The 57671-nt window shown below is 50.3% G+C and carries 56 protein-coding genes, 2 tRNA genes and 1 riboswitch (1 of these 59 running past the window's edge); of the genes, 28 read left to right on the forward strand and 30 right to left on the reverse strand.

The annotated features are described in order from the left end of the window. Positions 1 to 282 precede the first annotated feature (282 nt). Positions 283 to 909, forward strand: coding sequence for a phosphoribosyltransferase family protein (locus IT527_RS07005; RefSeq protein ID WP_292967818.1), 627 nt, complete (start codon positions 283 to 285; stop codon positions 907 to 909). Between the two features lie 53 nt (positions 910 to 962). On the opposite strand, the gene IT527_RS07010 is transcribed toward IT527_RS07005, so the two are convergent. From IT527_RS07010 to apaG, 3 genes are read right to left on the reverse strand one after another with little or no spacing between them, the layout of a single operon-like run. Beyond that, positions 963 to 1115 carry a hypothetical protein gene (locus IT527_RS07010; RefSeq protein ID WP_292967819.1) on the reverse strand — a complete coding sequence of 51 codons (153 nt, stop codon included), beginning with the start codon at positions 1113 to 1115 and terminating at the stop codon, positions 963 to 965. Positions 1116 to 1135: 20 nt separating this feature from the next. After that, on the reverse strand, positions 1136 to 1858 hold the full coding sequence (locus tag IT527_RS07015; protein ID WP_292967820.1) for an SAM-dependent methyltransferase: 723 nt from the start codon (positions 1856 to 1858) through the stop codon (positions 1136 to 1138). 22 nt (positions 1859 to 1880) lie between these two features. After that, entirely contained in the window at positions 1881 to 2264 is a 384-nt protein-coding gene (apaG, locus tag IT527_RS07020; RefSeq protein WP_292967821.1) for a Co2+/Mg2+ efflux protein ApaG, read from the reverse strand. 113 nt (positions 2265 to 2377) lie between these two features. Beyond that, positions 2378 to 2460: riboswitch (cyclic di-GMP riboswitch) on the forward strand. A gap of 80 nt (positions 2461 to 2540) precedes the next feature. On the opposite strand from apaG, the gene IT527_RS07025 reads away from it, so the two are divergent. Then, positions 2541 to 4679 carry a S8 family serine peptidase gene (locus tag IT527_RS07025; RefSeq protein ID WP_292967822.1) on the forward strand — a complete coding sequence of 713 codons (2139 nt, stop codon included), beginning with the start codon at positions 2541 to 2543 and terminating at the stop codon, positions 4677 to 4679. 169 nt (positions 4680 to 4848) lie between these two features. Here the strand turns inward: IT527_RS07025 and IT527_RS07030 are convergent, their stop codons facing one another. From IT527_RS07030 to yjgA, 3 genes are all read right to left on the reverse strand, one after another. Next, a complete protein-coding gene (locus IT527_RS07030) occupies positions 4849 to 5619 on the reverse strand; it encodes an exodeoxyribonuclease III (RefSeq protein ID WP_292967823.1) in 771 nt (256 codons plus the stop codon). Between the two features lie 13 nt (positions 5620 to 5632). Then, a complete protein-coding gene (locus IT527_RS07035) occupies positions 5633 to 5989 on the reverse strand; it encodes a hypothetical protein (RefSeq protein ID WP_292967824.1) in 357 nt (118 codons plus the stop codon). 75 nt (positions 5990 to 6064) lie between these two features. Beyond that, positions 6065 to 6604: a ribosome biogenesis factor YjgA gene (gene yjgA, locus IT527_RS07040; protein ID WP_292967825.1), complete on the reverse strand. Its 540-nt coding sequence runs from the start codon at positions 6602 to 6604 to the stop codon at positions 6065 to 6067. A 156-nt stretch (positions 6605 to 6760) separates the two neighbouring features. On the opposite strand from yjgA, the gene pmbA reads away from it, so the two are divergent. Both pmbA and IT527_RS07050 read left to right on the forward strand, forming a co-directional pair. Next, positions 6761 to 8128 (forward strand): metalloprotease PmbA, encoded by a 1368-nt coding sequence (gene pmbA / locus IT527_RS07045; protein WP_292967826.1) that lies wholly within the window; start codon positions 6761 to 6763, stop codon positions 8126 to 8128. 8 nt (positions 8129 to 8136) lie between these two features. Further along, positions 8137 to 9045, forward strand: a complete 909-nt coding sequence (locus IT527_RS07050; protein WP_292967827.1) for a DMT family transporter — start codon at positions 8137 to 8139, stop codon at positions 9043 to 9045. 12 nt (positions 9046 to 9057) lie between these two features. On the opposite strand, the gene IT527_RS07055 is transcribed toward IT527_RS07050, so the two are convergent. After that, positions 9058 to 11463, reverse strand: a complete 2406-nt coding sequence (locus IT527_RS07055; RefSeq protein WP_292967828.1) for a Tex family protein — start codon at positions 11461 to 11463, stop codon at positions 9058 to 9060. A gap of 391 nt (positions 11464 to 11854) precedes the next feature. Between IT527_RS07055 and IT527_RS07060 the strand changes: the two genes are divergently transcribed. Next, positions 11855 to 12649 (forward strand): SDR family oxidoreductase, encoded by a 795-nt coding sequence (locus IT527_RS07060; RefSeq protein ID WP_292967829.1) that lies wholly within the window; start codon positions 11855 to 11857, stop codon positions 12647 to 12649. A gap of 76 nt (positions 12650 to 12725) precedes the next feature. Here IT527_RS07060 and IT527_RS07065 read toward each other — a convergent pair whose 3' ends face one another. The 9 genes from IT527_RS07065 to IT527_RS07105 form a co-directional block, all read right to left on the reverse strand. Then, positions 12726 to 14618: a SurA N-terminal domain-containing protein gene (locus tag IT527_RS07065; protein ID WP_292967830.1), complete on the reverse strand. Its 1893-nt coding sequence runs from the start codon at positions 14616 to 14618 to the stop codon at positions 12726 to 12728. 89 nt (positions 14619 to 14707) lie between these two features. Then, positions 14708 to 14784: transfer RNA gene (locus IT527_RS07070), tRNA-Asp, on the reverse strand. Positions 14785 to 14819: 35 nt separating this feature from the next. Next, positions 14820 to 14895 (reverse strand) — tRNA-Val (locus IT527_RS07075). Between the two features lie 26 nt (positions 14896 to 14921). Next, complete coding sequence (locus IT527_RS07080) at positions 14922 to 15194, reverse strand: HU family DNA-binding protein (protein WP_292967831.1); 273 nt, start codon at positions 15192 to 15194, stop codon at positions 14922 to 14924. 189 nt (positions 15195 to 15383) lie between these two features. Beyond that, positions 15384 to 16373 carry an NAD(P)H-dependent glycerol-3-phosphate dehydrogenase gene (locus tag IT527_RS07085; RefSeq protein WP_292967832.1) on the reverse strand — a complete coding sequence of 330 codons (990 nt, stop codon included), beginning with the start codon at positions 16371 to 16373 and terminating at the stop codon, positions 15384 to 15386. After that, positions 16370 to 16867, reverse strand: coding sequence for an SH3 domain-containing protein (locus IT527_RS07090; RefSeq protein WP_292967833.1), 498 nt, complete (start codon positions 16865 to 16867; stop codon positions 16370 to 16372). Before IT527_RS07090 ends, IT527_RS07085 begins: the two co-directional genes overlap by 4 nt. Before the next feature lie 3 nt (positions 16868 to 16870). Continuing rightward, on the reverse strand, positions 16871 to 17356 hold the full coding sequence (secB, locus tag IT527_RS07095; RefSeq protein ID WP_292967834.1) for a protein-export chaperone SecB: 486 nt from the start codon (positions 17354 to 17356) through the stop codon (positions 16871 to 16873). Positions 17357 to 17429: 73 nt separating this feature from the next. Then, positions 17430 to 17687, reverse strand: a complete 258-nt coding sequence (gene grxC, locus IT527_RS07100) for a glutaredoxin 3 (RefSeq protein WP_292967835.1) — start codon at positions 17685 to 17687, stop codon at positions 17430 to 17432. Between the two features lie 40 nt (positions 17688 to 17727). After that, positions 17728 to 18141, reverse strand: coding sequence for a rhodanese-like domain-containing protein (locus IT527_RS07105; protein WP_292967836.1), 414 nt, complete (start codon positions 18139 to 18141; stop codon positions 17728 to 17730). Between the two features lie 157 nt (positions 18142 to 18298). On the opposite strand from IT527_RS07105, the gene argJ reads away from it, so the two are divergent. The 3 genes from argJ to IT527_RS07120 are packed head-to-tail and all read left to right on the forward strand — an operon-like array spanning position 18299 to position 21394. Continuing rightward, entirely contained in the window at positions 18299 to 19528 is a 1230-nt protein-coding gene (gene argJ / locus IT527_RS07110) for a bifunctional glutamate N-acetyltransferase/amino-acid acetyltransferase ArgJ (RefSeq protein WP_292967895.1), read from the forward strand. 7 nt (positions 19529 to 19535) lie between these two features. Beyond that, positions 19536 to 20429 carry an ATP-binding protein gene (locus IT527_RS07115; protein ID WP_292967837.1) on the forward strand — a complete coding sequence of 298 codons (894 nt, stop codon included), beginning with the start codon at positions 19536 to 19538 and terminating at the stop codon, positions 20427 to 20429. Further along, complete coding sequence (locus IT527_RS07120; RefSeq protein WP_292967838.1) at positions 20426 to 21394, forward strand: Nudix family hydrolase; 969 nt, start codon at positions 20426 to 20428, stop codon at positions 21392 to 21394. Before IT527_RS07115 ends, IT527_RS07120 begins: the two co-directional genes overlap by 4 nt. Before the next feature lie 58 nt (positions 21395 to 21452). Here the strand turns inward: IT527_RS07120 and IT527_RS07125 are convergent, their stop codons facing one another. Further along, positions 21453 to 22664, reverse strand: a complete 1212-nt coding sequence (locus IT527_RS07125; RefSeq protein WP_292967839.1) for an FAD-dependent oxidoreductase — start codon at positions 22662 to 22664, stop codon at positions 21453 to 21455. A 174-nt stretch (positions 22665 to 22838) separates the two neighbouring features. Here IT527_RS07125 and mpl point away from each other — a divergent pair, with 174 nt between their 5' ends. After that, positions 22839 to 24218 carry a UDP-N-acetylmuramate:L-alanyl-gamma-D-glutamyl-meso-diaminopimelate ligase gene (mpl, locus tag IT527_RS07130; RefSeq protein ID WP_292967840.1) on the forward strand — a complete coding sequence of 460 codons (1380 nt, stop codon included), beginning with the start codon at positions 22839 to 22841 and terminating at the stop codon, positions 24216 to 24218. A 319-nt stretch (positions 24219 to 24537) separates the two neighbouring features. Here the strand turns inward: mpl and IT527_RS07135 are convergent, their stop codons facing one another. Beyond that, a complete protein-coding gene (locus IT527_RS07135; RefSeq protein ID WP_292967841.1) occupies positions 24538 to 25404 on the reverse strand; it encodes a porin family protein in 867 nt (288 codons plus the stop codon). A gap of 361 nt (positions 25405 to 25765) precedes the next feature. Between IT527_RS07135 and aat the strand changes: the two genes are divergently transcribed. From aat to nth, 5 genes are read left to right on the forward strand one after another with little or no spacing between them, the layout of a single operon-like run. Beyond that, positions 25766 to 26464 carry a leucyl/phenylalanyl-tRNA--protein transferase gene (gene aat / locus IT527_RS07140; RefSeq protein ID WP_292967842.1) on the forward strand — a complete coding sequence of 233 codons (699 nt, stop codon included), beginning with the start codon at positions 25766 to 25768 and terminating at the stop codon, positions 26462 to 26464. Between the two features lie 12 nt (positions 26465 to 26476). Then, the gene (locus IT527_RS07145; RefSeq protein WP_292967896.1) at positions 26477 to 27214 is read left to right on the forward strand and encodes an arginyltransferase; all 738 of its coding nucleotides are present in this window, start codon (positions 26477 to 26479) and stop codon (positions 27212 to 27214) included. Next, a complete protein-coding gene (locus tag IT527_RS07150; RefSeq protein ID WP_292967843.1) occupies positions 27211 to 28221 on the forward strand; it encodes a quinone-dependent dihydroorotate dehydrogenase in 1011 nt (336 codons plus the stop codon). Before IT527_RS07145 ends, IT527_RS07150 begins: the two co-directional genes overlap by 4 nt. A gap of 7 nt (positions 28222 to 28228) precedes the next feature. Then, entirely contained in the window at positions 28229 to 28885 is a 657-nt protein-coding gene (locus tag IT527_RS07155) for an RnfABCDGE type electron transport complex subunit B (RefSeq protein ID WP_292967844.1), read from the forward strand. Continuing rightward, positions 28886 to 29557: an endonuclease III gene (nth, locus tag IT527_RS07160; protein WP_292967845.1), complete on the forward strand. Its 672-nt coding sequence runs from the start codon at positions 28886 to 28888 to the stop codon at positions 29555 to 29557. A 94-nt stretch (positions 29558 to 29651) separates the two neighbouring features. Here the strand turns inward: nth and IT527_RS07165 are convergent, their stop codons facing one another. From IT527_RS07165 to IT527_RS07175, 3 genes are all read right to left on the reverse strand, one after another. Then, positions 29652 to 30545, reverse strand: coding sequence for a transglycosylase SLT domain-containing protein (locus tag IT527_RS07165; RefSeq protein WP_292967846.1), 894 nt, complete (start codon positions 30543 to 30545; stop codon positions 29652 to 29654). Between the two features lie 208 nt (positions 30546 to 30753). Further along, the gene (locus tag IT527_RS07170) at positions 30754 to 32319 is read right to left on the reverse strand and encodes a TerC family protein (protein ID WP_292967847.1); all 1566 of its coding nucleotides are present in this window, start codon (positions 32317 to 32319) and stop codon (positions 30754 to 30756) included. Positions 32320 to 32561: 242 nt separating this feature from the next. After that, positions 32562 to 33629 (reverse strand): Rpn family recombination-promoting nuclease/putative transposase, encoded by a 1068-nt coding sequence (locus IT527_RS07175; RefSeq protein WP_292967848.1) that lies wholly within the window; start codon positions 33627 to 33629, stop codon positions 32562 to 32564. A gap of 551 nt (positions 33630 to 34180) precedes the next feature. Between IT527_RS07175 and IT527_RS07180 the strand changes: the two genes are divergently transcribed. From IT527_RS07180 to IT527_RS07195, 4 genes are all read left to right on the forward strand, one after another. Next, complete coding sequence (locus tag IT527_RS07180) at positions 34181 to 35089, forward strand: long-chain N-acyl amino acid synthase (RefSeq protein ID WP_292967849.1); 909 nt, start codon at positions 34181 to 34183, stop codon at positions 35087 to 35089. 408 nt (positions 35090 to 35497) lie between these two features. Beyond that, positions 35498 to 35638, forward strand: coding sequence for a hypothetical protein (locus tag IT527_RS07185; RefSeq protein ID WP_292967850.1), 141 nt, complete (start codon positions 35498 to 35500; stop codon positions 35636 to 35638). 2 nt (positions 35639 to 35640) lie between these two features. Next, positions 35641 to 35943: a hypothetical protein gene (locus tag IT527_RS07190; protein WP_292967851.1), complete on the forward strand. Its 303-nt coding sequence runs from the start codon at positions 35641 to 35643 to the stop codon at positions 35941 to 35943. 222 nt (positions 35944 to 36165) lie between these two features. Further along, a complete protein-coding gene (locus tag IT527_RS07195) occupies positions 36166 to 37155 on the forward strand; it encodes a fatty acid desaturase (RefSeq protein WP_292967852.1) in 990 nt (329 codons plus the stop codon). Between the two features lie 40 nt (positions 37156 to 37195). Here IT527_RS07195 and IT527_RS07200 read toward each other — a convergent pair whose 3' ends face one another. From IT527_RS07200 to IT527_RS07210, 3 genes are all read right to left on the reverse strand, one after another. After that, on the reverse strand, positions 37196 to 38311 hold the full coding sequence (locus tag IT527_RS07200; RefSeq protein WP_292967853.1) for an SDR family oxidoreductase: 1116 nt from the start codon (positions 38309 to 38311) through the stop codon (positions 37196 to 37198). Continuing rightward, positions 38308 to 40290 carry an AMP-binding protein gene (locus tag IT527_RS07205; RefSeq protein ID WP_292967854.1) on the reverse strand — a complete coding sequence of 661 codons (1983 nt, stop codon included), beginning with the start codon at positions 40288 to 40290 and terminating at the stop codon, positions 38308 to 38310. Before IT527_RS07205 ends, IT527_RS07200 begins: the two co-directional genes overlap by 4 nt. Before the next feature lie 313 nt (positions 40291 to 40603). Next, positions 40604 to 41674 carry a hypothetical protein gene (locus tag IT527_RS07210; RefSeq protein WP_292967855.1) on the reverse strand — a complete coding sequence of 357 codons (1071 nt, stop codon included), beginning with the start codon at positions 41672 to 41674 and terminating at the stop codon, positions 40604 to 40606. A gap of 261 nt (positions 41675 to 41935) precedes the next feature. On the opposite strand from IT527_RS07210, the gene IT527_RS07215 reads away from it, so the two are divergent. Next, positions 41936 to 42811 (forward strand): class I SAM-dependent methyltransferase, encoded by an 876-nt coding sequence (locus IT527_RS07215; RefSeq protein WP_292967856.1) that lies wholly within the window; start codon positions 41936 to 41938, stop codon positions 42809 to 42811. 44 nt (positions 42812 to 42855) lie between these two features. Further along, positions 42856 to 44082 (forward strand): nucleotide disphospho-sugar-binding domain-containing protein, encoded by a 1227-nt coding sequence (locus tag IT527_RS07220; RefSeq protein WP_292967857.1) that lies wholly within the window; start codon positions 42856 to 42858, stop codon positions 44080 to 44082. Between the two features lie 88 nt (positions 44083 to 44170). Here the strand turns inward: IT527_RS07220 and pepA are convergent, their stop codons facing one another. Then, entirely contained in the window at positions 44171 to 45031 is an 861-nt protein-coding gene (pepA, locus tag IT527_RS07225; protein ID WP_292967858.1) for a flocculation-associated PEP-CTERM protein PepA, read from the reverse strand. Positions 45032 to 45258: 227 nt separating this feature from the next. Between pepA and IT527_RS07230 the strand changes: the two genes are divergently transcribed. After that, positions 45259 to 46518: an FtsX-like permease family protein gene (locus tag IT527_RS07230; protein ID WP_363278109.1), complete on the forward strand. Its 1260-nt coding sequence runs from the start codon at positions 45259 to 45261 to the stop codon at positions 46516 to 46518. A 48-nt stretch (positions 46519 to 46566) separates the two neighbouring features. Then, positions 46567 to 47778, forward strand: coding sequence for an ABC transporter permease (locus IT527_RS07235; protein WP_292967859.1), 1212 nt, complete (start codon positions 46567 to 46569; stop codon positions 47776 to 47778). Positions 47779 to 47921: 143 nt separating this feature from the next. On the opposite strand, the gene IT527_RS07240 is transcribed toward IT527_RS07235, so the two are convergent. Next, positions 47922 to 49376 carry a DUF1302 family protein gene (locus tag IT527_RS07240; RefSeq protein WP_292967860.1) on the reverse strand — a complete coding sequence of 485 codons (1455 nt, stop codon included), beginning with the start codon at positions 49374 to 49376 and terminating at the stop codon, positions 47922 to 47924. Continuing rightward, positions 49339 to 50031 carry an ABC transporter ATP-binding protein gene (locus tag IT527_RS07245; RefSeq protein WP_292967861.1) on the reverse strand — a complete coding sequence of 231 codons (693 nt, stop codon included), beginning with the start codon at positions 50029 to 50031 and terminating at the stop codon, positions 49339 to 49341. The genes IT527_RS07240 and IT527_RS07245 overlap by 38 nt, the downstream gene beginning before the upstream one ends. Positions 50032 to 50099: 68 nt before the next feature. Between IT527_RS07245 and IT527_RS07250 the strand changes: the two genes are divergently transcribed. From IT527_RS07250 to IT527_RS07260, 3 genes are all read left to right on the forward strand, one after another. Further along, positions 50100 to 50873, forward strand: coding sequence for an outer membrane lipoprotein-sorting protein (locus IT527_RS07250; protein WP_292967862.1), 774 nt, complete (start codon positions 50100 to 50102; stop codon positions 50871 to 50873). Positions 50874 to 50972: 99 nt separating this feature from the next. After that, positions 50973 to 51749 (forward strand): PEP-CTERM/exosortase system-associated acyltransferase, encoded by a 777-nt coding sequence (locus IT527_RS07255; protein WP_292967863.1) that lies wholly within the window; start codon positions 50973 to 50975, stop codon positions 51747 to 51749. A 212-nt stretch (positions 51750 to 51961) separates the two neighbouring features. Further along, on the forward strand, positions 51962 to 53422 hold the full coding sequence (locus IT527_RS07260; RefSeq protein ID WP_292967864.1) for a porin: 1461 nt from the start codon (positions 51962 to 51964) through the stop codon (positions 53420 to 53422). Positions 53423 to 53488: 66 nt separating this feature from the next. On the opposite strand, the gene IT527_RS07265 is transcribed toward IT527_RS07260, so the two are convergent. From IT527_RS07265 to IT527_RS07275, 3 genes are all read right to left on the reverse strand, one after another. After that, positions 53489 to 53788, reverse strand: a complete 300-nt coding sequence (locus IT527_RS07265) for an addiction module antidote protein (RefSeq protein WP_292967865.1) — start codon at positions 53786 to 53788, stop codon at positions 53489 to 53491. Then, positions 53785 to 54036, reverse strand: a complete 252-nt coding sequence (locus IT527_RS07270; RefSeq protein WP_363278117.1) for a type II toxin-antitoxin system RelE/ParE family toxin — start codon at positions 54034 to 54036, stop codon at positions 53785 to 53787. Before IT527_RS07270 ends, IT527_RS07265 begins: the two co-directional genes overlap by 4 nt. A 212-nt stretch (positions 54037 to 54248) precedes the next feature. Beyond that, on the reverse strand, positions 54249 to 54734 hold the full coding sequence (locus IT527_RS07275; RefSeq protein ID WP_292967866.1) for a YajQ family cyclic di-GMP-binding protein: 486 nt from the start codon (positions 54732 to 54734) through the stop codon (positions 54249 to 54251). 151 nt (positions 54735 to 54885) lie between these two features. Between IT527_RS07275 and wecB the strand changes: the two genes are divergently transcribed. The 3 genes from wecB to IT527_RS07290 all read left to right on the forward strand — a co-directional run. Next, entirely contained in the window at positions 54886 to 55995 is a 1110-nt protein-coding gene (gene wecB, locus IT527_RS07280; RefSeq protein ID WP_292967867.1) for a UDP-N-acetylglucosamine 2-epimerase (non-hydrolyzing), read from the forward strand. A gap of 2 nt (positions 55996 to 55997) precedes the next feature. Continuing rightward, the gene (locus IT527_RS07285; RefSeq protein WP_292967868.1) at positions 55998 to 57449 is read left to right on the forward strand and encodes a mannose-1-phosphate guanylyltransferase/mannose-6-phosphate isomerase; all 1452 of its coding nucleotides are present in this window, start codon (positions 55998 to 56000) and stop codon (positions 57447 to 57449) included. Between the two features lie 163 nt (positions 57450 to 57612). After that, positions 57613 to 57671: the start of a zinc ribbon domain-containing protein gene (locus IT527_RS07290; RefSeq protein ID WP_292967899.1), read on the forward strand. The gene runs 268 nt beyond the window's last position; 59 of the gene's 327 nt are visible here — the first part of the coding sequence; its start codon is at positions 57613 to 57615; the stop codon falls past the right edge of the window.

Here is a 57671-nt window from a genome sequence, read left to right on the forward strand (position 1 = left end):
CCGCAACTGCTGCCGTCAGGGTACTGGAAGATTTAGGCATCGTGACGGAGATGACCGGGCAGAAAAAGAACCGCAGCTACAGCTACCAGGCATACGTTGAACTGCTCTCCCGATGACAAACACCCGCTCCTCATCTTCCTCACTGAGTTTCTCCGTCCAGCTTCTGTTTTTTTATCTTTCCTGAACACTTCCCCACACGTTACCGGTGTAAAAAAGCAGCTATCGCTCACCGGCATCTGCCGGTGTAGGATATGGTCATCCATTGCTGCGAAGGAGGGAAAAATGTTCGAAGATCGTACCGCAGCCGCCATCCGGCTGGCAGAACAGCTCAAAATCTACCGGGGACAGAACCCGCTGGTACTGGCAATTCCACGCGGTGCGGTGCCCATGTCCCGCATCATCGCAGATAAATTGGGGGGTGAACTGGATGTCGTGCTGGTACGCAAGCTGCGCGCCCCTGGCAATCCGGAATTTGCGATTGGTGCCATCGATGAGAACGGGCAGGTTTATCTGGCCGGCCATGCTGCACAAAGCGGTGCCACTCCCGCATACATTGAAACCGAGAAAGCGGCCCAGCTCGAAGTATTACGTGAACGGCGCCTGCGCTATACGCCCATTCGCCCGCCTGCTGATCCGCATGACCGGATCGTGATTGTGGTGGACGATGGCCTGGCAACCGGTGCCACCATGATCGCGGCACTGCATGCCGTACGCAGCCGGCAGCCGCGCAAACTGATATGTGCTGTGCCTGTTGCACCTGCCGGGACACTGGCTGACATCACGCCGCTTGTGGATGAGACCATCTGCCTGGAAACACCGGCAGTATTTTATTCAGTGGGCCAGTTTTATCATTCGTTTCCACAGATCGATGACGATCAGGTCATCGCGGCGCTGGGAGCTGCTCCGTAAAAATACATCAATAAATTGACTGCCCGGATACCCCTGATCAGGCGGGGAAATGATCAGCCGGTGCTGACCGGGCGGGTTAATCTGGCACGTGGCAAATGGAAAAATTCAGCCTGGATAGGCTCATTACCCCGGTGATGCATGCTGGTAAACAAATCGAAACTGCCATCGTATAGCGCCAGATAATGGATAAAGTAAAACTGCGGCACCGGGTATGAAGTAAATTCACTCAGTGTTTTGAAGCATGCAGCAGAAATACTGTCGGTTTTTTCTGCAAATCCGGCCAGTTATTACTTCCCCGCCATTCACCAACCGATTGTGTCAGCACCAGTTCATCTGCCTGGGTAAGGCTGCTGGCAACGCATATATCGGTTTTTTCGCCACATTGCTGTATCAGTGCTTCCAGTAACTTCCGGTTACGATAGGGTGTTTCGATAAAAATCTGCGTTTCGCCTGCGACGATGGAGGCTTTTTCCAGCTGGATGATCTTTTTGTTTCGCTGATCCGGGGCAACCGGCAGATAACCATGAAAGTGGAAATGCTGGCCGTTTAACCCGGAAGCCATCAATGCCAGCAGGATTGAAGAAGGCCCCACCAGCGGCACAACCCGAATCCGTTTGCGATGTGCCAGCCGGACAAGCGCGCCACCAGGATCGGCTATTGCCGGACAACCTGCCTCAGATAACAGGCCAGTATCTTCACCCGCCAGTAATGGTGCCAGCAGTGCTTCCACTCCACCGGCCGGGGTATGTTCATCCAGCACTTCCAGCTGGAGTGTCTGCACGGCCCGATGCGGATTTACCTGCTTGAGAAAATGGCGAGCTGTTTTAGGATGTTCGACGATGAAGCGCTCCAGCAATCCGATTTGCTGCAGGACTTCAACCGGCAGTATTCGGGCGAGGTTGCTCTCACCCAGCGGAGCCGGAATCAGATAGAGCGTGCCGTAAGACATAACGAGGCGGATCGGTACAGCACTAATGCAGCACGCGCGGTACGCTCAGAATAAATTCAGGAATTTCTGCCGAGAAATGAAACCCGTCTTCAGCCACCATCTGATAGGAGCCTTTCATTAAGCCGGCATGTGCGGAAATGACCGTTCCGCTGGTGTATTCATACGTTCCGCCGGGTTTAAGCAAGGGTTGTTCACCGACCACACCCAGCCCGCGTACTTCGCGTATATCACCATCTCCATCCGTAATAATCCAGTGACGGCTTACCAGTTGTGCGGCAACACTGCCGGTATTGCTGACGGTAATCGTATAGGCAAATACATGCCGTTCCGCCTCGGAATCAGACTGATCCGGCAAATAGGTGGTATGCACTTCGACTTTTATGCTGTATTTTTGCTCGTTTTCCATAGGCCGTATTCCACACTATTTCCCGGAGGACAGCAAGCAACCGATCACCAGAAGTACTCCCATCATAAAGGTTCCGCACTATTCTGCCGTATTCATTCCAGCATTAATGCTGTAACCGATAAAGGCTAACCTGTCCGTAAGGCAGGGGCGCAAAGCTTCCGATCCTGGTTTGTACCGGGAAAGCGGGGTTGCCGAAGTTCACATCCGATTTTTTCTATTCGGACGTGCGTACTGATGAATCGGCTTTGTTTAATCAATTCTTTCAAGGAGCCGCGCATGTCAAATGCAAAATCCGTCTATTATTCACCTGCTCACTGTACTGCCAGGAGACGTACGGCTGAAGTTTTCCACCGTTTCTTCAGTTTCCTGATTTTTACCGTTCTGCTGATCATGTTTTCCGGCGGCAGCCACGCCAGCCCGGAAAAAGGGGTACAGACAGCCGTTAAACCGGAATCTGCCAATAAAGCTGATGCTTCCCGATCCCGCTGGGCGAAAGGCCGTCTACTGGTAATTCCGCGCGCCGGGTTGTCTGAAGCGGAATTTACCAAAGCTTTCAAACCACATGGTGTGAAATCAAGGCGCAAACTCAAAGAACTGAATGCCCATATTTACGAGCTGCCCGATGGGGTGGATGAAGTGAAAGTAATGAATCAGCTCAAAAAAGACCGGCGCTTCAAGGCGGTTGAGCTCGACAGAGTGGTTGAACCTGAGCAGATTGTAACGGATCCCGATATTAACAACAGTTGGGCGCTGCCAAAAATCCAGGCACCTGCTGCCTGGGATATTGCCACCGGAGATGGTGTCACTATTGCTATTCTTGATACCGGGGTGGATGGCAATCATCCGGATCTGGCCGCCAATATGCTTCCCGGCTGGAATGCGTATGACAACAACACCGATACCAGTGACGTTTACGGTCATGGCACCAAGGTAGCCGGCACGGCTGCCGCCGCTGCCAATAACGGGAATGGCAGCTCCGGTGTTGCCTGGAATGCACGCATCCTGCCGGTACGCATTTCCATGCCGAACGGTTCAGCCTACCTGAGTACGATGGCGCAGGGTATCCGCTGGGCGGCAGATAACGGCGCAAAAGTAGCCAATATCAGCTACGGCGGGGCAGAAAGTCTGACTGTTCAGTCCGCTGCCAGCTATATGCGCAGCAAGGGAGGAGTCGTCGTTATGTCCGCGGGCAACAATGGCGGATTGAATAACTTTCCACCCAGCGATACCATTATTGTTACTTCTGCGACTGACAGCAATGATGCACTGGCCAGCTGGTCCAGCTACGGGCCGCATGTGGATGTATCCGCACCTGGTGTCAGTATCTACACCACAATAAGAGGAGGGGGTTACGGCTATGTCTCCGGTACTTCCTTTTCCAGCCCGATCGTAGCAGCAACCGCTGCTTTGTTGTTTTCAGTCAACCCAAACCTGGCACCGGCGGATATCGACCAGTTGCTGACAGGCACTTCACAGGATCTCGGCAGTACCGGTTATGACCAGTATTTCGGCCACGGCCGCATCAATGCCGCCAGTGCGGTCAGTACAGCCTACGCACGTATCAGTACAGACAGAACGCCACCGGTGATTGGCATCACTTCTCCCACAGGAGGAACGGTATCCGGCAGCGTGCCGGTGGATGTCAATTATTCCGACAACAAGGGGGTGGTGCGCGTGGAGCTGTATGTCAATGGCCGCAAGATTATTGAAGATGCCCAGCCGCCTTTTGCCTTCGCCTGGGATACCACCACGCTGGCTGACGGCAGCTATACGCTGGTAGCGTATGCGTTTGATGCCGCCGGGAATCAGGGGACATCATCCCCGGTTAAGGTTACGGTGAAGAATGTTGCCGCCGATACCACGCCCCCTGCCATCAGCATTACCTCCCCTGCCGGTGGAACCGTGTCCGGCAGCATAACAGTGGGTGTGAATTACTCCGACAACGTTGGTGTGGTGCGCACGGAGCTGTACGTTAACGGCAGCAAGGTGATGGAAGATACCCGGCCGGGCACCGGATTCACCTGGGATACCAGATTGCTGGCCGATGGCAGCTATACACTGGTGGTGTATGCATTTGATGCTGCCGGGAATCGGGGCGCTTCTTCTGCTGTCGGTGTGACTGTGAAAAATACGGTCGTAAAACCCGAGCCTTTACCGCAAATTACCCGGTTCAGCCTCAAGGATGGTCAAAAAGTCGGGGGCACTGTCATTACCACGGTAGCTGCAGACAAGAACACAAAGAAAATCAACCTGAAGGCCAATGGCAGCATCATCGCCACCGTCAACAGCAACCTGCTGGTCTATGCCTGGAATACCTGGAGCACCATACCGCGTGGCAGCACTATCACAGTCACTGCAGAAGCATTCAATACCAGAGGGGATGTTACAAGCAGGACAGTTACCATAAAGAACTGATAGAACCGATCGCTTTTTTTGCGAAGGTTACCGGCTCTAAAAAAGCCCTGTCCTGTTTTTCCGGGCAGGGCTTTTTGTTACCCGCCCTGTAAACCTTTTGCTGCTCTGCTGACTAACCCGTTAAAACAACCAGTAACCAGGGCAGCCGCAACTGGTAAATAAGAGGCCTTTATTTCCAGTCGTAGTCAATCGTTAATGGTGCGTGATCTGAAAAACGCTCTGCCTTGAAAATCGAAGTACCGGTTGCCGTGTCTGCCAGTCCCGGTGTGGCAATCTGGTAATCAATCCGCCAGCCAACATTCTTTGCCCATGCCTGGCCGCGATTGGACCACCAGGTATACTGATCCGGTTCCGGATTGATCTTGCGGAACACGTCCACCAGTTTCAGTTCATCAAACACGGAAGATAGCCAGGCACGCTCTTCTGGCAGGAATCCCGAATTTTTCTGGTTGGAACGCCAGTTTTTAAGGTCGATTTCCCGATGCGCGATATTCCAGTCACCGCACAGCAACACGTCCCGGCCACTTTCCGCCAGTGAGCGCAGCTGTGGAAAAAATTGCTCCATGAAGAAAAATTTTGCTGCCTGGCGATGCGCCCCACTGGATCCGGAAGGAAGATAAATGGAAATAATGGTCAGATTGCCAAAATCCATCCGCAAGAAACGCCCTTCCACGTCAATTTCCGGAATACCCGTCCCTTCCACAACGTGATCGGGGATGCGGCGGGTATAGATTCCCACTCCGCTATACCCTTTTTTCTCGGCACAGTGGAAATAACCGGTGTAGCCGTCCGGTGCACGCATGATGCCGTTAATATCACCCTGTTGCGCCTTCAGTTCCTGAACACAGATGACATCCGCCCCCTGCCGGGGCAGCCAGTCAAAAAGCCCCTTGCTGGCTGCTGAACGCAAGCCGTTCAGGTTTAATGTGATGATTCTCATCGGTTACGGATACTCAGTGGCGGGACAGGTCAGGTTTACAGTAAACCCGTGCCGGATACCCCTCTGCACGGCGGGTATTGCGGATGACATCCCCGCCACTTCGGACACACACCAGAGTTGATTTATCCAGATTGGTAAAATACTGGTTATCTCCCGGCAGAGAAGGATCTGGCGGAACAGCTTCGCGGATGGCGCGGCAGGTTGCCGGCTCATTTTCAGGTACAGGGTCATCGGTATGTGGCGGCAGCGGGCAAAGCCGGCAGGGATTGCCCGGGCACAAACAACCTTTGCATTTTGCACTGACGCTGTTACCGGCACTGGCTGACTGGGCATTTGATACCGCCGGCAAAGCTATCAGCACAGAAAACATAGAACAAATCATCCATCTCAGCCACATTGATTACTTTCCTCCTGATAACAATAACAAATTAAGGATTCTTAACATCTACCCGGCCACCTCCGGAATAATCTGCCGCAGCAGCTGGAACAGCATACGAAAGCTTTTGGGCGGCTTACCTGCCAGCTTTTCTTTTTCGATATTGCGCAGCAGGGTGCGTAACTGATGAACATCCGTGTCCGGATAAGCCTGGATAAATTCAGTCACCATTTTTTCATCACTGACAAGGCGATCACGCCACCGCTCCAGCTGATGCAGCCAGGCAGTATGGCGCAGACCGGTATGCTGCCAGGCATCCAGCTTTTCCTGGATTGGCAGGGGATCAACCATGCGCATTAACTTACCGATAAATTGCAGTTGCCGCCGGCGTGCACCATGACCGGTCATTTTGCGGGCTTCCAGCAAGGCATCTGCAAGCCTTTCCGGCAGATCCAGCTCAGCTATACGGGATGGATCCAGTTCCACCAGCCGCTCGCCCAACGCCTGCAAGGCGTGCATTTCCTGCTTGACACGGGTTTTACTGGGTTGGGATTCAAGCTCGGAATCAGGCGGAAAATTGTTCTGCTGGCGATGGTCAGACACAGTCACTCATATCGGGTAGGGTCAAGAAGCTGTTATCATAACCTGCTTTGAATAGCGTACGGGGATCGGATCCGATCCCCGGCGTTTTTTCTGCAGGAAATCACCACCTCGTTTAATACCGCGCCTTTTAACAAAGGATCAGCCGCCTAACACTCAATTTTCATGGATAACTCAAGTCATCACCCGGAACAACAGCAGCCCTTTTCCTGTACACAGGAAACCTTGCAACAGATAGCAGAAGATGTGCTCGCCCTCGCCCGCAAAGGAGGAGCCGATGCTTGCGAGATGAATGTTTCAGAAGGCTCCGGCCAGAACGTTACCGTGCGCCGGGGAGAAGTCGAAACCATCGAGTACACTCGCGATAAAGGGATATCTGTTACGGTCCACATCGGCCATAAACGCGGCAATGCCAGCAGCTCGGATTTTTCTCCGCAAGCAATGCGCGAAACTGTCTCTGCTGCACTGTCAATTGCCCGGTACACGGCAGATGACAGCTATGCCGGCCTGGCTGATCAGGATTTACTGGCAACCTCTTTTCCGGACCTTGATCTTTACCATCCGTGGACACTGCCGGTTGAAGAAGCAATTGAACTGGCACGCCAGTGCGAAGCTGCAGCACTGGCAACCGACAAACGTATCACCAATTCGGAAGGTGCCAGTGTATCGGTTGGTACATCACAATTTGTGTATGCCAACACGCTTGGATTTTGTGCGGGGTATCCCCTGTCACGCCACAGTATCAGTTGCGCTGTCATTGCCGGAGAACAGGACAACATGCAGCGGGATTACTGGTACAGCGTTGCACGTGCAGCGGGTGACCTTGAAACTGTTGAAGCCATTGGCAGAAAAGCGGGTATGCGCAGTCTGGCACGTCTTGGTGCCAGAAAAATTGCCACCTGTGAAGTACCGGTACTGTTCGACGCCACTGTTGCCCCCGGCCTGATCGGCTATTTCGTTCGCGCAATCAGTGGTGGCAGCCTGTACCGGCAGTCTTCCTTCCTGCTGGACAGCATCGGTAAACAGGTATTTCCTGCAACAATCCAGATCAGTGAATTGCCGCATCTGCCAAAAGGCATGGCAAGCTGTGCATTTGACGACGAAGGCGTAGCAACCCATGCACGCAAGGTGGTGGAAAACGGCATTGTGCAGGGCTACTTTCTTGGCAGTTATACCGCACGCAAGCTCGGTATGCGTTCCACCGGCAATGCGGGCGGCAACCATAACCTGATCGTGGAAAACGATGCCGCCCTGCCTTTCGATACCTTACTGAAAAAAATGGGCAAAGGCCTGCTGGTCACCGAACTGCTCGGTCATGGCGTCAATCCCGTTACTGGAGATTATTCTCAGGGGGCGGCCGGGTTCTGGGTGGAAAACGGTGAAATCAGCCATCCTGTGGAGGAAATCACTATCGCCGGCAATCTGAAGGAAATGCTTGCCGGCATCATCGCTGTCGGCAATGACGTTATCGTGCGTGGTTCACGTCAGTGCGGCTCGTTACTGATTGAGCGCATGACTGTTGCCGGGCATTAAAATCAGCGATGACGAATACACACAATGAAAATCTTGGCTATGTGTACGGGCTGATTGCGGTTACCGCGTTTGCCCTTACACTTCCAGCCATGCGTGTGGCGCTTACTGTGCTGGATCCGGTATTTGTCGCGCTGGGACGCGGAGTGGGGGCAGCTGTGCTGGCAACCATTTTTTTAGGATTCACCCGGCAGCATTTGCCTGCCCGCAAAGAAGTCAAAGGATTGCTGATCGTCTCAGCGGGCGCCGTAATTGGTTTTCCATTACTGGCTGCCTGGGCAATGCTGTATGTCGATGCCTCACACGGCGGTGTCGTGCTTGGTATTCTTCCACTGGCAACGGCAGTGGCAGCCGCTCTGCTTTACCATGAACGGCCATCTGTCCGGTTCTGGTTATTTGCACTGATTGGTGCGATGCTGGTGGTGGGATATTCACTCAGTCAGGCTGGCGGAACCCTCACCATGGCAGACCTTGCCCTGTTCGGTTCTATTATCTGTGCCGCCGCCAGTTATGCGGAAGGGGCGCGGCTGACCCGATCATTAGGGGGGCCTCAGGTGATCTCATGGGCACTGGTGTTTTCCCTGCCTGTTCTGATCGTCCCAACCCTTTATTACGCCCCGGCATCACTGGATTTACCGCTCGATGTATGGTTAAGCTTTCTTTACCTTACCGCTGTCAGCCAGTTCCTTGGCTTTTTCCCCTGGTACCACGGACTTGCGCTTGGCGGCACTGCAAAGGTCAGTCAGACCCAGCTGCTGCAGCCTTTTCTGACCATTATTGCATCTGTGTTACTGCTGGGAGAGCATGCAGATTTAATGACCTGGCTGGTTGCCGTTCTCGTAGCTGCAGTCGTTGCAGTTGGTAAGCGCGCCCGGGTGCAACACTACGAACCCGGATCAGCAACCATTGCAGACACCTGAAAACTGCCGGATTTATTTTTTCTCTCGCGCACGCGCCAGTGCAAGAGCAAGCGCACTGGCAGGCCCGGATTTACCGGTTCCGGCTATCGTTCGTGACTGATGATTGCCACGCCGGGATGTGCTGTCAGCCTGCCTGGCCTTCTGTGTGACCGGCCGGCTGTTCGCCTCGGGAATGTCGTCGATTCGCATGGTCAGGCTGATGCGCTGGCGTGCCGTATCGACTTCCAGCACTTTAACTTTGACAATCTGCCCAGGTTTGACAACCTGATGAGGATCTTTGATGAATCTGCCTGCCAGCGCAGAAACATGTACCAGACCATCCTGATGTACGCCAATATCAACAAATGCTCCAAAAGCGGCCACATTTGTCACGACACCTTCCAGAATCATGCCGGGATACAAGTCAGCCAGTGATTCGATCCCTTCCTGAAAGGCAGCAGTCCTGAATTCCGGACGCGGATCGCGGCCGGGTTTTTCCAGCTCGGCCAGGATATCGCGCACAGTTGGCAGACCAAAGGTTGCATCCGTAAATTCTTCTGCAGAAAGTCCTTTGAATGTTTCCGGCCGCCCCATGACCTCCCCGATTCCTTTTTTCAGCCGCATCAGGATGCGCTCCACCACCGGATAGGCTTCCGGATGAACGGTAGAGCGATCCAGCGGATTATCGCCATCATTGATGCGCAGGAAACCTGCTGCCTGCTCGAAGGTTTTTTCTCCCAGGCGCGGCACCTTGAGTATTGCCTGCCGGTTCGGGAATGGTCCATTCGTATCACGATAATCAACAATATTCCGGGCAAGTACACGATTAAGGCCGGAAATTTGTGCCAGTAAGGGGACAGACGCCGTATTGATATCCACACCAACCGCGTTAACACAATCTTCAACCGTGGCATCGAGCGATCGCGCCAGCGTGCGCTGGTTTACGTCATGCTGATACTGGCCGACACCGATTGATTTGGGCTCGATTTTGACCAGTTCTGCCAGGGGATCCTGTAAACGTCTGGCAATGGAAACGGCACCACGCAGGCTGACATCCAGATCGGGAAATTCTGCTGCCGCCAGTGCCGATGCTGAATACACCGAAGCACCCGCTTCACTTACAACAATTTTGGCCAGTTTCAAATCAGGACGCTGCTCTGCCGCCAGACGAACCGCCTCAGCGGCCAGTTTGTCAGTCTCCCGGCTTGCAGTTCCGTTACCAGTCGCAATCAGCTCAACACCATGCCGGAGTACCAGCTGCATGATCACTGCCAGCGAACCTGACCAGTTATTCTGTGGCTGATGCGGGTAAATTGTCGTAGTCTCCAGCAATTTGCCAGTAGCATCGACTGCAGCCACCTTGCAACCGGTCCGATAACCGGGATCCAGCCCGAGTACGACTTTGGGCCCTGCCGGAGCGGCCAGCAGCAATTCTCGCAGATTGCGGCTGAAAATCCTGATTGCCTCAGTTTCCGCTGCCTCGCGTACCTGCAACAACAGTTCAGTAGTGAGGTGCGGGTGTATTTTGACACGCCATGCCCACTGACAGACATCAGCCAGCCATTTGTCCGCTTTCCGCCCACGGTTTTCAATACCGGAATGGGCTGCAATCATGACAACACACGGGTGAGGCAATTTCTCACGGGAAATCTCATCCAGATCCAGATCAACTCTGAGGATACCCAGCGCCCGGCCGCGAAATATGGCCAGTGCACGGTGGGAGGGAATCAGGCGCACAGGTTCAGTATAGGCGTAATAATCACGGAATTTTTCTTCTTCTGCCTTTTCCTGACCGGCAACAACAGTTGAAGTCACCATGCCTTCCTGCCAGAGCCTGTTACGCAGTATGGCCAGCAGATTTGCCGTCTCCGCAAAGCGCTCGGCCAGAATATCGCGAGCGCCTTCAAGTGCTGTTTTTGTATCAGGAACATTGATCGCTTCCACTCCTTCGGCCGCTGGTACCACCCTGATATAGCCTGCAGCTTCCTGTTCCGGATCCAGTATGGGATTGGCTAAAAGTGCATCTGCCAGCGGCTCCAGCCCGGCTTCACGTGCAATTTGTGCCCGAGTGCGCCGCTTGGGCTTGTACGGCAGATAAATATCTTCCAGCAGTTGCTTGGTAGTGGCCTGCTCAATAGCGTGACGCAGTTCACCGGTGAGCTTTCCCTGTTCTTCAACTGAAGTCAGAATCACCTGCCGCCGTTCTTCCAGTTCGCGCAGATAAGTCAATCGCTCTTCCAGCAGGCGCAGTTGTGTATCGTCCAGATTGCCGGTAACTTCCTTGCGATAGCGCGCGATGAAAGGCACAGTTGCGCCGTCATCCAGCAGCGCCACTGCCGCACCGACCTGTTGCGGTGCAACCCCCAGTTCTGCGGCGATGGTACCGGTAATTTTGTTTCTGGCTATTTCTGGAACAGCAGCAATTGTTGTGGTAATCATGGAATCCGGGAGAGCAATTTATTGGATACAGATGGAAGAAAAACCCTAATCACCCTGTTTATACACCCCTAATGATCAGGCGGGCACATCATACCAGACCTGCACACCGGATTGCGGCGCTGCTGCGGCAGCTTTAAGCGCAGGCTGCCTTGTCCGCTATCCATCGTTCATCACCATCTCAGGAAGATCAGAAAAACCGGCAGTGATACAATGCACACCCATGCAGCTGGACTGCTAATTCATGGCAGGCGGGAACAGTGTTCTCGGCCTGACAGATATAAAATCTTCTTTTCGTATGGTTTCGTATGGATTTGTCAGCCAATCGCGCTAAAAATCACACCCGGGCTATCACGGCATGTTTAAGACAAACAAATAACTGGAGTACTTAACTATGGGGTTTCTTGCTGACCGGCAAATTCTGATTACGGGTCTGCTGAGTAATCGATCTATCGCTTACGGTATTGCTAAAGCGATGCAGCGCGAGGGCGCCAGGCTGGCGTTCACGTACCAGTCAGAAGACTTGCGTGACCGGGTTGGTAAACTGGCTGCAGAATTCAACAGCGATCTGCTGTTTTGCTGTGACGTCAGCCAGGATACGGAAATTAACCGCTGTTTCAGCGAGCTGGCAGATCGCTGGGGCTGGCTGGACGGGATTGTACACTCGATTGCCTTTGCTCCGCGCACGGCTCTGACGGGTGATTATCTGGAGAGTGTGGATCGGGAAGCCTTCCGTATTGCGCATGATGTCAGCTCCTACAGTTTTGCCGCCCTGGCAAAGGCCGGATTACCATTGATGCAGGGCAGACCTGCCGCCCTGCTGACGCTCAGCTACCTTGGCGCAGTACGGGTTATGCCTAACTATAATGTGATGGGGCTGGCCAAGGCGAGCCTGGAGGCCAATGTCCGCTTTTTGGCATCCAGCCTTGGAAAACAGGGAATCCGGGTAAATGCAATTTCAGCCGGTCCGATTAAAACACTTGCTGCAGCAGGTATCGGTAATTTCAGCAAACTGCTGGGCTATTCGGAGAAAGTTGCACCACTGAAACGGAACGTCACTGTTGAGGAGGTGGGGAATGTGGCTGCGTTCCTTTGTAGCGACCTTGCCAGCGGCATTACCGGTGAAATTACTTATGTGGATGCCGGATTCAACACTGTCGCATTTAATCTGGAGACAGAAGGACAGTAACGTACGGGAAAAGCAGTAACCCTGAGCAGTAACTCTTCAGTAACTTTTGCAGAGGGACGGGTTACTGCCGCATCAATCAGTCGCTTTCTTCGACTGGCCTGACTTTTACTTCGGCTCGCTGCCTGAGCCCGGCAATATAGGCACTCATCTCTTCCTGCCCGTGTACCTGCTGTAGCTGGCCAAGAATCAGGTTGTACTGGGAAGATTCATTTCCTTTATCCGCTTCTTTTACCTGATTGATCCGGATCAGGTCGTAGCCATTTTTATTACTGGCAACACCGACATATGCAGGTAATTTCTCCACATTCGCCTGAAAAAGTGCATGCAGAACTTCTTCATCCCTCCCGTTTTTCTGGGAAAATGAGACTTCTGCAGGCGTTCCCCATTCCAGAGATACATCAGTTTCTCCCGCCTGCAGTTCGGCAAGCTTCTGCTTACCCTCTTTCTCTGCTGTTTCTGAAGCCAGCTGTTTTTTCAAAATCTCAACAATCCTGTCTTTCACTAATCCGATGGATTGCGCACTGGCCGTCTGGTGTTCAACCACTCTCGCAGCGACGAAGGTATCAGGCGAGATCTCGATAGATTCAGTATTAAAATGGTCGCGAATGGCACTTTCAGAGAATATCGCCTGAAGCACACGTTCATTGGCAAGAACAGACGGCTCCTTTGAATTGCGATCGATCCAGCCGCTCTGCTGGACAGATAAATTAAACATCTGTGCTACAGGCTGCAATGAGTCATTTTGTTCATAAACAATATTACTGAAATCTTCTGATATTTCACCAAACCGATCCGCTACTTTCTGATGCTGTAAAATCTGCCTGATTTTTTCCCTGACATCATCCAGGCTCGCGACATCAGCACCTTTCACCTCAGTCAGTCTGATAATATGAAAACCAAATGGTGTTTCCACCGGGCCGCGCACTTCACCCGGCTGCATCTGGAATACCTCATCCTCAAAAGGTTTGACCATCAAACCGCGTGCAAAAAAACCAAGGTCACCACCTGCCTTGGCTGAGCCTGGATCTTCAGATAATTCAGCAGCCAGTTCCGGTAACTTCTCCGGATCCTGTTTGATTTGCTCCAGAACCTCTTCTGCCCGGGCTCTGACAGATGCTTTCTGTTCTTCAGTAGCGCCGGCAGGAACACTCAACAGTATATGGCTGGCTCTTCGTTCTTCTGCCTGACCAAATTCATCCTGATGCGCTTCGTAATATTTTCTGATTTCCTCGTCAGAAATCTGCTCCTGCTTTGTCAGCTCATCCAGCGACAGCACCACATAATCAACCTTTACTCTTTCCGGCAGCGTGAAATCCCGGGAATGGCTATCATAATAGGACTGAATTGCAGCTTCATCCGGTTCAGCCTGATTCATATACTGATCCGGATTAATCGTTACCTGGTTGATTGTATAGGTTGTTGCGCTCAGGGATGCCACCTCCCCGGCAACTGATTTGGGTATGATCACACTCCCGGCTATCCCTTCCAGCAATTGCTGGCGCATGAGCTCGCCTGCCACTTTTGCTTCAAACATGGCGGGAGACATGCCCTGACGCTGAAGCAAATCACGATACCGCTGGTAGGAAAACTTTCCATCTTCCTGAAAAAACGAGATATTCTGAATTTCGGCAGTCAGGCGGGAATCCAGCACCGTCAGCCCGATCTGCCCGGCTTCACGGCGCAACAGTTTTTCCTGAATCAGATTCTCCAGAACAGCCTGCCGCATTTGCGGGGTATCCAGCAAACCGGCATCAAACTTCTCTCCTAACATGTTGCGCAGATTTTCCTGCTGAGTCCGTATCGCCTGCTCATATTCCTGCCGGCTGATTTTTTCACCATCAACAGTCGCGACATCACTCGCACTATCCATACTCTGATACGACTCCAGCCCCCAGAACATGAAAGGCAGCACAGCAATCAGAAGCACGACCTGAACAATCGTCTTTTTTTGGTTTACAAAATCAAACACAATAAACTACCCGGAAAAAAGAAAAAAACGAAAAGCAGGGGAAGAAAAAAGCACCATGTCGTCATGGCTGGATCCCTGAAGGAAGAGATTGGCGGAGTGGACGGGACTCGAACCCGCGACCCCCGGCGTGACAGGCCGGTATTCTAACCAACTGAACTACCACTCCTAGTACTGCACTCTCAAACTGGGGATCAAGTTTACTGGTGGGTGCTGAGGGGATCGAACCCCCGACATTCGCCTTGTAAGGGCGACGCTCTACCAGCTGAGCTAAGCACCCATTTGATCCCTGTCATCGAAGGAGCGCTAGTTTACAGCATCTTTCAGCGCTTTACCAGCAGTGAATTTAGGTACTTTCGCTGCCTTGATTTTTATTTCTGCACCTGTACGGGGATTACGGCCTGTACGCGCCGCTCGTTTTCCAACCTTGAAAGTCCCAAAACCTACCAGGGTAACACTGTCATTCTTGCCAAGCGCATCTTTGATGGCAGATAGTGCACCATCGAGCGCACTGCCCGCCTGGGCTTTAGTAAGATTGGCAGACTGGGCAATCGCATCAATGAGATCGGATTTATTCATAAAACTCCCCTTTGTTTTGCTTTGTTAGGTTGCAGAAAAACTCCACCCTTTGTACAGACAAATTCTGTAGAAAACCTTATATCAAGCCGTTTTCCGATGGTCAAGCATTTAAATGGAAATTAACCCGATTTTTGATAGATTCCCTCCCAAAACCCGGTCAGACAAGCAAAACATCACCGCAGGAATCCATCAAACCAGCTCTGATCCCGGTTCACGATCCAGCATATCCCGGATTGCCTGCCTCACCGGAATCTGCTCATACAAAATACTGTAGATCGCCTGGGTGACAGGCATATCAATTTGCAGCTGCTGTCCCAGTTTATAGGCTTCCTGAACCGTATAAACACCCTCGGTAACATGCCCGATTTCCAGCAGAATCTCTGCCAGTTGCCGGCCAGCAGCAAGCATCATCCCGACCTGGCGGTTTCTTGACAGATTCCCGGTACAAGTCAGAATCAGATCGCCGACACCGGTCAATCCGGTAAAGGTTTCTCTGCATCCGCCCAGCGCCATACCCAGCCGGGTGATTTCCGCCAATCCCCGGGTAATCAGGGCGGCTCTTGCATTGTTACCAAAAGCAACCCCGTCAGAAATCCCGGCTGCTATCGCAATCACATTCTTGAGTGCTCCGCCAATCTCCACTCCAACTACATCTCGGCCGGAATAGACACGCAGGTTGGGGTTGCGAATCTCACCAGCAGTATCTCTGGCAAAGATCTCATCATGTGACGCCAATGTCAGAGCAGTCGGAAGACCCACAGCCACTTCCCGGGCAAAACTTGGGCCGGACAGCACGCCGCAAGCAACTCCTGCCGGATACACCTCTTCAACCACCTGGCAAGGCAGTTTTGCCGAGCCTGCTTCAAACCCCTTACAGGCCAAAACAAGGGGCAGGGATTGTTTTAGCACGGCCACTTGCTCCAGGGTGGCACGCAATCCGGAAACCGGCACCACCACAAGAACCAGCCCGGCTGCCTCCAGAGCTTCGCCCAGCACAGATGTCAGATAAATGGAATCCGGAAGGGGCTGCTCAGGCAGGTAGCGCTGATTGACGCGTAATTCCGTCAGTTCTGCCAGATGATCTGTATTACGGGTCCATAGCGTTACACGATGGTATGCGGACAGACTGATTGCCAGTGCCGTTCCCCAGGCTCCCGCACCAAGTACTGTAATATTCATGCGCCCCAGATCTGATCGATTCTGATATATCCCGTCTGACCATCCTGATGTTTCACCTTTACCCAACCGCCTGCAACGACACCCAGCAACTCCAGTATCACATCCTGCCGGGCCTGATAAATTAATGGCGAGGCTGAATCAGGCGATTGATAAACACTGCCCACCGGGATTTTGATGATGACAAAACGCCTCTGGCTCAGATTTTTGTCTTCCACCCAGGCGAGATACCCATGATAATCACGCACCTTCACCCACCCCACGACCTTCACCACCACTTCCAGGGGAAGATTTACGCTCGCCACATATAATTTCCCGGCATTCAGAGAAGGGGCATCGTACAAAACAGCAGCAGGAATTGCGATCGACAGAAATTCATTCCGGGAATTTTCCTGTGCAACTGCCTGACAGGAAAAGGACAGCAACACGAACAGGATGGGAACGATAGACAGAGGGAACAACAGCATATTCCCCCTTTGAGATACCTGAAACTTCATGAATCAGTGCCTGGTTACCGTATTTTCGGGTTGAGCAGGCTGTGATCCTGCTGCTTCCTGCTGTTTTTTCTGGTGATAAATCGCCTCAAAATTGACCGGATTAAGAATCACGGGCGGGAATCCGGCACGTGTTACCGTATCAGAGACAGTTTCACGCAAATAGGGAAACAAAATGTTCGGACACAACACACCCAGTACAGGATCAACCTCCTCTCCCGGAATGTTGCTGATGCGGAAAATACCGGCCTGATGCGCTTCCACCAGAAACATGATTTTATCCTGTTCTTTTAGCCGGGCTGTAACAGTGGCAGTCACTATCACCTCGTAAATTTCCCCATCAATAACACTATGACTGTCTGCCAGCTGAAGATTGATTTCGGGCGCCTCCCGTTCCAGAAAAATACGGGGGGCGTGCGGAATTTCCAGTGACAAATCCCTGACATATATCTTTTCAATTACAAAAACAGGTTGTTGCTGTGGTTCAGTCATTGTTGTTCCCAGTTAAATACACCTATCAAAATTTACCGGCCGCCAATCTATCCGACTGGCTGACAGTTCACGTTCAGTCTGTCAGCAGCCTGCTCAATTCACCCTGACGATCCAGCATGGCGAGATCGTCATATCCGCCAACATGCACCTGGCCAACGTAAATTTGCGGAACAGTTCGGCGTCCGGTACGCTGCATCATCTCGGCCCGCAGTCCCGGTTGCAGATCAACCCTGATCTTTTCAATATCCTCCACCCCTCTTGCACGTAACAGCTTTTCCGCCATGGTGCAATAAGGACAGAACCCGGATACATACATTACAATCTTGGGCATACTGGTTTTTCCCGCATCGTTTGTCAGATCAGCCTCTACTTCATTTTTTCACCAGTGGCAGATTTTCCCGTTGCCAGCTTTCAATACCACCATTCAGGTTAAACACCTTTTTAAAACCATTTTTGCGTAAAACAGCGCCAGCCTTCCCAACACGAAGCCCGGGTGTAAAAATGATAACGATAGGCCTGTCCCTGAACTTATCCAGCTCCTGCCAGCGCTCCTCCATTCGTTCCACTGGAATATGTTTGGCGTTGGGTGGATGGCCGGCAGCGTAATCACTATCATCCCGGACATCCAACACCAGCGCGTCCTCATAATTTATCAACCGGATAGCCTGTTTTGTCTCGATATCGCGTACTGAATTACGTGCAATAAAAGGCCACAGCAGCATACCGCCACTCAACATGGCCGCTACCATAAAAAAGATATTATCTATCAGAAAAGTTGATTCCATATGATGACACCCAGACCCGGCAAAAACCGTTATTTTAACAAAGTACTCATGAAACACCATTCCATTGTTGAGCGCCCCCTCCGGCAGAGTGGCAATTTCTTCCGGGACAGGTTCCGATGTTACGATAACGGTTTTTTATTACCCCACTATTCCGTTTATGCCAGTCAATATTCCACCTTTACTGCCCGAACAGCTGCTGCCCATTCCCGGCATATCACTGGGGACTGCAGAAGCCGGTATCAAGCGCCCCGGTCGCAAAGATATTCTCCTCATCAGGCTGGCTGAGAATACACAGGTTGCCGGCGTCTTCACCAAAAACCGATTCTGTGCCGCTCCCGTCACGGTGGCTAAAGCGCATCTTGCCGGGTCACAGCCGATCCGTGCACTCATAATCAATACCGGCAATGCCAATGCCGGCACCGGTCAGTCCGGTATTGATCACGCCTATGCCACCTGTACTTCTCTGGCCGGGCTCATTGGTTGTCAGCCCCGGCAGATTCTGCCATTTTCCACGGGCGTCATCATGGAGCCGCTACCGGTGGATAAAATCATGACCCATCTGCCGCAGGCGCTGGCCAATCTGGCAGCAGACAACTGGTTTGCCGCTGCACAAGCGATCATGACAACTGATGTCGTACCCAAGGGTGTTTCACGTCAACTCCGGATAAATGGCACAACCGTCACCATCACCGGTATTGCCAAGGGTTCAGGAATGATTCACCCGAACATGGCCACCATGCTTGGCTATATCGCTACCGATGCCGCTATCGCACAACCATTACTCGATGAGCTGGTACATTACGCAACTGACCGGTCATTCAACCGCATCACCGTGGATGGCGACACTTCCACCAACGATGCCCTGATTCTGATGGCTACCGGACAGGCGGGCCACAGCCCGATCACAACAGCGACAGATCCAGGCTATATCGCACTGCAAACTGCTGTCACTGAAGTCGCCACGCTGCTGGCACAAATGATCGTGCGTGATGGTGAAGGGGCTACCAAATTCATCACCGTGCAGGTGGATGGCGGCAAAACCGGGGAAGAATGCAACAAGGTTGCCTATGCCATTGCTCATTCCCCGCTGATCAAAACCGCCTGTTTTGCCTCTGACCCCAATCTGGGGCGAATTCTGGCAGCCATCGGCTACGCCGGCGTTGATGACCTGGATGTCAACCGCATCCAGCTCTACCTCGGCGATGTTCTGGTTGCCGAACACGGCGGCCGTGCCGCAAGCTATCGTGAAGAAGACGGCCAGCGCATCATGCAGGCGCCGGAAATTACCATACAGGTCAAACTCAATCGTGGAAACACAGCCACCACAGTCTGGACCTGCGATCTCTCCTACGATTACGTCAAAATCAACGCCGATTACCGCAGCTAAATTCACTATGAACGATTTCGAACCGATTTTTCAACGACTCGACCAGTTACTGACCCGCGTTGAGACCAGGTTTCCCATCCGGCCACAGCACGCTGATCCCACTGAGCATATCGCCCTGCGCTGGCGCAAATATGGCGACACCGGCTATCTGCAGGCGGTCAATCATCCGCACACAATCACACTGAATGAATTACTGAATATTGATGAGCAGAAACAGACACTCGATCGCAACACCCGGCAATTTGTCTCAGGACTCCCGGCCAATAACGTATTGCTGACCGGCGCACGCGGCACCGGCAAATCCTCGCTGATCAAAGCGCTGCTGAACCGCTATGCCAGTCAGGGATTGCGCATGATCGAAGTGGATAAACTGGGGCTTGCTGATCTGCCCGATATTGTCGAATTCATCGGCCGGCGCCCGGAACGCTTCATTCTGTATTGTGATGACCTGTCGTTTGAGGCAGATGAACCCGGTTACAAGGCACTGAAAGTTGCCCTTGACGGTTCCATCTCCACCGCATCCGACAATGTACTGATCTACGCCACATCCAACCGCCGCCACCTGATACCGGAATTCATGCATGAAAATCTGGCGACCCGGCACATGGAAGGTGAAATTCATCCCGGCGAAGCCACCGAAGAAAAAATTTCCCTGTCAGAGCGTTTTGGTCTGTGGCTGTCTTTTTACCCGTTCGATCAGGAGCAATATCTGGAAATTGTTCAGCACTGGCTCACGCAGCACGGTATCAGCAGGCTATCCGGCCCGGCGCGGCAGGAAGCATTACGCTGGGCACTGACACGCGGCTCACGCAACGGACGGGTTGCCCGTCAGTTTGCACGAGACTGGGCAGGCCAGCAGAAACTGGCCAAAACAGAACCGGTCAGATCAGGCAGAGAATGACGATGACCGAAGCCGGAGTTAGGATTGAGCCCGCGACTGAGGTTAAAGTTGAAGTTGCCGCCGCTATCCTCACCCGGCCGGATGGCAGCTTTCTGCTCGCCTCCCGGCCAACAGGCAAACCTTACGCAGGATACTGGGAATTTCCCGGGGGAAAGATCGAAGCAGATGAATCCCCATTGCAGGCACTGACACGCGAGTTAAACGAAGAACTTGGTATTACCATTCACCAGGCCACACCCTGGCTGACACGCACATTCAGTTATCCGCATGCTGCAGTACGACTTCACTTCTACCGCGTAACTGACTGGCTGGGCGAACTCATCCCCCGCGAACAGCAGCAATTTTCCTGGCAAGCTGCCGGGAACATCACCGTTACCCCGTTACTGCCCGCCAATACGCCTATCCTGCGCTACCTGGCATTACCGCCAATCTACGCCATCACCCGGGCAGCCGAAACAAACACCGAAGCATCATTATCTGCTATCAGACAAACGCTCGACAACGGGGTGAAGTTGCTGCAAATCCGCCAGAAAACCATGTCACACGACCAGCTGCAGCAATACAGCGCCGCCGCAGTACAACTGGCCAAACGTTATCAGGCCACCGTACTTGTCAATGAAAACATAATGTTTGCGCAACTATTGGGAGCGGATGGCGTTCACCTGACGGCCACCCAGCTGCTGTCCCTGGACACGCGTCCGGCCGTTAACTGGTGTGGTGCTTCCTGTCACAACCAACAGGAACTTCAGCGCGCGGAACAACTGGGCGTTGATTTTGTCACCCTCAGCCCTGTATACCCCACACTTAGCCACCCTGATACCCCTTCTCTGGGATGGGAGAAATTTGCTGCATTGATCCGGAATTATCCGCTGCCGGTTTATGCACTGGGCGGGCTGCTGCCGGCTGATCTGAAAACTGCCCGGGAACATGGCGCACATGGTATCGCCATGATGCGCGGCATCTGATTCACCAGAGATCATAATGTTAAGGCAACAAACAGGCGGTCAACCGGGGTTTTCAGGTTTAAACCAGATAGGTATCCACTCCGCTCAGCAGCAGATCATACCGGGCTTCAATAATTTCCCTGATGACCAGTGCCGGCACACCTGTTACCACGTTGTTTTCAATCGCCAGCCAGCCGACTGCATCTTCCGGCCCGAGATTAACCACATAGCCCAGATCATGATGCAGATAAGGCTCCAGCACCTTAAGCACGCCGGAATGACGCAGTATGTTACGGGCAGCCAGTTTTCCCTTGCGCACTGCCGACTGAGCCGTCATCGTGTTGGATCCCGGTGCTGAGTAAATCGAACCATCCCCGGCGGCAAACACATTTTCCAGCAGTTTGCCTTCTGCCACCACCTGGCCGAATGAGTTGGTTTTGATCAGATTAGCCTGCCTGTTACCGGTAAATAACAGTGAAAGTATGGAAGGCAGCACAAACTGCCGACCGCTGGTTTTATCCTCCAGCAGAAGCGTGTCAGTACGCTGCTCCAGAAAATGCACACCCGGATAAAACTCGATATCCAGTTCCAGCATACGCATTTCAACGTAGCGTGAAAATCCTTTTGGAAACTGCTGCAGTACCCGTTCCCTGTCATCTATCAACCGCAAACCATGATTAATCCGGCGGCGACGCAAATAACCGGCCAGCTCAAACAAAAACTGGATACCGGTTGCCCCGCCCCCCACAACAGAAATACAGGATGGCGCAGCATTTCGTGCTGCCAGAAATTGATCCAGCAGATCCGCCCCGGAAATCGTAAAAAAATCTTCCAGATGAAAGGTATTCTTCGTACCCCTGGTATCCCCCGCAGCCACAACAGCATCTTTATCCGTACCATGCGGGACAAATGATCTCGCTCCTGATGCCACCAGCAGATAATCGAACGGGACTTGCTGGTCTCCCGCCTGCAGACAGCGGTCATGCTGCCACCGGCGCAATGTCGCCTCATCAGTGGCCAGCGTACTGCAGATATGGTGACAACTGAAACGTTGTTCCAGCACCGTATACGGAATCAGAAAATCAGATAACGGGTAGCGGAAGGTTTCATGCAAATGGGTAACCTTGAGATGGCTGGCATTCGGATCAATCAGCGTAATCTCCGCATCCGGATTATGCCGGCGCAACGTCGTCAAAGCAGCCATACCTGCATACCCCCCCCCGGCGATCACGATTCTCAGCCGATCATTTTTTGGCAGTATTTTCGGTACATACAATGGCAGAAAAGCCATTTACCCTCCCCCCTTTTCCATACTTGGTATAACAGAAACTAGCGTAGCACGGATGCGGCCTCATGATCATATATCTGTACCCTGCGCCAGATCACCGCTCAGATTGTCCAACAGCCCGCTGACGTATAATCAGCCGCTATCCTATTTATCATTTCAGTCATCCACGGGGCATTTATGCATATCCATATTCTCGGCATTTGCGGCACTTTCATGGGCGGTCTGGCCGTACTGGCACGTGCTGCCGGTCATACCGTTACTGGCTGCGATATCAATGTTTATCCACCGATGAGTACACAGCTTCGTGATCAGCAAATCGGACTGATCGAAGGCTATGATGCTGATCAGATCAAACTGAAACCAGACCTGTTTGTGGCGGGCAATGTCATTACACGCGGCAATCCGCTGATGGAAGCCATTCTCGATGCTCACCTGCCCTATCAGTCCGGTCCGCAATGGCTGGCACAGCACCTGTTGCATGATCGATGGGTACTTGCAGTGGCCGGCACGCACGGTAAAACCACTACCAGTTCAATGCTGGCGTGGATTCTGGAATATGCCGGACTTTCCCCCGGATTCCTGATTGGCGGCGTTCCTGAAAATTTCGGCTTATCCGCCCGCCTGGGAATCATCGAAAACGGACAGACACCCTCCCCTTTTTTTGTTATCGAAGCGGACGAATACGACACCGCTTTTTTCGATAAACGTTCCAAATTCGTGCATTACCAGCCCAAGACCGTCATACTCAATAATCTTGAATACGATCATGCTGATATTTTTCCGGATCTGGCTGCGATCGAACGCCAGTTCCACCACCTTGTCCGCATCATCCCCCGCAATGGCTTAATTGTCACCAACGGACAGGATAGTGCATTGCAACGTGTCCTAAAACAGGGTTGCTGGACACCGGTAGAACAATTTGGCACAGCAGAAAGCTGGCAAATGACAGTTCAGGATCAAAGCCTGTCAGTCAGCTTTCAGGGGAAATTACAAGGCGTACTGCACTGGGATTTACTGGGAGAGCATAACCGTATGAATGCCCTGGCTGCGCTGGCTGCCGCCCGGCATGCCGGTGTACCGGCACAGCTCGGCATTGAAGCCCTGTCGTATTTCAAGAATGTAAAGCGTCGCATGGAATTGCGTGGTGTTATCAACCATATTCACGTTTATGATGATTTTGCTCACCACCCGACTGCTATTCGTACAACCCTGGCCGGGTTGCGTGACAAGATCGGTTCCGCTCGCATCATTGCTGTGCTGGAGCCCCGTTCCAACACCATGAAGCTCGGTGTCTGGCAGGACAACCTTGCTACCAGCCTGGACCAGGCTGATCGGGTGTTCTGTTATGCCCACCAGATGGGCTGGGATGTCAGCTCAGCCCTCGCCCTGCTGGGAAATAAAGCTGAGATCCATCTGGATTTGCCTGCCATGATCAGCACCATTGCAGCCGCAGCGCAGCCTGGCGATCATATCCTGATCATGAGCAACGGCAGCTTTGGCGGGCTGCATGACACACTGCTCGATACGCTGCGATCATGTTCCGGTATATCTTCCTGAAGTATTCTTTAATACTCTTTAAAACGCCTTTTCAGAGTTATGCAGATCCGTACTCACCAAAAAAAGCACCCCACCAGGAATCCTGATGGGGTGTAAAGGCTTCGTCACAAAATCTATACTGCTACAACAAGGGCTTTGACCTTGCCCGAAGCGAGAAGAGAGAAATACTTGTACCACTAAGAGAATAAACTACGATTGCAACAACTTTAACCTGTTTCCACCCCTGTTAGCCCGGCCCCTGAGTGCACTTTTCAAGCCGGGTTAACAGAGCACAGCCAACTCCTGTCAGGAACCCTTAACCGGGAACCCATGATACCTGCTAGAAGCCAATTCCGAGATAACCGCCAACGGTAAACCCGTTGACATTAACTCCATCAATTTTACCGCCTGCAAGCTGATATCTGGCATCGGCTCCAACATAAATTGCTTTCCAGATGTTGTAATCAGCACCCACCCCGAACATGACACCCGGCTGCAGCACCGTAATGGATTCAGATGGCGGGCTGATGACATGCAAGGCCAGCCCGGCCGGGATGATCCATGGTCTGAACCGGCTTCCTTCCAGAAACTTGATTTTCGGTGCTGCGGTGAGCGTAAACTGGCTGACTGTCACTTTACGCGGATTAAGCGCTCCATTTGCCAGCTGAGTTGGATTATTAGCCAGTGCATTCCCCAAAACACCATTGCTGAACTGTTTGTATTCAAACATCAACTCAGCAAACACACTGGTCCCCGGCAGAAAACCCCAGACATCATTGGTCAGATTGAAATCAAAACCAGCCCCGATATACCAGGCATCCTTTCCGGCCTGATCCTGCGCTCCGACAGGAGCAACATTACTCTGGATGGAAACACCGTTACGCAGATTATTGCTATGAGCAAAACCACCCCGAAAAAACACCATATGCTTATCTTTCTCTTCAGCATTGCTTTGTGCCCGCACAGAAGCAACCGACTGCTCGTTTTGCTGAATTTTCTGCTCATTTCTAACGGTATCCGACTTAACTCTGTCCAGTTCACCACGAATGGACTGGAGCTGTTCTTCCAGTAACTTGATCTGCGCTTCCAGTGCCTGTGTTGAAGTGCCGGCAGCAAGTACCGAAGGCGCGCTCATCAGAACCGAAATACTGAACATACCTGCTACTGCACTCAAAATTGCGCGTTTTGCGACGATACAGCGAACCATCTTTATCTCCCTTTTGTTTTATGAAACCGGATATGTTGTAAAACAAATACTAAATAATTACCAGGGTGGTTATCTTGATCTAAATCAAGATAAGGTGGTTTTTTTGCCAGTTTTCCCCGATAAATACTGGCTTCGGTTATTTTTCAAGTGCATGACATATGATTATCAGCACCCTCTGCCAGATCTGTCCAAACCTGCAAACCTGTTTTAGCGGCTGTTCGCCCCGATACGCTTCCCAGCTGGCCGCTCCCAGAGCACTGGTACATTTGACGATGGATGTTAGATAATTACGGATATAACCGGCTTGATCTGTATCAATCTATACGCGCCCTGCTCCTGTTTTTCGGAAATATATTCATCCATGATCCCCATACTCGGCTCCAGCACCCCTTTCCCGCCACTGAAGCAGGCATTGAAAGAACCCAACGGATTACTGGCTGCAGGTGGAGATTTATCACCGGAACGCCTGATCTCCGCTTACCGCCAGGGAATTTTTCCCTGGTTCAATTCGGATGAACTCATCCTGTGGTGGAGCCCAGACCCAAGGATGGTACTGTTTCCGCAGGAATTGAAAATTTCACGCTCACTACATAAAACACTGAAGAAACATCATTACCAGATCCGTGCGGACAGCAGCTTCACCGGGGTCATGCAGGCCTGTGCGGCGCCACGTGAACACCAGGGAGGCACATGGATACATGCAGAAGTGATCGCAGCCTACACCGTGTTACACCAAATGGGAATAGCCCATTCAGTGGAAACATGGATAGATGGCGAACTGGCGGGGGGACTGTATGGCGTGGCAATAGGCAAGACTTTTTTTGGAGAATCGATGTTTTCCCGTGTAACCGATGCCTCCAAAATTGCACTGGTTTATCTGGCGAAACAGCTGGAAAACTGGGGGTATGGTCTGATTGACTGCCAGATGAAAACCGCTCATCTGATGTCGATGGGTGCACGGGAGATTCCGAGGCCACAGTTTGCTGAACAGCTGAATGAGCTGACCCGCCTGCCTGGCCAGAATAAAAAATGGCTTTTTGATTTTACCTACCCGGGGTGATTGAGGTTGTCCATCAATTTTCAGATTACCCGACGCTATCCCTGCAGTTATCTGCCGGGGCAGCTTGCCCGTTCCCGTGTCGTTATCACCGACAACGATACCCCGGACAGTGATATCTACGCCCGGCTGATCCGGCAGGGATATCGCCGCAGCGGCGGCCTGATCTACCGCCCGGACTGTGATTTTTGCCAGGCCTGCATCCCGGTACGTATCCCGGTAGAACAATTCTCCCCCAACCGCACTCAGCGCAGAATATGGAAACGACACCAGCATCTGCAAACTGCCCGGCACATGCTCCATTTTGATCCCGCACACTTTGCCCTTTATCAGCGTTACCAGAAATCCCGCCATACCCATGGCAGCATGGATCAGGATGATGAAAACGGACGGGAGCAATACCGCAACTTTCTGCTGAAAAGTACAGTGGATTCCTTTCTGGTAACATTTCACGAAGATGATCAACTGCGCATGGTCAGTATCATTGACCAGCTGCCGGACGGGCTCTCATCGGTTTACACCTTTTTTGAACCTGAAGTTGCCGGATCAAGCTACGGTACCTTTAACATCTTGTGGCAGACAAACCAGTGCCGGGCTGGCCGGCTGCCTTATCTCTATCTTGGTTACTGGATCGAAAACAGTCAGAAAATGCACTACAAAGCCAACTTCCAACCTCTGCAGTTACGAATAAACAACCAGTGGCAATACAAGGAACCCTGCGTAAAAACCATCCGACATGATGACCCGATATGATGTACAGCCTGCTGCGCCCGCTACTGTTTCTGCTTGATCCCGAAACCGCTCACACGCTGACGCTGGACACGCTCAACCTGCTGAAAAAAGCCGGATTGTTACCCGATCGCGTTATCCGCTGCCAACCCGTTCGTGTCATGGGGCTGGATTTTCCCAATCCGGTCGGACTGGCAGCCGGACTCGATAAAAATGGTGCCTGCATCCGCGCACTGGCTGCGCTGGGATTCGGCTTTATTGAAGTGGGAACCGTCACCCCGCGCCCGCAAGCCGGTAATCCCCGGCCACGGCTGTTCCGCCTTCCGCAAGCAGGAGCAATCATCAACCGGATGGGGTTCAATAACGCCGGTGTAGATCAGTTAATTAAAAATGTCCGGCAATCAGATTACCGGGGCATACTGGGAATCAACATTGGCAAGAATGCGGATACACCGCTGCAGAATGCTGTTGACGACTACCTGATCTGCTTGCGCAAGGTATACCCATACGCGAGCTATATCACGGTCAATATTTCCTCACCCAATACCCAACAGCTCCGGCAACTGCAGAATGAGACCGAGCTGGCACATTTACTGAGTATGCTGAAAACAGAACAAACCCGGCTGAGTGAGCAGCATGGCCGCTACATTCCTCTGGCCGTCAAGCTTGCCCCTGATCTGGAATCCGGACAAATTGCCGTAATTGCATCGTTGCTGCTGAAGCATCACATGGATGCAGTCATTGCAACCAACACCACAACTGCGCGCGCGGGTGTTGAGCATCTGCCACACGGCAACGAAAAAGGCGGATTAAGTGGTGCACCGTTAACAGAGCGCAGTACCGCCGTCATCCACCAGCTTGCCAGTCATCTCCAGCGTGCCATTCCCATTATTGGCGCCGGTGGCATTATGACAGCCTCAGATGCACAGTCCAAAATCGGAGCTGGCGCCAGTCTGGTACAGCTCTATTCCGGACTGATTTATCGCGGCCCGGATCTCGTTACAGAAACCGCGACATTACTTTGTTCCTGATCTGCTCATGCCGGATAACAATTTACTGATTGAGAAAATCGACGCTGTTCTGCCGCAAACCCAGTGCAGCCAGTGCGGATTTGATGGATGCAAACCCTATGCCGAAGCGATCGTCAAAGGTCATGCAGATATCAACCAGTGCCCGCCGGGAGGAGATGCCACTGCGGCCAGGATTGCTGCAATCCTGAATATTGCCTCCAAGCCACTGAACACTGCATACGGCTACCCTAAACCACCTGCTGTTGCTGTTATTGATGAAGATTGGTGTATTGGCTGCACCTTCTGCCTGCGTGCCTGTCCGGTAGATGCCATTATTGGCGCAGCCAAATATATGCATACTGTTCTGACTGAACTGTGCACCGGTTGCGAGCGCTGTATTGCTCCCTGCCCGATGGACTGCATCAGTATGGTCCCCGTGCCGGAACCGGCCACACCCGAAATCCGGCAGCAAAAAGCAGATGATGCGCGAGAGCGGTATCACCTGAGAAAGCTCAGGCTGGCACGCAACCAGCGGCGTATAAAGAAACCGGATCAGAATCCGTCGGAAAAAAGTACGGCTGCCGCCACACTGCAGGCAATCAATGCGAAACAGGCGGCCATTCAGGCTGCAATGGAAAAAGCACGTACAGCGCTGGCCCGCTCCAATATCCCAACCAGGGAATAAATGAATACAGTCAAACGCCAGGAAATATTCTCCCGCCTGCGGGCAGCCAATCCTCATCCAACAACTGAACTGGAATACAACACCCCTTTTCAGTTACTGGTGGCTGTCATTCTGTCGGCACAAGCCACCGATAAAAGTGTCAATCTGGCAACACGCAAACTATTCCCGGTGGCAGATACTCCTGAAAAAATCCTGCAGCTCGGTGAAACCGGTCTCAGCTCGTTTATTCAGCGCATTGGCCTGTTCCGCACCAAAACCAGAAATATCCTGACCACCTGCCAACAGCTGATCGAGCAACATAACGGTGAAGTGCCACGCACCCGTACGGAACTGGAAAAACTGCCAGGTGTTGGCCGCAAAACCGCCAGTGTGATTCTGAATACCGCTTTTGGCGAACCTGCTATTGCGGTGGATACCCATATCTTCCGCGTAGCCAATCGCACGGGTATCGCGCCAGGTAAAAATGTACTGGAAGTGGAGCATAAACTGCTCAAAACGGTACCCAAAGAATTTCGTCACGATGCCCACCACTGGCTGATCCTCCACGGGCGCTACATCTGTAAAGCCCGCAAACCGCTATGCCGGCAATGCCTGATTGTGGATTTATGCGAATTCAAAGGGAAAAATTGGGGAGAACCCCAGGTACCACTCAGTCAGCAATCTGATCAGTAACCTGCCACACTGAAGAAAAAACCCTGCATCACTTCATGGTTACAAAAAACAAAATAACCAGGCTGGACATACAGCCACGGAATACCGATCTGAATTATTGAGCCGCGACTGCGGAAGCGAAGATGAAAGAAGTCCTGTTGACCACACCAGGCTGATAGGGATGAGAGGTTTTGTTGTAGCGTGATAAAACTTTGTCGACATACTTTACAGTTTCAGGATACGGCGGGATGCCACGGTATTTCTCCACTGCACCCTCACCTGAATTGTATGCTGCAGCCACCAGCGCCACATCCCCTTTGAAGAAGGCGAGCAGCCATCTCAGATACGCCATACCCCCCCTGATATTCTCTTCCGGATCAAAAACATTTCTGACCTGAAACCTTTCGGCAGTTGCCGGAATGAGCTGCATCAGTCCCTGGGCATTTTTGGAAGAAACAGCCTGTGTATTAAAGCCGGATTCAACTGAAATCACGGCAAGCACAAGGCCGGGATCAATCTCATATTGTGGCGCCAGCTTTTCCACAATCGCCAGGATAGTCTGGTCAACATGAAACCTGGCCGGTACGATATTGGGTGTATAAGTTTTTTTAGTCAGACAACCTGGCAGCTGTATTTTCTGATTCACTGGAGATGGCATGAATTGCAGCATTTTTTGCGCATAAACATGCTTCTGTGCTGCCGCCATTTTAAACAATCTGGCAGCAATACCATCATTACGTTCAACGCCACGCCCGTTGGCATATATCCACCCTAACGCATATTGCCCTTCGGCTGAACCCCGCCTGGCAGCCTGGCAATACAATTCCACCGCTTTTTTCCTGTTCTGCGACACACCTTCGCCATGCTCGTACTGTCGGGCCTGCACTACCAGCATTTCAGTATTATTTGAGATACCGGCAGGCTGTGCAATCCGATCTCCTGCACCATGAACCGCAGCAACATATGACGTCAGAAGACTCAGTACAGCCAATTTGAGATGGATACGCATGTTTTATTGTGCTCGAACAGTTAAATCATTGCCTTATTGAGAACTAATGGAGCAACAATCATGCCAGAAAATAAAAACATACCGACCCGACACTAACTGCTTGCTTACAGATAAAAATTTTTGAGGAGCTCCACGACACGATTACGATCAAAAATTAGCATTATTGAAAGTGTAAAAAAATCCGACAAACCGGTATTCAGCGCCAGCCTCACGACTCATCCTCAAGCGGCACCCGATATACGCGCACCTTGCCGATATTTTGTTTGTTGACTGAAACAACCTCGAAAATCAGGTCATCAACCGTGATTTTTCCTCCCGCAGCAGGAATATCACCAAATTGCCAAAGTAAATACCCCCCCAATGTGGAGTAACGTTCCGCTTCATCCACCAGATCATGCTCCAGCAAAGTCGATGCCTTGCGGATACTGATCCATCCGTCCATCAGCCATGATCCGTCAGCCTGCTGCTCGGCCACCAGTTTTTCTTCACCCGCATCCAGAAACTCACCCGCAATCGCCTCCAGAATATCTGCCGGGGTGACGATACCTTCGACTGATCCATACTCGTCCACAATCACCGCCATCTGTAACGGCTGATTTCGGAGTTGCTCCATCAGTTTAATCACTGGAACCCGCTCAAGCACCACAATGGGGTGACGCAACGATTTTTCCGGGTTAATCTTCCCTTCTTCCAGCATGTCGCGCAGCAGATCTTTGGCAAAAGCAGCGCCTACAAATTCATCGACATTCCCGTGCGACAGCAGAAAACGTGAATGGCCACTTTCAATTATTTTTGCCCGGATCTCCTCGCTGGAAGATTCCAGATCCAGCCAGTCAATATCAGTACGCGGTGTCATGATTGATATGGCCGGGCGTTCTGCCAGTGTCAGCACCCCTTCAATCATTTCCTTTTCCTCCTGGGCAAACAAATCATTTTCAGCAACCTGCTGCGCGATCACTTCGGATGTTTCACCCAGGCCGACCTCACCATGCCGCCCCCCAAGCAACCTTAATACAGCCTCTGCTGTGCGATCCCGCAAATCCCCGGTGGTAATCAGCTTTTCCTTGTTGTGCCTGGCAATCTGATTGAATGCCTCAATCAGAATTGAAAAGCTGATCGCAGCATAGAGATAGCCTTTCGGAACGCTGTAATTAAATCCTTCGATCACGAGCGAGAATCCGATCATCATCAGGAAACCCAGACAAAGAATAATTACAGTGGGATGTTTGGAAATAAAGGTCATCAGCGGAGCAGAAGAAATCATCATGATCACGACAGCAATAACAACAGCAATCATCATCACGGCAAGATGATCCACCATACCCACAGCAGTAATCATGCTGTCCAGCGAAAAAATTGCATCCAGCACAATGATCTGAACAATAACCTGCCAGAAAACCGCATGAACTTTCTTGCCTTCCTTCTCCCCATCCTGCCCTTCCAGTCGCTCGTGCAGCTCCATCGTCCCCTTGAAAAGCAGAAAAACACCCCCGAACAGAAGAATAAAATTACGCCAGGACAAATCAACACCAAACAGTGTCAATAACGGCGTGGTCAGCGTTATCATCCAGGAAATGGAAGCAAGCAGCAGAAGGCGCATGATCAGCGCCAGAGAAAGACCGGTGATACGTGCTTTCCCGCGCTGATGTGACGGCAGCTTATCCGTCAGTATCGCGATAAAAACCAGGTTATCGATCCCCAGTACGATTTCAAGAATAACCAGCGTTGCCAGCCCCGCCCATGCAGCGGGATCAGCCAACCAATCAAAAAACACTTTTTTTGTAACCCGCGAATAAATTAAAGAATAGCAATCAAGGAGCTGAAATACCCGGGTTCAAATGAACGCCCGGCCAGATAACAGCCAGACAAAATCAGGGTAATAATCCCGTTACCCTTATAAAACACAATAAACCAGACCTTTTATCAGATAACCAGAATTTACTGTGAAACCCACCACGGCGCAGCGCTTAATCACTCCACCATGCCTCTCAACAACTTGAACACAACTTATGCCGATCAATCCCCAAACACAGCTTCAATCGTCGACGCAGTCAGTATTCTTTCACCCCAGGACAATCGTGTTCGTGAATCTGCAGCTCTAACGCGGCTGCATGTAAATTCATTTAACGGGCCAAACTTCCGTTCCAGCAGCCACAGCAAGAATTCAGCTTCGCCCTCCAGCCGCCCTTCCTGATGCCCCTGCTCCAGCCCCTGCTCCAGACCCTGCTCCAGCCCCTGCTCCAGCCCCTGCTCCAGCCCTTTCTGCAGTCCTTTTTGCAATCCCTCCCGTAGTCCTTCCTCAATTCCCTGCTGTTTCCAATCTTTGGTCCAGTCCTTGACACGTTCTGAGAGCATACTTTTTACCTCCTGTAGGTCGTGAATTTTGTTAAAGCTGGCACCTGGCACCCTGCCCGGCAGAAAGACTCGTTTGAGCCAGATGACGAACGCCCGCCGTAACCCATCCTGTTCAGATGATTGTAACCAGGTGATCAGGGCTTGCAATACCCGTTCAACATCCTGCGGAGTGCAGCTGTTTTCCAATCTGAACAAGGCTGCTGTCAGGTTGCGCAGTTCCGCCAGTTCATGTTCATTGTAGCTGCCTTCATCCAGTAGCAGATAGGTGAGCTGCGGCCGGTAGCGATCCAATCCCCCAGGTGCAGGGAGGATCAGCTCTCCCATATCTACCGGTGCCTGCCAGCGGTTATCGCCATTGTACAAAACGATTGGCAACACCGGCGGTAACTGTTCTCCGGTTTTGATGGATTCGCTGCGGATGAGATCCTGATAGAGCAAACCGACATAGGTCATGACACGTACCGCCATAAACCAGTCTATGGTAGATTGAAATTCCAGCAGCAGGTAGACGTACAGCCATTCTCCCTCTTTACCTCGCCCCCGGCGCAAGCGCCAGACAATATCGTCCTGCCGTTCCCGCAAATCGTCGCTGACATAACTGCCGTTAACTTTTTCCAGCGTAGAAAAATCCAGCTCATGCACCCACTCTTCCCGCACAAAACCGCGCAGTAAGTCCGCCACCATCTCGGCATGGGAAAACAGCAGTTTATATCCGTGATCATGATCCATCGGGCGAGTGTAGCACTATAAAACTTTCGCAAACTGTTTCCAGATTATAAGTAATGGATATATCAACGAGTATCACAGCAATTCAGTGATCCGGTAGCTGAGGCCAACACGCACTATCTGCTCAAACTTTGGTTCAGCGTCACCAGGCAGAGTAAGCCATTTAGCACTTTTCCGTTGCGCGAGCGCACGCAATACCTATCGTACCAGGACAGCCTTGCCCGTTAGCCCTGTAAGTACCCCGGCTTTTTCTATTTTTAATGCCAAGCCTTCAAATAAATGAAAACATCTTCCGTCTCCATTAAGAGACCAACAATACCCAGCAAAAACAATCAATTATAGAAACCAGTGATTTTTATCACGAATTTCAGCGACATCCCTGTCGTTCAAGAAAATAATAATAAATATAATTTATTGATTATTAACAATTATTTTTATTGGCACGAATCATGCTTGTAGTAAGAACATTATTTCAACAATTAATAATTCGTTTGTTTCCATTTTTCAGACCGGTCCTGCTCAGCCTGAAAAATTACCCATAAGGAGCACAGCTTATGCAAGTCGTGAACTCATCCACACCAGCAGTCACAATACAAAATTTTCGATTAACAAACATTGCACCAGATTTTTATCCCTCCAGCCATATTTCATTCGAACGCAGCAGCCCGCAACTCCTTTCCCTACAAAAACACCGCATACAACAGAACCCGGAAAATCATCAAAATCACGCTGTATCGGATTGTCTCCTGCAACGCAACGGTTACAGCATCCACCTGGTCAGTTCACTCATGCAGCGCATCAAAGCCAATACCCTTATCAAGCGCATGTATGCTTCGCGTGGATACCAAACTGAAAGTGCCTCCGTTTTCTCAGCCGATCCTTCCCAATACACGCTCGAAGCACAACAATCCGGACAACTTATCGGCACACTGACGCTCGCTATCGACACTGATACCGGACTGCTTGCCGATACCCTCTACCGGACAGAGCTGGATCAATTTCGCCGGCAAGGCCACAGGCTCTGCGAGCTATCCAAACTCGCATTCAACCCGGAAAGCAGCTCAAAGGAAATTTTTGCCTCACTGTTCCACATGGCTTATATCTTTGCCCGCCACATTCATAATGTTGACGATGCTTTCATTGAAATCAACCCCCGCCACGCCGCTTTCTACAAACGGATGCTCGGATTCCGTCAGGTTGGTGAACTGCGCACCTGTCCGCGCGTGAATGCACCGGCAGTGTTACTCCATCTGGATCTGGCGTATATGAAAAAACAAATCGCCACTCAGGCGGAGCAGTTCGACCTCAAAACAAGGAGCATCTACCCGCATTTTCTTTCCCGAAATAAGGAAAGGGAAATTACCCGGCTCATTCAGTCAAAACAAACCAGCCACACCACACCGTTTCTCATTCACAAGTCAAACCCCACCAGCCACCACCCCAGTTACCTGCGACCGGCGTAAAACCGGAATCCATAGCCACCCTGCACCGCCCCTAACCGCCAAAAACCTAAGGCTAATATCACGCTCCATCAGGATCCGCCCCAACATGTACCGGGACAAGGAGCACGGTATGCTTTAACCGTTTTTACTTTGTATCGGGAATACAGCTATGGCACTGACAAAAGAAGATATTGCGGAAATAAGGGAGTTGATTGAATAGAATTAGTGCCAAGCATCAGCACCGAGCCAGGTTGTCCTGGTAGATATTGTCGTCAATGATGCCTCCGAACCGGTACTGGAAGAAGCACTTAAAGATCGGTGCCTGTTAGGAGACAATCACACCTGCGCCCAACTGCTCACCCGCCATCTGCTGAATATGGCTGATTTTCTCCCGCTGCAGCAACGCATATTGAAGGAACGGCACGACCGGTGGGTACAATCGCCCTGACTGAAAAGCTGGAATCACCCGGGTGTTGTGCACAACGTATTGAAGAAAAACAGCCTCGCTATATTGGTGAGCTGAAACAGATATTGACCTGCAGGATACGCACCATACCCGCCATGTATTGATATTGGCAGCCATTATTCTTGGCAACGCTGATTACCCGGCACCACAAACGATGGGCAGTGTATTTACCCTGCTTCGGGAATTGCAGCACACCAGTATGAAGCAATCAACCGAAAAATTGTCCACGCAATCAGCCAGCACTCTCCCCAGGATTTTCGCCAATTCGCACAAGAAATCAGTTATTACGCCGAGCTGTAATTCTCCCACTGGAATTGCACCAACCAAAATTTCCCATGTTGTCATTACGACTGCGCTGCATAGCAGAAAGCAACCCCACCTTACTGCCCCATCATTGAGAATGTCGTAAGCGTGAAGCAATTAGTACCTTTATTACCGTTACCCTCCTGGATTGCTTCCTGCTTTCCGCTTTGTTTCAAAATCATCTCTCAGCAATAAAGGCACAAGAAGCGCTTATGACAAACTTTTAAAAACACCTTAATTCTCAATTAATTCACAGTTATGCCGTGATAAAACCAAGGGAAAACTCTTTTCTCTGTTTATCCACATTGTGAATCAAACGAGGTGTTTTATGAACCAATCACGTACACTTCCGCCTGCATTAACAGGTAATAAAAGCCATTTATCCGAACAGGCACGTAAAGAAATTCAGGCGCTCAATGGCGCCCGACCAAAAGAATTTTTCCTGCAGGTATCAGGAGCATGGGTTGTTATTATTGCAACCATCATGCTTGCTATTCATCTTGATACCATCTGGATGACATTGCTTGCCCTGCCAATTATCGCCACACGCGTCAATATTCTGGGATTATTAGTGCATGAACAGGTACACCAGCTCGGTTTACGAGGACAGTATGGTGACATTCTGGCAAACGTCCTGGCAGCCTACCCTATCGGGATTACGGTAGAAGATTACGCCAGGGTACATTTATCTCACCACAAATACTACTTTACCGAAGATGATCCGGATTTTTTGCGTAAATCCGGGCCGGATTGGACGTTTCCCATGCCAGGCCCGCATTTAATCAAGCTGTTATTAAGTGATTTATGTGGATTAAGTTTTTACCGAATCCTGAAGGGCAAACGCCTGGAAAACAAACAGATTTACAAGCGCCCGCACCCTGTCCCCAAATGGTTGCGACCTGCTTTTTACATCGGGCTGGCTGTCCTGTTGACCTGTTTTGAACTATGGCCGGTATTTCTGGTGTATTGGCTACTGCCACTCATGACATTTACACCCCTGGTTGTACGTCTCGGGGCAATTTGCGAGCATGTGTACAACCTGCCTCAAGCTAAAGTTATCGAATCCTCCCCGCTTATTATTCTGCGCTGGTGGGAAAAATTACTGTTACCCAATCTCAATTTTGCACTGCATGCCTACCATCATTTCTTCCCGGGAGTGGCCTGGTGCAACCTGCCCAAAATACACAACATATTTGAACGGGAAAATATGATTAATAAAGAAGCCGTATTTTACGGTTATTGGGCATACTTAAAATACTTACAGGCCCCCTTAACCGATGATCACGAAGCCATCATCAATACCGCTGTCTCTGAATAGGATTCATCCAGAAATCCAGAAGGAGAGTTATTTCAGCAGCTTAGCCCGAATAAGTTGCTGAAAGGTAATGATCAATTACCGGGCTCAGGAATTCATCCGGGCACGGCAAAACAAAACCAGCATTTTTAAGAATTTCACATGTCTCTGTATTGGTAAATACCTGATTCTCTGTGTAATTCAGAAAAACAGGCAATACACTGACAGAACGTCTGATTTTTCGGGGAAGAAAAGGGAGGACGCTGCTCACCAGGAGCCTGAACCAGAAAACAGGCAAGATATATTCACGTGGAACAGACAACCCCTTTTCCCTGAATTTCCGGCTTGCCATTGCTCTTGCCTTTTCAAGAGAAGTCACATTTTGGGGGCCGGCACATAAATGTAATATTTTACCGATTGTCGCAGGATTTCTGCTGGACCAGGAAATCACCCGGGCAACGTAATCAACAGGAATTGCATCTACATATCGATCAGAAATATCAGGTATCACCCCCCAGGTGCGGCGACCGGTAATAAATTCAAGTAAAAAGTAAAAAATCTGAAAATGCAGTACATACCCTGTCTGACTGTTTCCTACAATCATACTGGGCCGGTGGATGGTCACAGGCATACCTTGCTCAACCCCTGCTCTTAGTACTGATTCCGCCTCAGCCTTGGATTGCTCATATGTATTATGAAATTCTCTTGGCTCATCCAGCCATCTCTCAGGCAATGGCTCACGCCGTTTACCTCCTACTCCGACAGTACTTACCACCTCTATTTTTTTCAACAAACTGTTTTTACAGCTTAATTGCGCCAGTTGCAGCACATGCTCTGCTGCAGTTACTGCCGCCAGGCGTGCCCGCTCAAGCGGATGATTCATGCGTACACTGGCAGCGCTATGGATAATATGCGTAACCTGCTCCCCCAGTCCTACAAATCTATCCGGGGACAGCCCCAACTTTTCCTGCTCAACATCTCCACACACGAAATCTATCCTGCCAGCAGCCTCTGCATTGATTCCGAGCGATGCCGTCAGCCATGCAGCCCGCTTCTGTAAAGCGACATCATTCTCAGCGCGAACCAGCAAAACCAGCTGATTTTGAGAATCTGCCAGGAGTTCTCTGACAACAGCACTGCCAAGCACACCTGTGGCGCCAGTAATAAAATAAGTATTCATATAAAAAAAATAACGGGGTCTCTATTAACCACAGTGCCACAATTATTCGTATCGGGCTGCTTATGTTTGTTTGTTTCGCCGGTACCACATTCAAGGTTTTCAAAATAAGCCGAAAATCGTTGAGTAATCATGTTGCGGCGCACCTTCATGTTGACAGTTAATTCGCCACCACCAACTGTAAAAGGCTCACCTGTTATGCCAATGCAGACCGGTCGCTGATAAAAAGGCAGATCACCCAGTACGATATCGATATCATTTCTCCAAGATTGATACAGCCTGGTTTTTAGAGTGTTTTCCAGATCCTTAAATATTTTTATCTGAGAGCCCGGATCAATTCTTTGTGTGTATTTCTCCAAATCAACAACAATAATCGCAACAATCCTGCCGGATGGGCGCTGAAAAACAACACTTTGTTCTACGCAGGCGATACGTTTGAGCCGTTCCTCTATTCTTTCCGGTGATATCCATTTTCCGGCTGCCGTCTTGAAAACATCACCTTTCCTTCCAATTAATGAAAGAAATCCTGCTTCATCCAACTGGCCCAGATCACCGGTATACCAATAACCATCCGCAGAGAAACGCAAACTACTCTCGGCCTGGTTTCCCTGGTAACCGCTAAAAACACCCGGCCCGCGTACCAGCACCTCTCCATCTTCCGAAAGCTTCACCTCATTGGGCGACAATGGCTTGCCAACCGTACCCAGTTTCCGGCAAGCAGGGCGATTAACAGCAACCGGAACCACATTTTCGCTAATCCCATAAACCTCATAGACTGGCAGTCCAATTGCTTCATACCATTCCAGTAACCAGACCGGCATTGCCGCTGATCCACTGACAACATAACGTATTCGTGAACCAAAAATCAGGCGCAAACGGTCTAGCAGTATGTAATCCGCCAGCTTCAAGAAAAGCGAATCCGTTATCCCGGGCCGATAATTCTCCGCCTGTCTCATTACTGCGCGCTTATGGCCCGTTCGTATTGCCCATTGCCCCAGTTTGCGGATGGGCCAGATCCGGCATTCAATGCGCTCAACAATGCCTGAGCAGACACGTTCAAATACTTTGGGTACACCAATCAGAATATCCGGATTAACCTGCCCGATATAACGCATCAGATCACGCGGATTACTCAGTATGTAACTGGATGTACCGGTTTTTATTGCACAAAAATTGACAATGCGCTGAAAAAGATTGGCCAGTGGCAACCAGCATAAAAATATCGTTTTCTCATTAAAGCCATCAAATACGCCCGTGATAGCGTCAATCGCAATAACAACTTGTGCATGGGAAAAAGCAATTGCCTTGGGCATGCCTGTCGTACCGGAAGAAAATACAATAACCGCTTCATCTTGCGGCTCTGCAGTCTGGAAATTTACGGATGCTCCAGCTACTCTGTTTGCCAACAGATCAGCCATGCATAATTCATTCTTTTGCAGTGATCCTTCTTCAAAAAAAATAAACAGACTGATTTGTCGAAGAGTATCTGAAGAGATCTTTGCTAAAACAGATCTGTTCTGGACAAACAAAGCGGCAGGGGCGAGATTCTTAACTACATGGTTAAGCTGGTCGATGGGGTATTCCGGATCAATTCCGGCAACCCCCCCCCCTATTGACAGCGCCCCTAACTGTGCATATTCCCAATAAAGTGAAGTAGGCGCTATGATACCAATGCGATCACCTTTCCTGATATCAGCACTGACTAACGCAGCACCAACTGTTCCGACAGCCTGTGCAAACTGTTGCCAGCTGGTTGACTGCCAGCTGCCGCCATGATCCAGAGTATAAAATGCTGCTGTATCCGGCGCCGCATGGCAACGCATTGCCAGCAAATCCGGCACTGTCCTGATCTTGTTATCCGTATAGGTACCGCTTTTAGTTTTATTGCTCAACACGATTATCTCTTTTTCAGGAAGTTTGACCCAGCCCGCCACTGCCAATCGTATCTGTAGTTTGGTTACCCGAAAAAACAGAGACAACACAGGTAAATCAACCCTGTTCACCCTGTTAAAATTTTATGCCGGGCTGCTCAACCCGACAGGTTTCACAAAGGTGAAAGTGGCACAGACTGTCTCAATCTCCTGGATTTTCAGTGACACCATATTGCCATCACTGCGAAGAAATTAGCTTTTGGCTGTAACCACAACCACAAACGAAATAGGGTGGAAAGCAGAAGGTCAGGCTGATACGGCAATCCGATGCCCCCGTCATTACCGCTAACACCGCCAGATTACTTTCTGCTACTCATCCATGGTACTTGCAGTTATATGCCGAAGTCAGTTATACAGCTATTCCTCAGTCTATTTTCGGGTCATATGCACCACGCGACCGGGTAATCTGTAAATCATTGTCCTGCAAACCCAGTTGGTGCATTTGTTCTGTAGTGTTACGCCCCAGGAATAATCGGTGTTTGATCATGAAATTAACAATCGGAGCAGCAAAATACCAATAGGCCCGACTGGCCTTGCCTTCACGAATTAGTGCAGAAAACTCCGGCGCATACGGGTTATAGCCAAAATGCTTCAGATCTGAATACATTAACAGCCAGTTGATTGGATAATTACTGTAAATCGGATTACCGTGCGCACGCCGTTCCACCAGTCCCAGTTCGTGTACCTTGCGAATCATATTCTCCTGATCGTAGTCCCAGGCATGAAAAGGAGCAAGATAACGCGGGAAACAGGTACCCACAGGGAAACGCTTGGGATTCCAGAAGCGTGCCAGCTCACCTTCCGGAAACTCACCTGATTCGCATAAACCGGGCGGTGTCCAATCTGTTTCAGTAATCAGCTTACGCGAAAATTCAAACTCCATCCGTTCCGGTTCCGGCTGACCAGGAGAATATCCGGCCAATACCAGAGGAATGCCTTTCTCGGTTGCTACTTGCAATGCATCCCCTTCAAACAATGGTGCATACACATAAGAAACTGTATAAACCGCACCGCGCGCTTCCTGATTCATAAGCAAATAGCGGAAAAGCTTGCGGTAAAACTGAGCTGAAGGTCGATAAACTAAATGATCAATATCCAGCTTCTGAATCGCCCGGTGAATATTCTTCCAGGCGACATCAGGAATATTGACGTCGGTAGTAAATGCCAGTACGTTAAGTTTGTATTCAACCTTCAACCGGTAAAGCAGATAAAGACTATCCTTCCCGCCACTCAGGCAAACCAGAACATCATAGGGGCCTTTCCCCCGGCAATCTTCCAGCGCCTTCTCAAGATCAAGCTGCCGTTTTTCACGCAACTGTTCAGACTGATGTTTGTCATCCGGAGCACGCGTTCTGCAAACAATACAAACCCCGCTTGAATCAATTTCAGCACCGGGAACATTATGAGGCAGTAAACAACGTTTACAACGAGTCATATTAAATTCAAATTATCACTAGTAGATTAACTGATCCTTTATTGCTATTACCCGCCTTTAAGTATTTGCCAATTCGTCCACCATAAACCTCTGAAGAAGCCATCGCTAAAATTCCTATCGATGAAAAATAACAGTATAAATACACCATGCAGCTTTCTTCACATAAAAATAGTTCGATTTATTGCCTTTTATCGTATTTCTCGGTGACAGATTCACTGTATATTTAAAGTATCGCAGTTCCAATTCAGAAGAGTGGGTTAAATGGAAACTTGTTCAGTAATATGCAAAATATGTGACCAGGAAAATAAAATTGATGGCAGTAATACTGCAAAAATAAAATCCAATGTCCGGCAATTTAAAGAAGAACAATTTACAGTCTGGCGTTGTGCTCAATGTGGCTCGTTGCACAGTCTGGAAGAAATTGATTATGATTTTTATTATAAAAACTATGTCATGCAAAAACAGAAGCTGGATTTCTCTACGCAACTGTTGTTTGCATCTCGTCTCCACCAGCTGATGCAAGGAGGGCTCTTGCCCCACCATACAGTATTGGATTTTGGTTGTGGTAATGGTGGCTTCCTGCATTTTTTACAAAAAAAAGGTTACACCAAAGTAACAGGCTACGACCCTTTTGACAGCCAGTTTTCTGACAGGGGAATTTATAAACAAAAATTCGACGTGGTAAACAGCCAGGATGTTATTGAACACAGTCCAGATCCGATTACATTCATAGATGAGATAACAGCACTGGTCCGGCGCCCCGGGGGAAAGCTCATGATTGGTACTCCAAATGCAGATTACATTCACCTAAACGACCCTCTGGATGAAGTCGGCTGGCTACACCAACCTTATCACCGCCACATTATGAGCGGAAAACAAATAATCAAAATACTTAAACAAAAAGGATTCCATATTGACAAGGTTGAGTATCGAAGTTACGTTGATACAAAAATTCCCTTTATAAATTCTACATTTGTATTCAACTATATGGCATCTACAGACAGAACTGTTGACAGTATCTTTGATCCCATAAAATTTGGTCTGATCTATACCTCACCCCGGCTTTTATTTTATGGCTGCTTTGGCTACCTGTTGAATCATAAAAAAGATATTTTTATTGTAGCAACTGCCCTTTAAATAAAAACTGTTCAAGGTCATATATTGAGCTCCTCTCCCAGATAATGAGTATCCCCAGGAAAAAAATTCTTTTCTTTGCGGAACCTGCCACATTTGCACATGTAGCCAGGCCTGTTGTCCTGGCAAGCATACTCGACCCCTCACAGTATGAAGTCAGTATTGCAACGGGAGCTGATTTCAAATCAATCGCCATTGACACGGGTTTACCCGTCCACGATCTCTGGTGCATTGGCAGCAAGGCATATCTTGCTGCTGTTGACGCAGGCCGTGTTGTTTTCAGCTACAACATACTCAAACGCTACGTTCAGGAAGATTTGTGCCTCATTAAAGCTATCAAGCCGGATATCATCGTAGGAGATTTTCGCTTATCACTTGCTGTTAGCGCCAGATTAATGAAAATACCTTACGTTGGTATTTCCAACGCTTATTGGAGCCCTTATGCACACATCGACTATGAAATTCCCACGCATCCTGCTACAAAACTACTGGGTGTTACGGCAGCGAACTATACCTTCCGGTTACTGCGCCCGCTTATCTTGGCTTATCACAGCCTACCAATGCACAGGCTTTGCCGAAAATATGGCATGAAACCGTTGGGATTTGATTTAAGGCAAGTATTTACTGAAGCAGATATTTCAGTTTTTGCAGATATCCCTGAAATAGTACCTGTTGAAAAATGCGCCATCCCTGACAGATACGCTTTTATTGGTCCAATTATCTGGTCACCAAAAATAGAAGTTCCTGCAGAATTAACCAATCAGACGGACAATCGCCCACTAGTTTATATTTCCATGGGCAGCTCGGGTAATCCAGGCTTATTAAGCGCAGTAGTCAGTGCAGTAGCTTCGCTCAATTGCAGAATAGCCGTTGCAACGTTTAGCGATTCGCCTGCAATTCCATCATCGGCCAAGCATATTGTCATATCAGGTCTCCTGCCCGGCTCAGAGATAGCTGCACAGGCAAGATTAGTTATCTGCAACGGTGGCAGCCCCACCACCCACCAAGCCCTGCAGCAGGGAACTCCAGTATTGGGAATTCCGGCAAATATGGATCAACTGCTAAATATGAATTTTATTGTGGCAACAGGTGCCGGGTTAAAGGTACGCGCAGACCAGGTAACGCACAGCAATATTCAAGCAGCAGCACAACGAATACTCAATACACCTGATTTCTCCAAAAACGCACAAAAGATAGCTGGCTGGTTTAGAAATTATCTACCGGAAGAAAAATTCCCTGCAATAGTCAATAAGATTAGTTCACGACTCTACTGACAGATTTGGCCAATAATTTTTCACTTTATCTAAACGAAAAACCGGCAATAAGCCGGTTTTTCGTAACACATCAGACGTGTATCAGGTATTAAGCTGCCTGATTATTTTTTCTCCGGGTAGTGGCAAACAGGCCAAACATACCTAAGCCCAGAAGGGCAAGAACTCCTGGTTCTGGTACTTGCCTAGGTGCAAAGTTCTGATTACCATCTGCCTGGAACTGTAAAGGATTGCCTGGCAATGAACCCCATGGAGTACCGGTTGCAGCTGTCCAATCCGTTATCCTATTACCGAACTGAAGTGTACCAAAGGCAACAGTGCTCAACTGCTCTGGAGTAATGTAAGCAGTATTTGTATAATTTACTAAGCCGTTGAAATCAAATTGCCCATTTCCACCTGTGCCACCTGCATCCACTGTAAAGTTACCAATATCCCCGGGATTAACAGTACCGCCCAGTATTCTAACGCCATCAGTAAACCCAGTGCCTGCTATCTGGTTTGCAATCGAATTACCTAATCCTGCGTTATCATAATAAATATCCCAGGATCCATTCCCTGTCGCACTAAAAGTTGCCAATGTCTTACCACCACCAAGATTGAAAACACTAGTAACTGTTTCCTCTATCTGTGCAACAATCGTGTATTCATACGCACCCGCAGCAAAACCGCCGTTACCGGGCGCAGACGATATTAAACCAGGAGTAACAAAACTCCCACCACCTTGCTTCAAAATAGATACAGCATCTGCAAAGTAATAAGTAGTAAATGTATCACCCACGGCTAGAGTACCTGACACAGGGGCTGATATAGCTGTACCATTTGATGACCAGTCAAACCCACTAAAAGGAGATGCGCCAGCAAGATCCAGATTGGTAATGGTGCTCGCCATCGCAGGAGCAGACAAGCTGATTGCTGCTGCCGCAAGTACTGAAGTAAAGATTTTTTGTTTCATGGTTACCCCTCAGGTTAATCAATTTAAAAAGTTAGCTTATAACTTACCTATTTTTAGTGCCGCAATAATATAAAAGCAATATGCATGCCACAATTAGGAATTATTATTAATATACTTAAAATCAATATATTACACGTATTTTCACAACCGTTTCAACTATTGACAACCTGGCAATGTAAAATATATCGACAAATGACCAGGGCATTTATATATAGAAAAGCTCCAGCGTGAATATAATAACCATTATCAACATGGGACGTTACGCCAGACTGGCATTCCGTAATCTTACACGTCAAAAAAGGCGGAGCATAATCGCCATTGCCGTAGTGATATTCAGTTGCACAGTCATAATACTGGCGAGCGGCTTTATTGAATGGATATTCTGGGGTATGCGGGAATCCACTATCCACTCTCAACTGGGCCACTTACAAATTGTCAAGCCAGGTTATTTTGAATCCGGCCGAGCCGATCCCTACGGTTTCTTGTTCCCGGATAACCTTACGCAGGATTTGTCGAAAAAATTTACACTCGGAACCAGTGAGCCTTTGATCAAGGCGGCTGTCCCCCGTCTGAGCTTCAGCGGCCTGGTCAGTCATGGTGATGCCACGCTTTCTTTCATCGGCGAAGGAATTGATCCGCAGGAGCAAGCCCATTTTGGCAACGCACTCAAAATTTCATCCGGCAGCCATTTATCGGCTGATCAGCCTCACCACCTGATTATCGGGGAAGGGCTGGCGCGTAACCTGGGCGTAGCAGTGGGTGATCAGGTAGTGCTGCTGGTCAATACTGCAACCCGGGGAATCAATGCAGTTGAAATGACAGTTGGCGGGCTGTTCACAACCGTAACCAAATCCTATGATGACAGCGCATTGCGTCTGCCGATCAGTACCGCACAGCAACTGCTGCGCACCCAGGGCGCACACAGTTGGGTGGTACTGCTGAATGATACTGCACAGACCGATACTGTACTGGCAGCACTGCGCAAACAGCTATCACCAGATCAGTTTGAGATTGTGCCCTGGTATCAGCTGGCTGATTTCTATAATAAAACGACTGTACTGTTCACCAAGCAGGTCCAGGCAATCAAGCTGATTATTGCACTCATCATTTTGCTGGGCATTTCCAACACCATGACCATGAATGTGATGGAACGTACAGGAGAAATCGGGACCGCCATGGCATTAGGCACAAAAAAAATCGATATCTTGCGCCAGTTTCTGTGTGAAGGCGCTCTGATCGGCGGAATAGGTGGCATGCTGGGGGTACTGGTCGGACTGCTGCTCGCTGCCGTTATTTCCAGTATCGGCATTCCGATGCCCCCTCCACCCGGCATGGCACGCGGCTACACCGGGGAAATTCTCGTTACCCCGGATATGCTGCTGGAAGCACTGGCGCTGGCAATTGTGACTACCCTTATCGCCAGCCTCTACCCTGCCTGGAAAGCCTCGCGCATGCAAATTGTCGATGCACTGCGACATAACCGATGAAGTACCTTTACATCGATTTTTTTGTACTTAATCTGGTTTCAGGAAACTATGTTTAAACTCGCATTACGCAACATCCTCCGCCAGAAAATCCATACGCTTATGACGCTGGCTGCTGTGATCACCGGGGTTGCCGGTATTGTTCTGGCCGGAGGGTGGGTGCAGGACATCTATGTGCAACTGGGCGAGGCGCTTATCCATTCACAAAGCGGCCATTTGCAGGTTTATCGCCAGGGGTATTTTGCTGCCGGTTCGCGCTCTCCGGAAAAATTCCTGATAAATGCACCTGATACAATCAGACAGCGTATTGCCAGCGAAGCAGGGGTTGAACAGGTCATGGCACGACTTAATTTTTCCGGGCTGCTCAACAACGGCAAAAGCGATCTGCCAATTATTGGCGAAGGAGTCGAGCCTCAGCTGGAGACCAGTCTGGGCAGTTCTGTACGGATCACGGCAGGGCGGCAACTGAATGACAGCGATACATTCGGCATTCTGCTGGGGAAAGGTGTCGCACAGGCACTGCAGTTAAAACCGGGTGATCCGGTCACGCTGCTGGTCAATACTCTCGATGGCGCGCTCAACAGTCTTGATTTCCAGGTAGCCGGTATTTTTCAGAGTTTCTCTAATGATTTTGATGCACGCGCTGTCAGGGTTCCATTGGCAGCCGCACAGGAACTGCTCGGCACCGGAGGAGTCAATGCACTTGTTGTTTCACTGAAACATACGAAGGAAACCGATCTCATCGCTGCCCGGCTGAAACAATCATTAACGCCATCCGGGCTGGAGGTCAAAACCTGGGTGGAGCTCAATGATTTCTACGAAAAAACCGTGGAACTGTATAAAGGACAGTTTGGCGTGCTGCAGATCATTATTTTGATCATGGTGCTGCTCAGCGTTGCCAACAGCGTCAACATGAGTATTTTCGAGCGTACGGGTGAATTCGGCACGATGATGGCGCTGGGTAATCGCAGTGATCAGGTATTGCGGCTGATCCTCAGTGAAAATCTGCTGCTGGGGCTGATTGGAGGAAGTCTGGGTGTCATCACGGGCGTGCTGCTGGCCACGGTAATTTCTGCTATAGGTATCTCCATGCCCCCTCCCCCCAATGCGGATATTGGCTACATTGCCCATATCCAGATCGTGCCTTCTGTCCTGTTGCTTGCATTAGGGACCGGTTTTATTGCGACCATACTGGCGGCAATACTCCCAGCCAGGCACGTCTCACATATCCCTGTTGTCGAGGCACTACGGCAAAATATATGAGTGTAAAATTCTTCGAAAAACTTCCCGCACATACCTTCAAGACCGGATTGCCACGCCGCCGCTCCTCGTGATGGCGGTAAAGATAACAAAACCGTCTTTGTGAACGCCAACGGCGTGAAGCAATCCAGAGGGTAAATTGCCAGTCAAAAAGAAAAACGCAGTTCAGTATAGACTCTATCGCTATGATCAAACCGGCCAAGCAGCCCGGTGGGAGGACCGTTGAAAATATCCGCCCCGACTGCCAGTTTCCAGTTTCTGGCTAAATTCCAAGTAAGACGCGGGCGCAACATCCATTCATCACGATTCAGGCTGTGGATCAGCAGTATCTGCCCCTGAAAATCACGCCACAAATCTCCCTGCAGAAAAACACTGCCGCCACTTTCCCACTTATCCTGAAAAATATCGTGATCATAGCCCAGGTAAACCCGCTGGAAGAACTGCAGGTTCAGGCGAACATCCAGTGGCAGGCCGAAATCCAGCCCCAGCGCGTAATCAATCGTATCCTGCCGTACCAGACCATCCGGCGCAGTCGGGCGGATCACATTAAAGCGGCGCCCATGCGTGTAGACCAATTCCCCCTTGAGCACGGCCACTCCCAGATCTTTAGTCACAGTACCACCTGCCTGGTCTATTTCATTATGCCGTGCCTGAAACAGCAGTGGCTCCCAGGGCTGGCTGACCCGATAAAACGTGGGAGTGGCATCGAGACTGTGATAATAGAACGCCGAAACATCCCAGCCATTCACCAGCTGGGATAACCGGACACCATAATTCGAGCTGGCAACATTGCGCCCGGAGCGATCTTCTTTCAGAAAGCTGACTGGTGCGGCAACGGGGAGCTTGAATGGATAAAAATCGGCTCCTGGCCGACCAATTTCATCCAGGCTGGCAAATGGAATCCAGACAAAATCAGCATGAAAATCATTTTTGGAATATTCAGTACGGACAGCCCATTGCGGAATGCGCAGAATATCAAAATCAGGCAGTACAAATTCACGCATATCCTTGGCGGAAACAACATCCGCAAAAAACAGGCCAACCATTTCTCCCCAGACGATATGCTGGCGACCTGCACGAATATCGAAATCCGCAACAGAAAAATCCAGGTAATTTTCCCGCAGGAATAGCTCAAACCGCTGATCCCGGCGCACCTGTCGCGGGTAGAAATCAGATATGTCGTAGATGGCATCGTAATCAAGACGGGCACTCAGCTTCCATTTGACACTCGGGCTTAACTGTCCAAGATTCGACAACTCCGAGCGTAAACGCAGTTTTGAGGCGTGCCGGGGGCTGGCGATGGTATCGGCAAACTCCAGTTGCGAAAATCCGCGCCAGGAAGCAGTCTGCCGAAAGGGCTGCGGTGTTGCGTCCACATGACTATCCCCTTCTCCGAACAAGTCATCCAGCGTAGAAGCCTGCGCTACCTGAGCAGTCGTATTTGCCCGGGTCGTTCGAGAAGATGGAAGCAGATCAGCAGCATTGCATTGCAGTGGCGCCCCCCACAGTATCAGTGACAGCGATAACAGGGTTGCGGCAACATTACCCGAGATCGCCGGAAAATCAGGCACGGACAATATTTTCCCCGACAAGCTGCCCATCTTCTATGCGCACCAGGCGCTCTGCCATGGCCATTACTTTGGCATCATGTGTTGAGAAAATAAAAGTGGTGCCGCTGTTGTGGTTGATCTCTTTCATCAGCTGGAGGATCCCTTCACCAGTCTTGTGATCAAGATTGGCAGTCGGTTCATCGGCCAGAATGATCTTCGGGTGTGTAGCAAGTGCCCGGGCAATGGCAACACGCTGACGCTGACCGCCACTTAACTGATTGGGCCGGTGATGCGCAAATCCTGACAAACCAACGATGTCGAGAAATTTTACAGTCCGCTCACGGCGCCCCGCGGCACTCAGTTCTTTGAACTGCAACAGGGGATATTCAACATTTTCTTCGGCCGATAACACTGGAAAAAGATTAAATGTCTGAAAAATAAAGCCGATAGTCCTAGCTCTGAGTTCTGATAACTGGTCCGGCGTTTGCCCGCCGGTATCGCGGCCATCAATATAAATTTTTCCGGAAGAAGGCGTATCGATGCAGCCAATCAGATTGAGCAACGTTGATTTTCCACTGCCTGAAGGGCCGGCAATCGCCAGAAATTCACCACCTTCAATCTGCAGGTTGATATCTTTGAGTGCATGAACCCGGCTGGAACCTAGCGTATATTCCTTGAATACATTTTCAAAGCGGACGATGCTCATTTACCTGCCCCTGAACGGATAACTTCAGGGCAGTCTAACCCGGACAGATTATTCATGGAGATTGGAATATGAACTTGCATTCCCTGTTGTTTTCACTGGCAACCGGTTTTTCTCTGCTGATACATGGCGGAATATCACTTTCATCCCCGCCGCCAGCAGAACAAACAGGCATTACGGCCCAGAGTATACTGGAAAAAGCAGATGAAATTCGCTTCCCCCGGGGCAGTTTTCAGGTCAATGTCGCTATCCGGACTACATCACCTGACCATTCAGAAGATCATTACCAATATCAGGTACTTTCCAGGGGAAATGAAAACAGTATCGTCAGGATTACCGAACCCGCCTCCGAGCGGGGACAGGTTATTCTCATGAAAGGGCGTGATCTGTGGGTTTTCATGCCCAGCGTATCGCAACCGGTACGCCTGTCTCTTTCCCAGCGGCTGACCGGCCAGGTTGCCAACGGGGATATTGCACGCGCCAACTTCACTGGCGACTACCATCCGCAACTGCTGCGCACTGAATCCATCAATGGTGAAAACTGCTATGTCCTTGAATTGACTGGCATAGATCGTTCAGTAACCTACCAGAAAGTACTGTTATGGGTCAATCAATCCAGTTTCAGGCCGTATAAAGCAGAGTTTTACTCGGTTTCAGGCCGGCTGCTCAAGACCAGCCGTTACGAGAATTTTGACACTATTCTCGGCGAGATGCGCCCAACCCGCATCATCATGGAAGATGCGCTCAAATCCGGAGAAGTTTCGGTACTCGACTACTCGGACATGAAACTGCGCGATCTGCCGGACAAGCTTTTTACCAAGGATTATCTGAAAAGACTTGAATAGAAAGGATTTGAGCAAATTGGCTGGCTGGCTAATACAGCCGGCAAATAACCGACTCGTTCTTTGGACAATTTTTATAATCAAAAACAAGCGCAATCAATCATGTTTACCCAGGAAACCACTCATCTTGGCACATCTTTCAAACAATATTTTGAAATTGTGCCCGCACTTACCGATGAGTTGAAACATGAAGCCTACCGCGTCCGCCATTCCGTTTATTGCGAGGATTTGCAGTTTGAATTTGCACGGTCTGACAGGTTTGAAACAGATGAATATGACGCACATTCACTACATCTTCTGATTCGCAGCATCCGCGACAATGCATTCATTGGCTGTACCCGTATTGTCCGTCCGCCACCGGGCAACAGCGACAGACGTCTGCCTTTTGAGAAAATCTGTGATCAGACACTGGACCGTTCCATCATCGACCCCGCCAGACTGCCGGCAGATAAAATTGGTGAAGTTTCCCGCCTGGCCGTCATCGCCACCTTTCGCCGGAGAAAAGGTGAAAAAAATCACCCTATCAATATTTCAGAGGAAGATTTCGGTACAGGCCCGATGATGCGCTTTCCTTATATTCCACTGGGACTTTATATCGGGACCATTGAACTGGCACGTCTGCACGATATCAGGGTACTTTTTATGCTGACCGAAGAACGGCTGGCCGGCCATTTCAGCAGATTGGGCGCCAGACTGGAACCTATTGGTGCTCCTGTTGAATATCGCGGCCTGCGTTTCCCATCCATGGTGGAAATAAGCAGCACTATCAGTGGCATGCGTTCAATTTTCCGGCCGCTCTATCAAACCATTGCCGAGGATATTCGAACCGGACTGGAAAAACAGGGTCACCAGAGCATAAATACTTCTACAAATCGCTGATCACAACGCAGAAATGCCTGTTTCCTCAGAACCGGATTCTCATTCAATCCTCTCCCCCGTTAATAAACAGCCCCAAAATACAACAAAGACGGTCTGATACCGGGCGCTGGTGTAACAGGAACGTCACAACTCTGTAACAGGATCGTCACACGTTATTGCAATAATCCACTCCATTTTGATTAACCAGTTTCCGCAACGGAGTGTAAGCAATAATGACCGAAAGATTCGCTGTAACAAAGTACCGGCTTGGCCTGATGTTGTTCACCATGCTTGGTTTTTCACCCGCCAGCGCCCAGCAACTGATTTTGTATGTAGATACCGTCACCAAGCAGGTTTATACAGAACCGGGTGAAAACAGGATAAAACTGGGGACATTCCAGCAGGTAAAGGATGAGCCACCCCGAAAATCACCCGAGCAGCCATCCCGGGTCAGTGCAAGGCCAGAAACCGCCCCGGTATCTGCTCCGGTGTCAGCCAGCGCTGCCACAGCCAGTATGGAACAGCCCAAAACAGAGTTACCTTCAGCAGAAAAACCCAAAGAAGAGAAGAAGTGGTACGACAGAATCGGCATCAAGGGCTACGCACAGTTCCGCTACAGCAAGAGCCTGTGGGGAGACAAGGACGATGTTTCCTACTGGCAGGACAGTTCAGCAGGCCCGAACAGCTCCTTCCTGATCAAACGGGTACGCCTGGCTTTTTCCGGCGATATTACCGACCATCTTTACCTGTACCTGCAACCGGATTTTGTCAGCACACCGGCAGGCTCCAGCTCGACTCATTTTCTCCAGTTGCGGGATGCTTACGCTGATATTTTCTTTGACAGGAACAAAGAATTTCGCATCAGAGTCGGGCAATCAAAAGTTCCTTATGGCTTTGAAACCATACAATCCAGCCAGATACGCCTCACACTCGACCGCAATGATGCAATGAGCAGTTGCTGCCGGGATGAGCGCGACATCGGCGCCTTTTTTTACTGGACACCGGCTCATGTGCGTGATCGCTTCAAGGACATCATGGCGAAGAACCTGAAAGGATCCGGTGATTACGGTATGTTCGCCTTCGGTGTTTACAATGGCCAGGGAGCCAATCGGCTCGAACTGAATGATGGCGTACACCTCGTCAGCCGCTTTACTTATCCGTACCAGTTCGGTAACGGCCAGATCCTTGAAGCAGGTGTGCAGGCCTTTCACGGACGCTACGTTGCCTCAAACGGCCCTGTTGCAACCGGATTCACTCCAGTCATGGATGCCCCCGGCAAAGGTTTCAGAGATGAGCGTGTCGGATTGCATGCCGTCCTCTACCCGCAACCCTTCGGGCTGCAGGCTGAATGGAACTGGGGACGCGGACCTCAGTTAAATGAGACCCAGACAGCAATTTCCAATGCCTCACTCAATGGCGGCTATGTGCAGGCCATGTATAAAATCGACGGGCTGCGCTGGGGAACCCTGTTCCCGTTTGTACGGTGGCAATACTACAACGGGGCGCTGAAATCCCAGCGTAACGCTCCCAGAGATCGTGTCAGAGATCTCGAACTGGGACTGGAATGGCAGGTTATGAAAGAAATTGAGCTTACAGCGGTTTATCACATGATGAATCGTACTAATGTCATGAACGCCCCTTATGGCCCGTTCAAGGCTGATATCCTGAGATTCCAGTTACAGTGGAATTACTGATACTCCTGAAAACAAGCGACCGATCACTCGGGCATCACCACAGTAAATCAACTGGGATTTTCAGGTTTATTGATTGGAAGCCTGGATATGCAGCTTCAGCCCAAGTGCCTTGACAACTTTCATGATGGTGGAAAACTCGGGATTTCCTTCCCCGGATAGCGCTTTGTAAAGGCTTTCCCGGCCAAGACCGGTATCGCGGGCAAGCTGGGTCATGCCACGCGCACGGGCAATATTGCCCAATGCTTTGGCGATGTAGACGGCATCATCGCCCGCTTCTTCCAGGCAGGCGTCAAGGTAAAGGGTTATGTCTTCCTCGGTTTTCAGGTGTTCAGCACTGTCCCAGCGGCGCCGCTTTACTTTATTCATTGTTTATCCCCCAATTTTACGAGCGGGTTCGGGTGCTGCCTTGATGTCCTGCTGTTGTGCAGCTTTGTTTCCACCCGCCAGCAGCATAAATATTTCCATGCCTGTTTGAAATAGACCCGGTATCCAGAACCTGTGTGGATACGCATTTCCGATACGCTTTCCCCTAGTGGGCCGCAATCACCAAAATTGCCATCTTCTGCATGGTCAATCCGTGCCTGGATTCTGGCTTTTGCTGAGCGATCTTTCAGATTGACGAATCAAGTGTCAAAAACTTCGGTGGTCTGGATTGTGTTCATACACAACAGTATCCCAAAGGATACATTTCATCAAATGAATATCCAGAAGGTAGAATTCCCCTGCACGCGGATTACAGCGAACAATATGCTGCCTGGCGAAGTGGATCACAAACCCTGGCACAGCGCAGATACTGCTTTGCACACTACGCCGATTAAAGTTTTCGTTAATCCCGGAAGTTACGGAACTGCAGTGGCTGTTCAGTGATGCTGCTTTTCACCAGCTGAATCGCTTCCTGCAGAACATCACGTTTAGCCCCGGTAATCCGGACGACTTCACCCTGAATACTGGCCTGGACCTTAAGTTTGCTGTCCTTGATCAGTTTGACGATTTTTTTGGCCAGATCACTCTCCACTCCGGTTTTAACCGTTACTTTCTGTTTCACTTTGTTACCACTGATCTTTTCAATCTGTCCTTTGTCCAGACAGCGAACATCAATCTCCCGTTTGGTAAGCCGGGTCATCAGGATATCCATCACCTGATCCAGTTTGAATTCATCGTCAGCAAAGAGAGACAGTTCGTAATCTGTCTGCTCGGCACGAGTATCCGAGCCTTTGAAATCAAAACGGGTGGAAACTTCTTTATTCAGCTGATCAACTGCATTACGGATTTCCTGCTTATCCACTTCGGAAACAATATCAAATGAAGGCATAATTTTTTTGCTCAGATTGTAAAGTTGAATCCGGCATTATAGGACGGGTAATTTCTTTTGCATAAACAGGCCGGGAAAAGCCAATGTTTTCCTGCCGGCTGCCTGCTCTGGATGGTTTACAATCTTCCCTATTGTTTCGCGAGGAAAAATCATGCAGAAAACGGTTTATCTCATCGCCGGTGCGCGCCCTAATTTCATGAAAATTGCACCTATCGTCCGCGCATTGCAGCAACAGGACAAACTGGCTTATAAAATTGTCCATACCGGCCAGCATTATGACCGGGAAATGAATGATGTTTTCTTCGAGGAACTGGGCATCCCGCAGCCGGATATTTTCATGGCGGCCGGGGGAGGCAGCCATTCGCAGCAGACAGCCAAAATTATGGTTGCCTTTGAGGAATACTGTCAGGCAGAACGACCGGATGCAGTGCTGGTGGTGGGTGATGTTAACTCAACACTGGCCTGTTCGATTGTCGCCAAAAAACTGCATATTCCGGTAGCGCATGTTGAAGCAGGGTTGCGCAGCGGCGATATGTGCATGCCGGAGGAAATCAATCGCCTGGTAACAGACAGCATTACCGACTGGTTTTTCGTGACTGAGCCAAGCGGGCAGCAAAATCTGCTGCAGGAAGGCAAACCGGCATCAGCCGTTCACTATGTTGGCCATGTTATGGTGGATAATCTGCTTTATCAGGTGGAGAAGCTTGCGCAGGCAGATACTTCCGGCTTTGAAACCAGCCCGCTGAAAGCCTCACTGAGCAACCGGCCGTATGGCGTAGTCACTCTGCACCGGCCAAGCAATGTGGATAACCCGGAAGCCCTGCAGCGTATCAGCCGGACACTGAAACAGATTGCCGAACACATACCACTTGTTTTTCCGGCGCATCCGCGCACACAGAATAATCTGAAGAAATTCAGCATCGATCTGGGGCCAAATATCACACTGATCGGCCCGCAGGCTTATATGCCGTTTCTGCACCTGTGGAAGGATGCCGCGCTTGTTCTGACCGACAGCGGCGGTTTACAGGAAGAAACCACAGCGCTGGGGGTGCCCTGCATCACCATCCGGGAAAACACCGAGCGGCCGGTTACCGTAGATGAAGGCACAAATATACTGGCGGGAACCAGCCCTGAACGCATACTGGCTGCCGTTGACAACGTCCTGCAAGGGCGCGGAAAACAGGGACGCCGGCCGAATTTATGGGATGGGAATGCTGCACGCCGCATTGTGGAAATACTCTCCAGAGAACTGTATTCCTGAATATGAAGCACACGCTCATTCCCGTCATTCTTTCCGGTGGCTCCGGCACCCGGTTGTGGCCACTTTCACGCCAGCAGTATCCCAAGCAGCTGCTGCCACTGGTCAACCGGTATTCCCTGCTGCAGGAAACTGTACGCCGGCTGGACGGGCTGGAGGATATTTCCGTCCAGCCTCCCATTATCGTCAGCAATGAGGAATACCGCTTTGTTATTGCGGAGCAGTTACGGGTTTTGGGTAAAACCGGCAAGATTATCCTTGAACCTTACGGGCGTAACACTGCTCCTGCACTGACAGTAGCTGCCCTGGCAGCGATACAGGGGGAAGATGACCCGATTTTGCTGGTGATGCCGTCCGATCATATCATCACAGATATTTCAGCTTTTCAGACAGCCGTTCATAAAGGGATATCGCTGGCTGAAAGCGGTATGCTGGTGACTTTTGGTATTACACCCGATTCACCGGAAACCGGTTATGGCTATATCCAGTACGGTACGGTACTGCACGAGCCGGGTACTTTCCGGATTTCCCGTTTTGTCGAAAAACCGGATCTGGCCACAGCACAAAATTATCTGGAGGAAGGTTCTTACCTGTGGAACAGCGGCATGTTCATGATGCGCGCTTCGATCTGGCTTGCTGCCATCAACATCTGCCGGCGGGATATTCTGGAAGCCTGCCGTATCGCGTGGCAACCGGATAAAGTAGATGGTGATTTTTACCGGATCGACAAAAACACGTTTGCCGCGTGCCCGAGTGATTCGATTGACTATGCAGTCATGGAGCCGCTTTCCGCACATCCGGATACGCTGCCGCCGGGCGCCATCATCCCGCTCTCGGCCGGGTGGTCAGACATCGGAGCATGGGATGCGTTGTGGCGCACATTACCCAAAGATGAATCCGGCAATGTGACGCGCGGCGATGTGCAGCTGCATGCGTGCCACGATACGCTGGTGTTTTCAGAGAACAGGCTGGTTGCCTGCATCGGTGTGGAAAACATGGTGATTGTGGAAACACCTGATGCCATTCTGGTTGCCCATCAGGGCAGAACACAGGAAGTAAAACACATTGTCGATCTGCTGAAACAGCGCAATCGTCCGGAGATCAGTTCACACCGCAAAATTTACCGCCCGTGGGGCTGGTACGATTCAATTGATACGGGTGAACGTTTCCAGGTCAAACGTATTGTCGTCAACCCCGGTGCGGCGCTTTCACTGCAAATGCACCATCACCGCGCGGAACATTGGATCGTAGTACGGGGAACAGCACGGGTGACCAAAGCAGAAGAAACCTTTCTGGTCAGTGAAAATGAATCTACCTATATCCCGTTGGGAACACCACATCGACTGGAGAATCCGGGGCGTGTACCGCTGGAGATGATTGAAGTCCAGTCTGGCTCTTATCTGGGGGAAGACGATATTGTCCGGTTTGAGGATAAATACGGCAGAAAAGAAAATTAGCCAGGCTATTTTCAAACTGAAACCACCTGTATCCCTGCCGGAAAATTACACTGTCAGTCAAAGGGCCTCTGCATGGACCCCGGCAGCGCGGCTCATGGAGAATCCGCATAGCGGTTCCTCAAGTATAATGCCATTTTTCAAGGTTTTATTTGAAGGAGGAATGATGCCAATCTATGAATATGCCTGCCATGCGTGTGGATTGGAAAAGGAACACCTGCAGAA

Origin of the sequence: Nitrosomonas sp. (genome assembly GCF_020852615.1) — a bacterium.
GTDB lineage: Bacteria > Pseudomonadota > Gammaproteobacteria > Burkholderiales > Nitrosomonadaceae > Nitrosomonas.

Coding starts and splice junctions, on each gene's coding strand:
- IT527_RS07005 (WP_292967818.1), top strand. CDS start 283: ATGTTCGAAGATCGTACCGCAGCCGCCATCCGGCTGGCAGAACAGCTC.
- IT527_RS07015 (WP_292967820.1), bottom strand. CDS start 1,858: ATGTCTTACGGCACGCTCTATCTGATTCCGGCTCCGCTGGGTGAGAGC.
- apaG (WP_292967821.1), bottom strand. CDS start 2,264: ATGGAAAACGAGCAAAAATACAGCATAAAAGTCGAAGTGCATACCACC.
- IT527_RS07025 (WP_292967822.1), top strand. CDS start 2,541: ATGTCAAATGCAAAATCCGTCTATTATTCACCTGCTCACTGTACTGCC.
- IT527_RS07030 (WP_292967823.1), bottom strand. CDS start 5,619: ATGAGAATCATCACATTAAACCTGAACGGCTTGCGTTCAGCAGCCAGC.
- IT527_RS07035 (WP_292967824.1), bottom strand. CDS start 5,989: ATGTTTTCTGTGCTGATAGCTTTGCCGGCGGTATCAAATGCCCAGTCA.
- pmbA (WP_292967826.1), top strand. CDS start 6,761: ATGGATAACTCAAGTCATCACCCGGAACAACAGCAGCCCTTTTCCTGT.
- IT527_RS07050 (WP_292967827.1), top strand. CDS start 8,137: ATGACGAATACACACAATGAAAATCTTGGCTATGTGTACGGGCTGATT.
- IT527_RS07055 (WP_292967828.1), bottom strand. CDS start 11,463: ATGATTACCACAACAATTGCTGCTGTTCCAGAAATAGCCAGAAACAAA.
- IT527_RS07060 (WP_292967829.1), top strand. CDS start 11,855: ATGGGGTTTCTTGCTGACCGGCAAATTCTGATTACGGGTCTGCTGAGT.
- IT527_RS07080 (WP_292967831.1), bottom strand. CDS start 15,194: ATGAATAAATCCGATCTCATTGATGCGATTGCCCAGTCTGCCAATCTT.
- IT527_RS07085 (WP_292967832.1), bottom strand. CDS start 16,373: ATGAATATTACAGTACTTGGTGCGGGAGCCTGGGGAACGGCACTGGCA.
- IT527_RS07090 (WP_292967833.1), bottom strand. CDS start 16,867: ATGAAGTTTCAGGTATCTCAAAGGGGGAATATGCTGTTGTTCCCTCTG.
- secB (WP_292967834.1), bottom strand. CDS start 17,356: ATGACTGAACCACAGCAACAACCTGTTTTTGTAATTGAAAAGATATAT.
- grxC (WP_292967835.1), bottom strand. CDS start 17,687: ATGCCCAAGATTGTAATGTATGTATCCGGGTTCTGTCCTTATTGCACC.
- IT527_RS07105 (WP_292967836.1), bottom strand. CDS start 18,141: ATGGAATCAACTTTTCTGATAGATAATATCTTTTTTATGGTAGCGGCC.
- argJ (WP_292967895.1), top strand. CDS start 18,299: ATGCCAGTCAATATTCCACCTTTACTGCCCGAACAGCTGCTGCCCATT.
- IT527_RS07115 (WP_292967837.1), top strand. CDS start 19,536: ATGAACGATTTCGAACCGATTTTTCAACGACTCGACCAGTTACTGACC.
- IT527_RS07120 (WP_292967838.1), top strand. CDS start 20,426: ATGACGATGACCGAAGCCGGAGTTAGGATTGAGCCCGCGACTGAGGTT.
- IT527_RS07125 (WP_292967839.1), bottom strand. CDS start 22,664: ATGGCTTTTCTGCCATTGTATGTACCGAAAATACTGCCAAAAAATGAT.
- mpl (WP_292967840.1), top strand. CDS start 22,839: ATGCATATCCATATTCTCGGCATTTGCGGCACTTTCATGGGCGGTCTG.
- IT527_RS07135 (WP_292967841.1), bottom strand. CDS start 25,404: ATGGTTCGCTGTATCGTCGCAAAACGCGCAATTTTGAGTGCAGTAGCA.
- aat (WP_292967842.1), top strand. CDS start 25,766: ATGATCCCCATACTCGGCTCCAGCACCCCTTTCCCGCCACTGAAGCAG.
- IT527_RS07150 (WP_292967843.1), top strand. CDS start 27,211: ATGATGTACAGCCTGCTGCGCCCGCTACTGTTTCTGCTTGATCCCGAA.
- IT527_RS07155 (WP_292967844.1), top strand. CDS start 28,229: ATGCCGGATAACAATTTACTGATTGAGAAAATCGACGCTGTTCTGCCG.
- nth (WP_292967845.1), top strand. CDS start 28,886: ATGAATACAGTCAAACGCCAGGAAATATTCTCCCGCCTGCGGGCAGCC.
- IT527_RS07165 (WP_292967846.1), bottom strand. CDS start 30,545: ATGCGTATCCATCTCAAATTGGCTGTACTGAGTCTTCTGACGTCATAT.
- IT527_RS07175 (WP_292967848.1), bottom strand. CDS start 33,629: ATGGATCATGATCACGGATATAAACTGCTGTTTTCCCATGCCGAGATG.
- IT527_RS07180 (WP_292967849.1), top strand. CDS start 34,181: ATGCAAGTCGTGAACTCATCCACACCAGCAGTCACAATACAAAATTTT.
- IT527_RS07195 (WP_292967852.1), top strand. CDS start 36,166: ATGAACCAATCACGTACACTTCCGCCTGCATTAACAGGTAATAAAAGC.
- IT527_RS07200 (WP_292967853.1), bottom strand. CDS start 38,311: ATGAATACTTATTTTATTACTGGCGCCACAGGTGTGCTTGGCAGTGCT.
- IT527_RS07210 (WP_292967855.1), bottom strand. CDS start 41,674: ATGACTCGTTGTAAACGTTGTTTACTGCCTCATAATGTTCCCGGTGCT.
- IT527_RS07215 (WP_292967856.1), top strand. CDS start 41,936: ATGGAAACTTGTTCAGTAATATGCAAAATATGTGACCAGGAAAATAAA.
- IT527_RS07220 (WP_292967857.1), top strand. CDS start 42,856: ATGAGTATCCCCAGGAAAAAAATTCTTTTCTTTGCGGAACCTGCCACA.
- pepA (WP_292967858.1), bottom strand. CDS start 45,031: ATGAAACAAAAAATCTTTACTTCAGTACTTGCGGCAGCAGCAATCAGC.
- IT527_RS07235 (WP_292967859.1), top strand. CDS start 46,567: ATGTTTAAACTCGCATTACGCAACATCCTCCGCCAGAAAATCCATACG.
- IT527_RS07240 (WP_292967860.1), bottom strand. CDS start 49,376: ATGGGCAGCTTGTCGGGGAAAATATTGTCCGTGCCTGATTTTCCGGCG.
- IT527_RS07245 (WP_292967861.1), bottom strand. CDS start 50,031: ATGAGCATCGTCCGCTTTGAAAATGTATTCAAGGAATATACGCTAGGT.
- IT527_RS07250 (WP_292967862.1), top strand. CDS start 50,100: ATGAACTTGCATTCCCTGTTGTTTTCACTGGCAACCGGTTTTTCTCTG.
- IT527_RS07255 (WP_292967863.1), top strand. CDS start 50,973: ATGTTTACCCAGGAAACCACTCATCTTGGCACATCTTTCAAACAATAT.
- IT527_RS07260 (WP_292967864.1), top strand. CDS start 51,962: ATGACCGAAAGATTCGCTGTAACAAAGTACCGGCTTGGCCTGATGTTG.
- IT527_RS07265 (WP_292967865.1), bottom strand. CDS start 53,788: ATGAATAAAGTAAAGCGGCGCCGCTGGGACAGTGCTGAACACCTGAAA.
- IT527_RS07275 (WP_292967866.1), bottom strand. CDS start 54,734: ATGCCTTCATTTGATATTGTTTCCGAAGTGGATAAGCAGGAAATCCGT.
- wecB (WP_292967867.1), top strand. CDS start 54,886: ATGCAGAAAACGGTTTATCTCATCGCCGGTGCGCGCCCTAATTTCATG.
- IT527_RS07285 (WP_292967868.1), top strand. CDS start 55,998: ATGAAGCACACGCTCATTCCCGTCATTCTTTCCGGTGGCTCCGGCACC.